This is a genomic window from Sinimarinibacterium arenosum (assembly GCF_005047655.1).
In the GTDB taxonomy this organism is placed as follows: Bacteria; Pseudomonadota; Gammaproteobacteria; order Nevskiales; family Nevskiaceae; genus Solimonas.
The window spans coordinates 55,839-112,974 of record NZ_SUKF01000002.1 but is presented as its reverse complement, the minus strand read 5'-3'; the positions used below and the strand labels follow the sequence as shown (position 1 = coordinate 112,974).

The window sequence follows — 57,136 nt, the reverse complement described above, 5'->3', positions numbered from 1 at the left end:
CGTACTGGTCCGGCGAGCCGCACTTCGGGCACTCGCCCTTGATGTAGCGATCCGGCAGGAACATCTGCTTCACCGGATCGTACAGCTGCTCGATGCTGCGGCTGGCGATGGCGCCAGCATCACGCAGCCGAGCATAGATCAGCTCGGCAAAATGGCGGTTCTCGTCCGAGTGGGTCGAGTGGTAGTGATCGAAGGCGACGCCGAACTCGGCGAAATCGCGTTCGTGCTGCTGGCGGATCGCATCGACGAAGGCCTCCGGCGACTGTCCGGCCTTCTCGGCGGCCAGCATGATCGGCGTACCGTGCGCGTCGTCAGCGCAGACATAGTGCACGGTGTTGCCGCCAAGGCGTTGAAAACGAACCCAGATGTCCGCCTGGACGTAGCCGACCATATGGCCCAGATGGATCGGACCGTTGGCATAGGGCAGGGCGTTGGTGACCAGAATCTGACGGTTCATTGCGGACATCGGCGTCGAACGGGGCGCGGATTATCGCATGGGATGCTCAGCCTTCCCCGGGGTTCGGCGTTCGATTGCGCCCGAATTTGTCCTGCATTGGGTAGTTTTTCTCTTACACAAAGGCGGCCGAATCTGCCTAAATGGGTGCCGTTCCGTGTTGGGCGGAACCGCAGGCTCGCTGGAGTCGCCGGACGCACCGGCGGTCACAGCGCCTGATGTCTGCAACGACCTATGGGGGTTTCATGAGCATCAAGCGACGTAAACGCGCGACGATTCGCGCGGCACTGGCTGTGCTGTTGCTGGGCCTGAGCGCCGGCAACGCCGCGGCAGCCGAGCGCATCCTGATCCAGGATCGCTATATCGTGGTTCTGAACCAGCCGTCCGGACTGATCGTCCCGAGCCTCGACACGCAGATTCGCAGCCTGGTCTCGATGGTGGGCGGCGGTGAAGTGATCGCGACCTATGGCACCGCATTGCGCGGGTTCGCCGTGAAGATGAGCGCCGCGCAGGCGGGCCTGATGGCTGCGCTGCCGGGGGTCAAGCTGGTCGAACAGGACAGCCTGATGCAGGCACGCGGCACGCAGACCGGTGCAACCTGGGGACTGGATCGCGTCGATCAGCGCGCCCTGCCGTTGAACGGCAGCTACAGCTATCCAACGAATGCGGGGCAGGGCGTCAACGTCTACGTCGTCGATACCGGTCTGAATGCATCGCATACGGAGTTCGCAGGCCGCATCGGCAACGGGCGCAACTTTGCGCCGAATGATGATGGCACCCTGGGGCAGGCCTTGACCGATTTCGGTCTGAATCCGGCGCAGTTGGGTGTGCCGCTGAACGTTGGCGCGCTGGATCTGGGCTCGGGTCTGTTCGAGGGTCCGACCGATCCGAACGACACCACCGACTGCAACGGCCATGGAACCCATGTCAGCGGCACCACGGCCGGGACCACCTACGGCGTCGCCAAGAAGGCGAAAATTCACTCGGTGCGCGTGCTGGGTTGTTCCGGCAGCGGCAGCAATGCCGGCGTCATCGCCGGTGTCGACTGGGTTGCCGCCAACGCGCAACTGCCGGCGGTAGCCAACATGTCGCTGGGTGGTGGCGATTCCGCTGCCCTGGACATGGCCGTTCAGAATGCGATCGATGCCGGCGTGACCTTTGTTGTGGCGGCTGGCAACAGCAACGCCGACGCCTGCAGCGGTTCGCCGAACAAGCTGCCTGCCGCCATTACGGTGGGTGCCGCTACCAAGGCCGATTCGCGCGACACCGGCTATTCCAACTACGGCAGCTGTGTTGATCTGTTCGCGCCGGGCACCGACATCACCTCGTCGTGGATCGGCAGCAGCAGTGCAACCAACACCATCAGCGGCACCTCGATGGCCAGTCCGCACGTGGCCGGTGCCGCAGCGCTGGTGCTTTCGGCGCATCCGTCGGCGACGCCGGCCGACGTCGTCGACACGCTGCTGGGCGACGCGACGCTGGGTGTGTTGAGCAATGTCGGCAGCGGTTCGCCGAATACCCTGCTGTACGTGGTGCACTGAGTCATTCGACACGGGCGGCGATGGGACGATGTGAAGTCGTCGTCGACTCGTCCGTTGCAGCAGTAAGCGAACGGGGCGCCGCAGGTTGCGGCGCCCCGTTCTGTTTTGGGCCGGTTTGGGCCGACTTGGCAGATCGGTTGCCGGAAGCCTGGTCGCTGCGGCAAGGCGAAGTCGCATGAAGGGAATCCCCCAGCTGCAGCTAGGACAACTTCGTATTTCATGTAGGAATTTCGCGCATTGAGTCTCTGCGGGCTGCGGATGGCGGACTTCACGGTTGTGGCGGTCAAAGGCGAAGGCTAGGGTGCGGCAGGACGGGCGCCGTTGGGGGCGCTCGCGACTCCGATGCCCGCCAGGGGCGCGGTCTTAACGTTAATCAGCGGGGGAACAAGATGAATCGGATCAAGCGCTTGACGCTGCGATTGGGGATGGTCCTGGTTGCAGGTCTGATGGGGGTCACAAGTGTTCAGGCTGCGCCGCAGCCCATTGCCAATCAGTACATCGTTGAGTTGAACGCACCGGCGCCGGGTTCCGCCAACGCGCGCCTGAGCCTGCCGGAGCTGACGCAGTCGGTGCTGGCACTGGTCGGAGGCGGGCAGGTCATTGCGCAGTACCAGCATGTTCTGCGCGGTTTCGCGGCGCGACTGACCCCGGCGCAGGCCGAAGCGCTGGCGCGGCTGCCGCTGGTCAAGCACATCGAGCAGGATCAGATGATGGCAGCCGTGGCGACGCAGAGCGGCTCGACCTGGGGCCTCGATCGCATCGATCAAACCGACCTGCCCCTCGACAACCTCTACAGCTATCCCACTTCGGCGGGTCAGGGTGTCAATGTCTACGTCATCGATACCGGCCTGAATGCTGCGCATAGCGAATTCAGCGGCCGGGTGGGCGTCGGGCGCAACTTTGCGGCCAACAGTGGCGGCCTGCTGTGCAACCTGCTCGGCATTGGCTGCAAGACCGACGCGACCAACACGACCGACTGTAACGGTCACGGAACCCATGTGACCGGCACTGCCGCAGGCTCCGTTTATGGTGTCGCCAAGAAGGCGACGGTGCATCCGGTGCGGGTGCTCGGCTGCAATGGCAGTGGTTCCAACTCCGGCGTGATTGCAGGCGTTGACTGGGTCGCCGCCAATGCGCAGCTGCCGGCGGTGGCCAACATGTCGCTTGGCGGCGGCGATTCGGCCGCGCTGGATGCGGCGGTGCAGAATGCCGTCGCGTCGGGGGTCGTCTTTGTTGTGGCCGCGGGCAATGACAACGTCGACGCCTGCAGCGGCTCGCCGAACAAGGTGCCGGAGGCGATCACCGTCGGCGCGACCACCAATGCAGATGCGCGCGCCTCGTATTCGAATTTCGGCAGCTGTGTCGATCTGTTCGCCCCGGGCTCTAACATCACCTCGGCCTGGTACGACAGCAACACCGCCACCAACACGATCAGCGGCACCTCGATGGCCAGCCCGCACGTCGCTGGCGCCGCCGCGCTGGTGCTGGGGGCGAATCCTTCGGCGACGCCGACGCAAGTGACCGACGCGATTGTCGGCAGTGCGTCGCTGGGCAAGCTCAGCAGTATTGGCAGCGGCTCTCCAAATGCGCTGCTGTACGTCGTCCACTGAGTGTGAGGCGAGCAGCACACGGTTTGAACGAGGCGGGCTCTGGCCCGCCTTTTTTGTCGCCGCCGAGAGCGGTACTGCCAGCCTGATGCCTGCGCCGTGCCCAAGGCGGACACTGGTGCTGGTGATAGACTTTGCCGCTCGCACACTACCGGTACTCGGATTGCCATGGCGGTTACTCGCGAAACGCTGCTTGCCGCATTGGACGGCTACGTCGACCCCCTGATCGGACAAGGCCTGGTGACGGCAGGTGCGGTGCGCCGCGCGGAGCCGAGTGCCGAGGGCGCGCGGATCGACATCGAGCTCGGATTTCCCGCAGCCGGCTATCGCGAGACGCTGATATCGGCAGTACGCGCTGTCTTGCGTGAGCAGCTCGGGATTGATGCGCAGGTTTCCGTCGACTGGAAAATCACCGAGCACACGGTGCAGAAAACGCTGCAGACCTTGCCGGGGATTCGCAACATCATTGCGGTGGCCAGCGGCAAGGGCGGTGTTGGCAAATCTACGGTCGCGGTGAATCTGGCATTGGCGCTGGTGGCCGAAGGTGCCCGCGTCGGCATCCTTGACGCGGATATCTATGGGCCGAGCCAGCCGCGCATGCTCGGAACCTCCGAGCGCCCCGTTTCGACAGACGGCAAGCGCATGTCGCCGATCCGCGCGCATGGGCTGCAGGCGATGAGCATCGGATTTCTGGTCGATGACGACCAGCCGATGATCTGGCGTGGCCCGATGGTCACGCAGGCCCTCGCCCAGCTGCTCGGTGAGACAGCGTGGGACAACCTCGACTATCTGATCGTTGATCTGCCGCCGGGCACTGGAGACATCCAGCTGTCGCTTTCGCAGCGCATTCCGGTCAGCGGTGCGGTGATCGTGACAACGCCGCAGGACATCGCCTTGCTCGATGCCCGCAAGGGACTGCAGATGTTCCGCAAGGTGGAAGTGCCCGTGCTCGGCGTGGTCGAAAACATGGCGTGGCACACCTGTTCCAACTGCGGTCACCACGAAGCAATCTTCGGCGAAGGCGGCGGCGCACGCCTGGCCGCGCAGTACGGCACTGAATTGCTGGGGCAGTTGCCGCTGGAGCTGAGCATCCGTGAGCAGGCCGACAGTGGCTGCCCCACGGTCGTGGCCGATCCGGAATCCAACAGCGCACAGCGATACCGCGCAATCGCCCGCCTGGCGACAGCGCGTCTGGCGTACGGCGTCAAGGCGCCCGAGTTTCCGGATATTGAAGTGGTCGACGACTGAATTTGGGCGCGTGGCGCGAGCCGATACAATGCGCAGCCGGCGTGGGCAGGCCGCGCTTCTCTTCAACAATCGATTCAACGGACGCAGAGCACGATGACGATCAAGTCGGACAAATGGATACGCCGCATGTCGGCTGAGGGCATGATCGAACCCTTCGAGCCGGGTCAGGTGCGCCACGTCAACGGACACAAGATCGTGTCCTACGGCACCTCCAGCTACGGCTACGACGTGCGCTGTGCCAACGAATTCAAGATCTTCACCAACATCAACTCGACCATCGTCGATCCGAAGAATTTCGACGAGGGCTCCTTCGTTGATGTGAAGTCGGATGTCTGCATCATTCCGCCGAACTCCTTCGCACTGGCGCGGACGGTCGAGTACTTCCGCATTCCGCGCAGCACGCTGGTCGTGTGCCTGGGCAAGAGCACCTATGCGCGTTGCGGCATCATCGTCAACGTCACACCGCTGGAACCGGAGTGGGAAGGGCACGTCACGCTCGAGTTTTCGAACACCACGCCACTGCCGGCCAAGATCTACGCGAACGAAGGCGTGGCGCAGATGTTGTTCTACGAGTCCGATGAAGTCTGCGAGACTTCGTATAAGGACCGTGGTGGCAAGTACCAGGGACAGCGCGGCGTCACGCTGCCGAAGACCTGATCGGAGCGCTCGCTGCGGTCCTTGCGACCGCTCGCTGATCCCGGACGATCCCCGCGCTGCGGGGCCCCTCGCCGGGGCTCGCGGTGCTACCGCGGTGGCAAGTACCCGGGACAGTGCGGCGTGACGCTGCCGAAGACCTGATCGAACTGACTCCTGCGGTCCTTGCGACCGCTCGCTGATCCCGGACGATCCCCGCGCTGCGGGGGCCCTCGCCGGGGCTCGCGGTGCTACCGCGGTGGCAAGTGCCCGGGACGGCACGGCGTGACGCTGCCGAAGACCTGATCTCAGTGCTCCCTGCGGTCCTTGCGGCCGCTCGCTGATCCCGGATGATTCCCGCGCTGCGGGGCTCTTCGCCGGGGTCTGACATCTCCCATCGATTCACCGCTGCATGCCGCACTCGGGCTATGCTGCGGCTTGCGTGGAAAATCCGGCCGGACTGTCAGGGCCGGGTTTCCGCACCCGGAATTCTGGAGGAGTGATCCGATGAAGATGCTTTTGCCGGCAACGGCGATGGGCGCATTGCTGTGTCTTTCCGCGTGCGGGCGCAATGCCGCGACACCGGCCGCCCCGGTGGCCACGCCTGAAGCGCTGGCGCAGCACAGCGCGGAGTTCAAGCGGGAAGTGCTCAAGGTCGCCGACGGCGTGCATGTTGCGATCGGCTATGGCATCGCCAATTCGATCCTGCTGGAAGGCGACGACGGCGTGATCGTCGTCGATACGATGGAAACGGTGGAGTCGGCGCAGCAGGTGCTGGCGGCGTTCCGGCAGATCACCGACAAGCCGGTCAAGGCGATCATCTATACCCATTCGCACCCGGACCACATCGGCGGGGCGGGCGTGTTTGCCGACGGCGCGGGGGATGTTTCGGTGTACGCCCAGAGCGATCTGGTGCGCAACATGGAGCGCACCTCGATCGAACTGCAGACGGCAATCACCAAGCGCTCGATGCGCATGTACGGCAGTACGCTGACGCAGGACGAGATGGTCAATGTCGGCATCGGTCCGTTCGTCGACGTGCACGAGGGCAGCACGGTCGATACGTTGCGACCGACTCGCGAGTTCGACGCGTCGCTCGAAGACACCGTTGCCGGCATCCATTTCCAGCTGGTGCATGCCCCGGGTGAAACCGAGGATCAGCTGTTCGTGTGGTTGCCGGAGCGCCGGATCCTGTTGTCCGGCGACAACTTCTACCGCGCGTTCCCGAACCTGTACACGATCCGCGGTACCTCCTATCGCGATCCGCGCGCCTGGGCCGACTCGATCGACAAGATGCGCGCGCTGCATCCCGAGATCATCGTGCCGAGTCACACCCGGCCGCTGGTGGGCGAGCAGGAGATCGAGGAAGAACTGACGCGCTACCGCGACGGCATCCGCTACGTCTACGACCAGACCCTGCGCATGATCAATCACGGCAAGACGCCGGACGAGATCGCGGCAAGTCTGAAGCTCCCGGCGTATCTGGCCGATTCGCCGTGGCTACAGACTTTCTATGGCGATCCGGCGTGGTCGGCACGCGCGATCTACGACGGCATGCTCGGCTGGTACAACGGCAATCCGTCCACCCTTCGGCCGCTGGCGCCGGACGATGAGGCCGCACGCATGGTGGCGCTCGCCGGTGGCGTCGATGCGATGGCGCAGAAGGTCGTCGATGCCGAACAGGCGGGCGAGCATCAATGGGCGCTGCAACTATCCGACTACGTGCTACGCATTGCGCCGGACAACGCGTCGGTGCGCGATGCGCGTATCGCGGCACTGCGTGCGCTCGGCTCGGCAGAGGCCAACCCAAATGCGCGGCACTGGTATCTGATGACGGCGGGGGAACTGGCCGGCGACATCACATTGCCCAACCGCATTGTCACGCCGACACCGGAGATGCTGGCGCGCATGCCGCTGAATCGCTTCTTCGACGGCATGGCGGTCAACCTCGATGCCCAGGCCAGTGCCGACAGCGTGATCGCGGTCGGCTTCGAGTTCACCGATACCCCCGAGCGCTATACCTACATCGTGCGTCGCGGTGTCTCCGAAGTCGTGCCGGAACTGCGCGACGACGCCGGGATGGTCACGCAGGTGTCTGCGCAGGTGTTCAAGGAGATGCTGGCGCAGCGCCGCAATCCGGCGCTGACGCTCGCCAGCGAGTTCACGATGGTCACGGGCAGCAAGCTCGACCTGATCCGCTTCATGCGCCTGTTCGTTCCGGTCGAGGACTGAGCATGCGTCGGGTGTTGCTGTGCTCAGCCATCACGACCGCGGTGATGATGCTGGCGGCCTGCGGTGGCGGTGATGCGCCGGGCGCTGCGCCTCAGGGTGGCGACAGCGGGTCGCACGATCCCGCCGTCACCGCGGCCGCCGCAGATGGCGGATGCAGCTGGCTGGTCGTCAGCAATCCGGATCTGATCAACGTCGCGTTTCCGGACGAATCCGCGACCTACTGGGTTGCGATGTTTCCGGCGCTGCCGGGAACACGCGTCCGCATCGACGGCCAGTATCCGGACGCGCGCTACTTCTCGTTCAACGTCTACGATCCGGCGCTGCGGCCGGTCGATGCGATCACCGACTACCAGCTCGTGCCCAGGGTTGCCGGCAGCAATCCCTACGTCACCGCGGGTGCCGCCGCCGGCGGCGCTTACGTTGCCACGGTGCAGTTCGGCGACCCGCCGGCGGAGCGGCCGGCCAACGCGCTGTACACCAACCGCATCGCGCTACCCGTCTTGCCTGCGATTCCGAATCTGCAGATCACCGTGATTTATCGCGTATATCTGGGTGAGGGTGATGCCGCGGGCGGGGTGCCGTTGCCGCAACTGGTGCTTGAAAACGCGGACGGCAGCGTCGCGCCGCTGCGCCTGAGCCTGTGCGATCCACTGCCGCCGGACGGACTGCCCTCAGTCCTCAACCGCGCGATCCGCGAAGCCAGCTATCCCTCACTGCTTGATCCGGTGCCCTATCCGCTGGCGCCGGACGAACCCAGGGTGATCCGCTTCTACGGACTCCCGGAAACCCTGCGCGTGCTGGCCAGCAACGCCGTCGGTTTCGATCTGCCGCTGCAGTCCATTACCGCGGCGGATACCGGCGGCGGCTTTCTGAGCAATATCGACAACGCCTACGTCACTGCGATGGCGAGTCGCGAGCATGGCGATCTGTACATGGTCCGCGCGCGGGCGCCGCGGTATGCAAGGGATCCGGTGGAAGCGCCGCTGGGGAGCGCACAGCTGCGCTACTGGTCGATCTGCACCAATGAGTTCGTCAGTCAGCGCTTCGTCGGCTGTCTGGCAGATGCGCAGGTCGCCACCGACGATCAGGGCTATTTCACGCTGGTGGTGTCCGACCCCGACGAGCGCCCGGACAACGCGGTGCCACAGAACGGCATGGACTGGCTGCCCTGGGGCGGCGCCTACCCGGACTCGGTGCTGATCTACCGGCACATGCTGCCGTCACCGCATTTCGCCGAGGCGATCCAGAACGTGCCCTACGGCACGCCGGTCGAGGACGTTATGGGAGAGTACGCGCCGAAGGTTCGGTATTGCGATCGCGCGACGATCGAGGCCGCATCCACGGCTGCGCAGGCATTTGCCGCCTGTGGGGAATGAGCGGAGGCCGCTCAGCCGATCTGGAAACCATGCGCGCGCGCGACCTGGCCCAGCTCGACCCATTCCAGGTTGTGCTGCATCTGCCGGACCTGTGCCGGAGACAGCTTGCCCAGCGAGCCGGGGAAGTTCGGAATCGGGAACGGCAGGCTGGTGGTGCATTCCATGCCGAACGGACCCAGCGGCACGTTGAAGGCGGGCGCATCGCTGCGCGGCGCGGCATCGAAGTCCAGTGCATAGGCCATGTTCAGCGACCACTCGCTGCGCTCAGGCGCCAGCAGCGGCATTCCGAAGCGCCAACAGATCATCTTCAGCACCGAGTTGACGTCGAACTGCAGTGAGCTGACCTGCCTGGGTGCACGCGGTCCGATCAGTACGCAGGGCACGCGAAAGCCGAGGCGGCCGTCGTTGGGCAGCGCCTTTTCGATTTCGGTGACGGGTGCGACGGGCGGCACCACGTGGTCGAAGAAGCCGCCCCATTCGTCATAGACCACAACCATCAAGGTGCGCTGCCACAAGGGGCCGTTGCGGACGGCGTCGTAGACGGCATTCAGGAACGCCTGACCGTTACGCACGTCGGCCTGCGGGTGGTCGTCATTGGTGATGCCGTTGGGGGCTTCGCCGATGAAGCGCGGGTCGACGAACGACACGTTCGGCAAGGTGCCGAGTGCGGCTTCGGCGAGGAAGGTCGCGTACGGCAGGCTGCGTGTCAGGTACTTGGAACCCCACAGCGCGGCGAATGGCAGGTCGTTGTAGTAGTAGCGACCCGACAGGCCGGCGTCGGACAGCCGATCCCAGATGGTCGGCAGGCTGGAGATGTCCATGGTGTTGTTGAGGCGATCGGTCTGCCCCGCATGCATGTAGAAGCGGTTGGGGTAGGTCGACGCCAGCACGCCATGGAAATAGCGGTCGCAGATCGTCCAGTTGTCTGCGCAGCCGGCGAAGAACGGCAGATCCTCGGCGGTGTAGTAGCCGACCGGGAAGTGATCGGTATCGACGCTGGCATCACCGATCGTGCCGAGGAAGCCATCCATCTTGCCGCCGTTGAAGTGCACGCGGCCGCTGGAATAGCTGTGGCTCGGGTCTTCCTTGCCGCAGCCTTGATAGCCGTACTCCTCGGCCTCGGACAATCGGAACGTTTCGATCAGCCGGCCGGCCTTGTCGGGAAAGCGCGCCCCGGCCTGGATGCCGTCGGCGCCGGGAACCCAACCGAGAAAATGATCGAACGAGCGGTTCTCCATCATCACCACGACGAAGTGGTCGATGCCGGAATCCGAGGGGTTGGGCAGGGCCTTGTCCGCGGGAGGGCGAGGGGCGGCGGAGACGCCGCTGTCGGAATTGCCGGCAGGGTCCGAGCTGTCGCAGGCGCTCAGACCGGCGGCCAGCGCCGGTGTGGCCGCGATGCCCGCAAGCAGGCGGCGACGAGCAGGGTTGTTCGGACCGCTGTGGTCATGGTTCGACATCGATAGATCCCCCCGGATCCTTCATCTATTGCAGCCGACCAATTTGGCATTGGCGCATGGCATCGTGATGACGCCATGCGCAACTGGACGCTAACGGCGCTCGAGCACCGTGCGCCAGCTGCCTTTGGTCTCTCCCGAAACCTGTACTTTTTCCGGTGTTGCCACCATGAACTGGTTGCCCCAGTAGGCGTAGGTATAGCCATTGCGGTCCGGGGGCATGTCGCTGCTGAGCAATGCGGTCACGCACTGATCCAGCGACATCGTTCCGACCTTCTGGTAGCTGTTGCCGTACTTGAGGGTGCAGATGTTCACATTGCCGGACTGCGTGGCGCCCGCCGGAGCGACGTAGCTGGTCGTCGGGGCGGCCGTTCCGGATTCAGCGGCGGCCTCGGGTGCAGGCGTCGCAACGACGGCCGGCTCGAATGGAACCACCGCCTCGGCGCGCTGGGGCGCGCTCTCGAATGGGACCCCTGCCTCCGCGCGCTGGGGGGCGCTATACGGCTGCGGAGTTGCGTGTGACAGGTAGTCCGACTTCAGACCCGCCGAGATCCAGTTCTGGCCGTTGTCGGTCGAGGAGTAGAAGTAGTACTGATCAGCGGACAGCAGCACCGAACCCCAGGAACCGAACTTGAAGCCCTCGTTGTTGTACTTCTCGGTGGACCGGTCCACCGCAATCATGCAGGGGGCAATTTCGGTGGTTCCCTGGCTGTTCCACTTCTGGCCGTCATAGGTACGGCATTCAGCGGCGTCGGCCGCCAATGCCCCTGTGGTCCAAAGCGATGTCGTGACCAGCACGGCCGTGAGACTCAGGACCTGACGCATGGTGTTTCCCCGGAAACGGATGATGGGTCCGATGATAACGAATCGTTGCCGCAGCAGCCGGGAGCGATCATTGGCCGAGTGGCAGCGACTCCCACTCGGCGTCCGGGCTGCGCTTGACCATCACACCCTCCCGGGTGCCGAGCAGATAGATCTTGCCCCAGTAACCGAACTTGTAACCCTGCTCATTGAACCCACCGGGGCCGTCGCGCAACGTTCGTGCACAGCCGATCAGCGAGGTCGCCCCGGAAAGGCTCCATTCGCCGTCCACTTTGACGCTGCAGGCACGGTAATCCGGTGCCGCGATCGGGCTGACCAGTGCCGGGGTCGGCTTGGCGGGTGCGGGGGTCGCTACGGGCGTCGGTACCGGTGTTGCGCGCGGTGCAGGCGTCGGTGCCGGCACTTCGACGGCGGCCGCCGGCGGGGGCGCCAAGGTCGGTATTGGCGTTGGCATCGGCAGATCGTCGCCGTAGAAGGTTTCGCCGGGCGGGATCGGTGACGCGATATAGGGGTTGACCGTTTCCGTTTCCGTTTCCGGGCTCGGTGTCGGAAGTGGAGTCGGCGTCGGAGCTGGCGTTGCGACCGGCGTCGGCTGCGGTGTCAGTTCCAGCGACATTTCCAGTGCCGTCTGCGGCACTGGCGTCGTGGCCAGCGGTTCAGGCGCAGGTGCCGGCGTCGGTTGCGGGGCCACCGCGATTGCGGGCGGCATCACAGTGCGCTGCATCGCCTGCTTTGAACCCAGCGAGCGCCAGCTGCCGCCGCGATCATCGGAACGATAGAAATAGCTGCGGTCGGCAGACAGGATGACATCGCCCCATTGCCCGAACTTGAAGCCCTGCTTGCCGTAGTTGGCGACGTCGGCATCAATGTGCCGCAGGCAGTCCGCCAGGGTGATCGCGCCCAGTTCCTGCCAGACGCCGCGGGCAAAAACCTTGCAATTCTGGGCTTCCGATGTCTGTGCCGACACCGGCGCGCTCAAGGCGCTTGCAGCGACGGCCCCCGCCATCGCAAGCCACATTCCCAGACGCATCAGCGTACCCCCGTCAACTCATTAGTAGCTGCGATGATACCCAAACGCCTTGGCGACCGTAGGACAGGAGCCCTCAGGCGGGTGTCGCGCCTCGGCGGAGCCGACCCAAAAGGCCCATCATGCGGGAGGCCAGGCTGATTTCCTCAACCTGGTTCAGCGGCGCGACGGCGTGCGCGATCACGCGTTCCGGCGCCTGGCGCAGGCTGCGGTGGTGCTTAATCGCGCTGAGGATGCTCATCGAGACGGTGCCGCGCCGCACCGGCTTGGGCAGCAGGCGAAACACCTGGCCCTGATTGATCAGGCCAACGAACACGCTGACGTCGTGAAACGGGGTCAGGACGATGGCCACCACTTCCGGGTACTGCGCCTTGAGCACTTTCAGCAGTGCCGTGACGCTCTCGCCTCCGACACTCAGTTCTGAAATCAGCACGCCGATCGCTTGCGTCTGCAGCAGTTCCAGCGCCTGATCGACGCTGCGTGCCCACATGACGGGATGGGCCTCGCCAACCAGATCGGAGACGGTGCGATAGACCGACTCGTCGTCATCGATCACCAGCACCGCCTCGCGCTGCGGCGGTGGGGCGGATAGAGCTGCCGCCGAAGGCTGCGCCGACGTGGAGAACAGCGCATGCGAGATCGTAGCCGCCTGCTGCACGGTGTCACGCAGTTCCGCGGCATCCCAGGGTTTCTGCACGAAGCGGAAAATTTCTCCCTCGTTGACTGAAGCCACCACGGCGTCGAGTTCTGAATAGCCGGTCAGCAGGATGCGCATGGTATTGGGCGAGCGCAGACGGACTTCGCGCAGCAGCTCGGCGCCGCGCATCTGCGGCATGCGCTGATCGCTGACGACGACGTGCACGCGTTCGCGGCCGACGTAGTCCAGCGCGGTCTGCGGATCGGTTGTCGCATGCAGGCTGTAGCGTCCACGGAACAGCATCGCCAGCGAACGCAGCACGCGTTCCTCGTCGTCGATCAGCAGCAGGGAAGGCGGTTGATTCATCGTCCTGGCCCTCAGGCGGCGATTGCGGCAGTGGTGGTGGCGTCGGCGGCGCGGCGCGGCAGGCTGACGACAAACTTGGTGCCGCGTCCCGGTTCGGAGACGACCTGCAGCGTGCCGCCGTGGCCCTGCACGATCTGGAAGCAGATCGACAAGCCAAGTCCGGTGCCCTGGCCGATCGGCTTGGTCGTGAAGAACGGATCGAAAATCTTCTTCAGATGCTCCGGAGCGATGCCCTTGCCGTTGTCCTGGATATGTACGCGGACCCAGCTGGCGTCGGCCTCGGTGCGCAGCAGGATCTTGCCAGCGTCGTGTTCGATCGCCTGTGCCGCGTTGCTGATCAGGTTCAGCAGCACCTGATTGATCTGCGACGGCGAACACGCCACTGCAGGAACCTCGGTGTAGCGCTTGATCACCTGCACACGGTTTTTCAGCACGTTGCCGGCGATGGTCAGGGTCTGGTCGAGACAGTCGTTCAGCGACACCGATGCAACGCGCGCCTGATCGAGGCGCGAGAAATTACGCAGATTGACGACCAGATCCTTGATCGTGTCGACGCCGAACAGGCTGTCACCGAACAGGGCGGCGGTATCGTCCAGCAGCGCCAGATCGTCGAGCGCCGCGACCTGCTCGCGACAGCGGCCGATCTGCCGCTCCAGTGCGACTTCGTCGGCATCGGGGTCGAGCAGCAGACGCGCCATCCGGTCGTGTTCGCGCAGCGCTTCGCTGGATTGGGTGAAGACGTCGCGGATCATCTCGAGGTTGTTGCGGACGTAACCCAGCGGCGTATTGATCTCGTGGGCCACGCCCGCGACCATCTGACCGAGCGACGCCATTTTCTCAGACTGCACCAGTTGCGCCTGCGAAGCTTTCAGCTGTCGGTAGGCTTCTCCGAGCTGACGCGAGCTGGACTCGACCCGCTGTTGCAGCGCCGACAGCAGGTCCATGACCACACCCATGCCGACGTATCTGCCGTCACGCACGACGACGAAATCCTCGGTGATCGGTGAACCCAGATGGGTGGTGACATAGCCGGCGGCCTGCTCCAGTGGCGCCATTTCATCAACGATCAATGGCGCCGTGTTCATGATCTGAATGACCGGCTTGGCGCCGTGCAGTTCGCGCCCGAATCGGCGCATGAAGATGCCGTTGAGCTGATGCCGGCTGACGCTGCCGATGACGCGCGAGTGCTCGACGACCGGCAGACACAGCATGCGCGCATAGCTCGGATGCAGGAATAGCTCCGCCGCTTCGTCGATGCTGGTTCCCGGCGACAGTGGACGCACGTCGAGCCGCAGTTGCGCAATATCGGACGTCGCCGTGGCGACCTGACGGGGTTCGGGCATCATGGTGAACGCCGGATGCTAATCGCGGCGCATGACAACCCGATTGCGGCGCGGTGGCATTGCCGCCACCCCGACGGCGTCAGTCAGTCGCAGTAATGCGCCAGCAATGATGCGGTGGCCGCGGACGGCGGAAATCCTCGTCGACGGTCTGCGCGGTGATGTCCTGACAGGCGCATCCGCTCAAGGCATCGGTATCGAGCTTGAAGCCACGACGGTTGGTCGAGAAATACAGGCAGCCGCCCGGCGCCAGCAGCGCCGCGCAAAGCTGGATCAGTTCGACATGGTCGCGCTGGATGTCGAGGGTCTCGTCCATGCGCTTGGAGTTCGAGAACGTCGGCGGATCGAGGAAGATCAGATCGAAGCGCTGACGGTTCGGCGCCGCGGCTTGCTGGCGCAGCCACACCAGACAGTCCGCGCGGACCAGTGCGTGGTGTGCGAGCGAGGCGCCGGGTTCGGGCGCGTGGGTGTAGTCCCAGGCGCGCAGATCGTTCAGCGCGAAATTCTGTTTGGCCCAGTCCAGATAGGTATTCGACAGGTCGACCGATACCGTCTGCGCGGCGCCGCCGACCGCCGCGTGCACGCTGGCGGCGCCGGTGTAGCAGAACAGATTGAGCATGCGTTTGCCGCGCGCTTCCTGCTGGATGCGCAGACGCATCGGCCGGTGATCGAGAAACAGGCCGGTATCGAGATAGTCGTCGAAGTTCACCTGCAGCCGGCAGCCGTGCTCGACCACCGTATAGAAGCGCTCGGTCTCGTTCTGCTTGCGGTACTGCGTGGTGCCTTTCTGTGCGCGCCGCAGTTTGTAGTGGATCTGTGCGGCCGGGAGTTCCAGCACGTCCTGCAGTCGCGCCAGCGCGGCGCGCAGGCGTTGCTCGGCCTTGGCCGGTTCGACAGTCTTGGGCGCGGCGTACTCCTGCACGTGCGCGTGCATTTCCGGTGTCGCGTATAGGTCCACCACCAGCGCGTAGTCGGGCAGGTCGGCGTCATAGACGCGGTAATTGGTGACGCCGTTGCGGCGCGCCCACTTGGCCAGATGACGCGCGTTCTTGCGCAGTCGGTTGGCGAAGTCCTCGCCGCCGCCGACCGGCGCGGCCGCGGCGGCGCTGGCTGACTGCGCCCGGATCTCGAAGCACAGCAACTTGCAGGCGATCGCGCCGTTGTACAGCGTATGGATCGCGTGCGCGCTGAGTCCAAGACGGGGGCCGAGATCGCCCCGCGCGGTGAACACCGCGGCGCGCCAGCCGCCGAATTGCTGCTTCAGATGCACGCCGAGCAGTGAATACAGTTTGATCAGCTCGGCTTCGGCACCCAGACGTTCGCCATACGGCGGATTGCTGACCCACAGGCCATGAGTGCCGGGCTCGGGGCGCATCTGCAGTGCATCGCCACATTCGACCTGGACCCAATCGCTCAATCCGGCACGGTGGATGTTGTCGCGCGCCGCGTTCACCGCCTGCGGGTCGAGATCGCCACCGCGGATGTGATTGCGCACGACAGCCAGTCCGGCAGTGCGGCGCTGCCGCGCTTCATCGGCCACCGCCTTCCAGCGTTCAGGCTGATGTCCGCGCCAGGCTTCGAAGCCCCAGCCACGACGCATCAGACCCGGCGCGATATCGGCGGCGATCATGGCGCCTTCGATCAGCAGCGTGCCGGAGCCGCACATCGGATCGAGCAGCGCAGCACCCTCGGCGGCCAACGCGGGCCAACCGGCGTGCATCAGGATTGCGGCGGCGAGGTTTTCCTTCATCGGGGCTTCGGTGCCGCTGCGGCGATAACCGCGCCGATGCAGCGACTCTCCGGCCAGATCCAGGCTCAGCGTGGCCTGATCGCGATCCAGATGAAGGTGAATACGGATGTCGGGATGGTCGGTGTCGACGTTGGGTCGATCGAACCCGGCGGCGCGAAAGCCGTCGACGATCGCGTCCTTGACCTTGAGGCCGGCATAGTGGGTATGGGTCAGCGTCGGCGAACGGCCGGCGACTTCGATGGCGAAGCTGCGGTCGGCATCGAACAGGCCTGGCCAGTCCACGGTGGCGGCTTCGGCGTACAGGGCATCGGCATCCGGGATGGCGAAGCGATGCAGCGGCATCAGCACCCGGCTGGCAATGCGCGACCACAGGCAGATGCGGTAGGCCGCATCCAGCGAGGCGACGCAGGCGACGCCGCCGGTACGCGCTTCGGGCGCATCGGCACCCAGCGCTGAGATTTCCGCGACGAGCAGGGTTTCAACGCCGCGCGGGCAACTGACGAACAATGAAATCGGTGACATGCGCCATTATCTCAGGCGCAGCGTGCGCGTGCGTCGCCCGGCGTGCAATCGGTACGGATTCAGGCGTCGCTGCGCGCCAGCCGACGCAGGTAGGTCTCGTAGACCTGGTCGCTGAAGCAGGCGAAGACGATATGACGCGGGTGGGTGCCGGTGGCGACATGGGCGCGGATTTCGCGCACTGCGATCGCCGCGGCCTGCTGCAGCGGGTAGCCGTAGACGCCGCAGGAGATCGCCGGAAACGCGATGCTGTCGATGCCATGCTGGGCCGCCAGTGCCAGCGTGTTGCGGTAACAGGCTGCGAGCAGCGCCGCTTCGCCGTGATCGCCGCCATGCCAGACCGGTCCGACCGTATGGATCACCCAGCGTGCGGGGAGTTCAAAGCCGGGGGTGATGCGCGCTTCGCCGGTCGGGCAGCCGCCCAGTTCGCGGCACGCGGCCAGCAGGGCCGGGCCCGCAGCGCGATGGATCGCGCCGTCCACGCCGGCGCCGCCGAGCAGCGATTCGTTCGCGGCATTGACGATGGCATCGACCGGCAGCTGCGTGATATCCGCCAGGCGGGCCTCGATCGACACGGACGGACTATTCATGACCTCATCTTATGCGCACCGGGCCGTGCGTGCCGAAGTGAGCGGCTCAGCTGCGTGCGGCGCGGGTGCGGATCAGGTGCCGCTCCAGTGCCAGGATTGCGCGTTGCAGGCGTTCGCGGCGATCGGCCTGCAGCGGCGCAAACTGCATGCCGACGCGCCAGCCGTGGCGGACGGCGGTGCTGGAGCGCAGCTCGGCTTCGGTGTCCAGTTTGAGTCCGGGCAGATCGATCTGGCACTGCAGACTGCTGCCGATCGGCGCTTCAAGCGGTCGTGACAGCAATGCGGCGGCGCCGTCGGTTGAAATATCTGCCAGGGGGGCATGGCATTCGGTGCCGGCGTGAACAATGTGCGAGGGTGCGAGCCCCAGCCGTGGCGACAGCGGCAGCCGGAAGTTGATGCGACGCTCGCGCACAAAGGCGGTATGCGGAAAGGCGATGCGCAGGGCCGGCAGCTTCTCGACCCGACACGGACCGATGACTTCGCTGCGCAGGCGCAGATCGCCGCCGTCGATGCGGGCGTGGATGGCCATGCCGGTGCCGGCAGTCGGCGCGGTCAGTGGTGGCGGGTGCAGTGCGTCCAGATCGACATGGCTGTAGTTCGGGCCGACCGCGATGACCAGGCTGCTGTACCAGCGCGGGGCGCCGGCCAGCCGTACCGACAGGATTGCGTGGTTCAGGCGCAGGCGATGCAGCAGGGATTCGATCGGCGCCGGGCGTCGCAGCAACAAGCCGCGCTCGTCGCCCGTATCCGGCGACGGTGTACTCACGCCAGGCCGAACGACCGCGTGCCGACCGGTCCTCCGGAATAACCCGTACGACCGTAGGTTTGCGCACTCTGCGTCGGGAAAATCACTTCCAGCGCGGCGCGCACCTGCGTCTGGCGCACGTCCAGTACCGCGGCGTTACGTCGATTGGCGGTATGGCACTCGGTTGCGAGTTCGAGAATTTCGTTCCACTGCTGGGACAGCGTGGCGGCGTCCGGCACGGCCTCGAACATCGCATCAACCGACGCGAAGTTTCCGTCGCGGCGCAGACGCATCAGATCGTCGCCCAGAGCGCGCAGGTTTTCGGCCGCAGCGGCCTTGGTCTGGGTCACGCGCAGCAGCGTTTCAGCATCGTTCGCGGTCAAGGCCCGGTGTTCTTCCTCCAGGGTCGATTGCAGCACCGCAGTGCAGTCGAGATGCTGTTGAAGGTTGTCCTTCAGGCGCTGGCCGAGTTGCGAGTTCATCTCTGTGACAAGTCCCATTCCATGCGTGCCAGCTTGCTGGCGATGCTTTTGGCGTCAACCGTGTAGCTGCCATCGTCCAGCGCCTGCCGGACCTGTGCCACACGGGCCGTGTCGACCGCCGGAGCTTTGGCGGCGGCCTGTTCGAGCTGTTGCATCAGTTGTGCCTGGCCGGTCAGTTTCACGGAATCACCGCCTGCTTCGCCGGCAATGCCCTCGGCAGCGCGGTCGCCGTCGCCGTCCACACCCGAGCTGGATGTGGCCGCCTTGCTCCGCACGGTGGGTGGGGTGATCTGGGGGCCATAATTCTGAATCTTGGTCATTGACGGGACTCCTGAGGGCTTGCGCCAGTCCCCTTATCGGCAGCACTTGCAGGTTCTTTAATGCCGTGTTGCCTCATTGCGGTGACAGCCGCCGAAAGCCTGCCGTTCACAGCCGGATCTCGACCACGCCTCGGGCGCTGACCACGCCCTCGACGATGCGTTTGGAACTGTCATTCTGCACCCGGACGCGGTCGCCCTCGGCGCCGTCATTCATGGCTTTGCCGCTGGTGCGGACTTCCAGCCCGCCGGCGCGCCCGAGGACCGTCACGATATCGCCGCGATGCACCAGACGCTCGCCCTCGACGTCATTTGGCGTCAGCGCTGTGCCGGCCGGGATCGAGCGTCGCAGCTGCTGGCCGAGACCGGCCCTGAGCGTGTCGAGGTAGCCGAAGGGCATCTGCGCGACGTCGCGCTCCTGCAGTTCCATCATCGAGGCGTCCAGCACATCGCCGCGCGCCGCGCTGCGTGACAGCACGACGACCGGGCGCGGATCGCTGATGCGAACGGCGACATAGACGGTCCATGCCGGCGCTGCGCAGCGCACCGCCACCGTTGCCTGTGCGCCGCGGATTGTGGGCGGGTCGGCCTGCGGCGATTCCTCGCACTCGGCCAGACGCAGCCGCGGGTCCAGGCCGTTCGCGGACACCTGCGCGCTCGGCGGCAGTTGGGCGGCGGCAGCGGCCTGGGCGACGGACTGGATCCGCTGCAACGGCTCCGCCGTCTGCGCCGAGGCCATCGCCATCGGCAGCATCAGCAGCAGGCCGCGCACCGTCAGAACCCACATTCGCCGTTTCATTCACCCATTTCCGCAGTCTTCAATGAGGGCACTCAAGGCAAGGCCTGTGCCAGGGACAGGGATATCGGCGCCAGCGTCCGCAGCTAAAGTCCGGAGGCTGGCTGCCGATAGCAACGCAAGCACAAGAGCCCCCAGACATGGCAACCGGACTCCTCGAAAGCATCGATCGCAGCACCCAGCTGGCCGGACACAACCGTCTGGCCCTGCTGCTGTTCCATCTCGGGCCGCGTCAAATCTTTGGCATCAACGTGTTCAAGGTGCAGGAAGTCATCCGCACGCCGCACCTGTCGAGCATGCCGGGGGCGCACACCTACATCGCCGGAGTTGCCGAAATCCGCGGGCGCGTGATTCCGGTGATCGACCTGCAGCGTGCCATCGGGATCGGTTCTGCCATCCCGAGCGGCCATGCCCACGTCATCGTTGCCGAGTTCAATCGTTCGGTGCAGGGCTTTCTGGTCAGCAGCGTCGATCGCATCGTGCATATCGACGTGGCCCAGTTGCAGCCGCCGCCGTCGAACAGCGGCGAGGGCTATCTGACGGCGATTACGCGTTACAACGACGAACTGGTCGAAATCATTGACGTCGAGAAGGTGCTGTCCGAAGTGGCAGGGGGCAGTCCGGAGCTGGCGCAGGACACCGTCGATACCGCGCGCATGCTCGATGCCGGTGGACGCAAGGTGCTGGTGGTCGACGACTCGCGCGTGGCGCGCAATCAGATCGAGCGCGTGCTGCGGCAGATCGGAGTCGAACCGATTCTGGTCAACGACGGCGCCGAGGCATTGCGCCAGCTGCAGTCGATGGCCGCGCAGGGGCCCTTGGACGACCGCCTGCTGATGGTCATCTCGGACGTCGAAATGCCGAATATGGACGGCTACACGCTGACGACGGAAATCCGACGCGACCCGCGGCTGAAGGATTTGTACGTGATGCTGCACACCTCGCTGTCGGGCATTTTCAACAATGCCATGGTGCAGAAGGTCGGCGCAGACCGATTCATTGCCAAATTCAGCTCTGGAGAGCTTGCTGGCGGTGTGATCGAGCGTCTCGAAGCGGTGCAGGGACACGCGCTGGCCTGATTCCGGGGCACCCTCTGGCACAGGACTTGCCCCCGTCCAGTCACATGTCAGTGACAGGACGTTCAGATGGCTGGTTCAGATCCTCTATTCGGTGTGCACCCGGCGGCGATGCAGCTGCAGCGCCGCCGTATGGAGCTGATCGCCTCCAACATCGCCAATGCCGACACGCCCGGATTCAAGGCGCGTGATCTCGATTTCCGCAAAGTGCTGGCCTCGACCGAGGCACAGGCTTCCGGCTCGGCCGTCTCCCTGGCGCTGACGCCCAGCAACGGTTCCTCCAGTCTCGGTACCGGCCTCAACGAGGGCGCCAGCGATGTCGCCAGTGTCTACCGCGTGCCGCTGCAGCCGTCCGTGGACGGCAATACCGTCGATACCCAGATCGAGCAGGCGCAGTTCGCCGATGCGGCGCTGCGCTACCAGGCGAGCCTGAATTTCCTCGACGGCCGCATCAAAAGCCTGATCACGGCGCTGACCGGCCAGTAAGGAGTACACGCATGTCCCGAATATTCGATATCGCCGGTTCCGCGCTCGCTGCACAGTCGGTGCGCCTGAATACCGTCGCCAGCAATCTGGCCAACGCCGATGCCGTCGGCAGCGATCCGGACGCGGTCTACAAGGCGCGCATGCCGGTGTTCAGAACGATCAACGATCCCGGCTCGAAGGATTCGGCCGGCGTCCAGGTCATGGGCGTGGTCGAGTCACAGGCCGCGCCGGAAAAGCGTTACGAGCCCGGCCATCCAATGGCCGACGCCGAGGGCTATGTCTATGCGCCCAACGTCAACGTCGTCGAGGAGATGGTCAACATGATCTCGGCGTCGCGGTCCTATCAATCCAGCATTGAAGTGATGAACACCGCCAAAGATCTGGCGCTGCGCACGCTGACGCTGGGCAAGTAATCGAGGTCATTCCATGAGCGGCGTAACAGCGACAAGCGGCAGCTCCACTTTTTCAGACCTGGGTCTGACTTTGCAGAGCAATTCCGGCAAGAAGGAACTGGGTCAGCAGGACTTTCTCGCGTTGATGACAGCGCAGCTGCAGAACCAGGATCCGATGAATCCGATGGACAACGCCGACTTCCTCGGGCAGCTCGCGCAGTTCAGTACGGTTCAGGGCATTCAGACGATGAATGATTCGCTGAGCAACCTGACGGCCTCGCTGACTTCGGATCAGGCGCTGCAGGCGGCATCACTGGTCGGTCACGACGTCATGGTGTTGTCCGATACCGGCTATCTGCCGACCGACGGCAATCTGCGTGGCGGTGTCTACACCAGCGCCAGCGGCGAGGTCTCCGTTGACGTGCTCGACGCGTCCGGCCAGGTGGTCGACACGGTGAATCTGGGAACGCAGCCGGCCGGTCTGGTCGATTTCGAGTGGGACGGCTTCAATGCCGGCGGCGAGCGCATGGCCGAAGGCAACTATTCGCTCAGCGCGCGCCTGACCCAGGGCAGCACGCAGATTGCGGTACCGACGCTGGTGATTTCCAGCGTCAACAGCGTTGCACTGAATTCCGGTGGACTTGAGCTGGAGCTCCAGGGTCTGCCTTCCGTCAACTTCGACGACGTCTACAAGATTCTCTAAGGAGACCCTGCCATGTCTTTTCGTATCGCCCTGTCCGGTCTGAACGCTTCGACCGCCGATCTCAACGTCACCGCCAACAACATCGCCAACGCCAACACCACCGGCTTCAAACAGTCGCGTGCAGAGTTCGGTGATCTGTTCCCGATTTCATCCTACGGATTGTCCTCGACCGCGATCGGCGCCGGTGTGCGCCTGTCGGATGTGTCGCAGCAGTTTGCACAGGGTGCGATCGATTTCACCGACAACTCGCTGGATCTCGCGATCTCGGGCGAGGGCTTCTTCACGCTGTCGGACAACGGTACCAAGGTCTACAGCCGTGCCGGCGCCTTCGGCACCGACAAGGACGGCTACGTCGTGAATTCAGCAGGCAATCGCTTGCAGGTGTTCCCGCCGGTGCTTGGCGGGGCCAGCTTTGATACTGCGAATCTGGCGGATCTGCAGTTGTCTGCCGGCGACAATCCGCCGCTGGCGACGAGCTCGATCAACGCGAAGTTCAATGTGCCGGCGGACGCTGCGGTGCCGGCGACGTCGCCGTTCGATGTCTCTGACCCGACGACCTACAACTACACGACGTCGGTGACGACCTACGATTCGCTGGGCTCGGCGCATACCGCCAGCCTGTATTTCGTCAAGACCGCGACGCCGAATACCTGGGAAGTCTATTCGCAGATCGACGGTACGACCCTGGGGGGTGCGACGACGCTGGAGTATTCCGACAGCGGCGTGCTGCTGACGCCGGCAAACGGTCAGATCGTGCTGCCGGCGTTCACGCCGACCACCGGCGCCGCCGACATGAACATCACGCTGAACGTCGCCGATTCGACGCAGTACGGCGGCAACTTCAGCGTCAGCACCCTGACGCAGGACGGCTACACCACCGGCCAGCTGACTGGCATCGAGATCACCGCCGAGGGTGTGGTGCAGGCGCGCTATACCAACGGCCAGGCCACGCCGCTGGGGCAGCTGGCGCTGGCACGCTTTCCCAACAATCAGGGTCTGCAGCAGCTGGGTGATACGGCCTGGGGTGATTCCTACACCGCCGGGCAGGTCATCATGGGCACTGCGGGTTCGGCCAACTTCGGCAACATCCAGTCGGGTGCGCTCGAAGCGTCGAACGTCGATCTGACCGAACAGCTGGTCAACATGATCACCGCGCAGCGCAACTTCCAGGCGAACTCGCAGATGATCTCGACCGAAGATCAGATCACGCAGACGATTCTGAACATCCGGTAATTGATCACCGGGCACCGGAGATACTGAAATGGACCGCGCTCTCTATGTCGCCATGACCGGCGCTGCGCAGACGTTCAAGGCGCAGGCGGTCAACAGCCACAACCTGGCGAATGCATCGACCACGGGTTTCCGTGCCGAGCTGATCGCCAACACGCCGCAGGAAGTCACCGGGGCCGGATTGCCTTCGCGCGTCAATGCGCTGGGCGCCGGCATCGGCTGGGATGCCAGCGGTGGCGCGATCCAGCAGACCGGACGCGATCTCGATGTGGCGATGCGTGACGATGTCTGGCTGGCGGTGCAGTCCAGCGACGGCGGCGAAGCCTATACCAAGGCGGGCAACCTGCAGATCGACAGTGCTGGCCAGCTGCGGCTGGCCAGCGGGCAGGCCGTGATGGGCGATGGCGGTCCGTTGTCGGTGCCGCCGAGCACGCAGCTGTCGATCGGTGGTGACGGCACCATTTCAGTGGTCTCGCAGGGGCAGGGCGCAGAAACCCTGGTTGCGGTCGGACGGCTGCGCACGGTCGCTGCGCGCCCGGAGCAACTGGCGCGCAGTGAAGACGGACTGATGCGGGCCAAGCCGGGTGAAGTGCTGGATCCCGCCGCGGGCAATGTCGTCATGTCCGGTGCGCTGGAGTCCAGCAACGTCAATCTGCCCGAGGCGATGGTCAACATGATCAGCCTGTCACGACAGTTCGAAATGCAGGTCAAGCTGATGCGCACCGCGGAGAACAACGCCGAAGCTGCGGCGACGCTGGTGCGTATGGGCGGCTGATCGCACGCATTCCGTTTATCCCTCTGAGCAATACGTTCGGCGCCTGCGGGCGCCGAAATCACGAGTGCGGCCCGCAACTCCCGCCTGTATCGGCGGTGTCGTCATCTTGGCGCGGCTCCCTGGTCCAGAACTTGTAAGACCTCATGCGAGGCGGAAATCCGTCATCGGAGGTCAAGCATGAATCAAGCACTGTGGGTCGCCAAGACCGGACTCGATGCGCAGCAGACGCGCATGACGGTCATTTCCAACAACCTGGCCAACGTCAACACCAGCGGCTTCAAACGCGCTCGCGCGAACTTTGAAGATCTGCTGTATCAGACCGAGCGCCAGCCGGGCGGGCAGACGTCGCAGCAGACGCAGGCACCGTCGGGTCTGATGCTGGGCACGGGTGTGCGCACGGTCTCGACCGAGAAACTGTTTACCCAGGGCAATCTGGTGCAGACCGGCAACCCGCTAGATCTCGCCATCAACGGCCGTGGCTTTTTCCAGATCCAGTTGCCGGACGGCACGCTGGGCTACTCGCGCGACGGTTCGTTCCAGATGGACAGCCAGGGCCAGCTGGTGACGTCCAGCGGCTATACCGTGCAGCCGGGGATCAGCATTCCGGCCAACGCGCAGAGCATCACCATCGGCAGTGACGGAACCGTGTCGGTCCAGCTCGCGGGCAGCAGCTCGTCGCAGCAGGTCGGCAGTCTGACCATCGCCGACTTCATTAACCCCGGTGGCCTGCAGCCCAAGGGCGAGAACCTGTACGTCGAAACCGCATCCAGCGGCGCACCGCAGACCGGCGCGCCGGGACAGAGCGGACTCGGCGTGCTGAATCAGGGTTCGGTCGAGTCGTCCAACGTCAATGTCGTGGAAGAGCTGGTCAACATGATCGAGACGCAGCGTGCGTACGAGATGAACTCGAAAGCGATCTCGACCACCGATCAGATGCTGTCCTACGTGTCGAACAACCTGTGAGTACGGTCGTGAAAGTTCTGTTTCTGCTTCCGCCGCTGGTGTTGCTGGCGGCATGCTCCGGCGGCAAGGTGCGGCCGGAAGAGATGGCGCCGCCGCCGGTGATTGCGGATGGCTCGATCTATCGTGCCGACAACAACATCGTGTTGTTCGAGGACCGCAAGGCGCGCCAGGTAGGCGACATCCTGACGATTCTGCTGGTCGAGAAGACCGACGCCTCGAAGTCCGCCAACACCAGCACCAGCAAAGGCACCTCGATCGGCATCAATCCGCCGACGATCGCCGGGCGACCCGTCACCGTTGGTGGCACCGAAGTGCTGAATTTCGACGTCGGTACCGAGCAGTCGTTCGAAGGCAGTGGCGACAGCAACCAGTCCAATGCGCTGAGCGGGTCGTTGAGCGCCATGGTCACCCGCGTGATGCCCAACGGCAATCTGGTGATCAGCGGACAGAAGCAGATCGCGCTGAATCAGGGGTCGGAGACGGTGTCGGTGGAGGGCATCGTGCGCCCGGCCGACATCCAGCCCGGCAACACCGTGACTTCGGATCGCATCGCCAACGCCAAGATCAAGTACGGCGGCAAGGGTGTGGTCGATGGCGCCAACTCAATGGGACTGGTTGCGCGCTTCTTCAATGCGTTCTTCCCGTTCTGACCGGAGACTTCGATGAACGCATCAACCCGCTTTCTGACCGCGACTCTCGGTGCACTGCTGGGCCTGGCGCTCAGCGCACCGGCCAGCGCGGAGCGCATCAAGGATCTGGCCAGCGTCCAGGGGCTGCAGAGCAACGCGCTGATCGGTTACGGCCTGGTCGTGGGCCTGGATGGCACCGGCGACCAGACCACGCAGGCGCCGTTCACGACGCAGAGCTTGCGCTCGATGTTGAACCAGTTGGGCGTGGTGGTGCCGACCAACGTCAATCCGCAGTTGAAGAACGTGGCCGCAGTGGCGATCTCTGCCGAACTGCCGCCGTTTTCCAAGCCGGGCCAGACCATCGATATCACCGTGTCGTCGATCGGCAATGCCGGCTCGCTGCGTGGCGGTGCATTGTTGATGACGCCGCTGAAGGGCGCTGACGGTCAGGTCTACGCGATTGCGCAGGGCAATGTTGTCGTCGGCGGTCTCGGGGTGTCCGGCAAGGATGGTTCGCGCATCTCGATCAATGTGCCCAGCTCGGGCCGCATTCCGAACGGCGCGACGGTGGAGCGTGACGTGCCGAACAATTTTGTCGGCAAGCCGGAACTGACGCTCAATCTGCATACGCCCGATTTCACCACGGCGGCGAGAGTCGCCGAGGCCGTCAACGCAGCGCTGGGCGGCGACTTTGCCCGCGCACTGGATCCGGTTTCGGTGTCAGTGCTGGCGCCTACGGACGCCAACCGTCGCGTCGCCTTTATGGCGGAGTTGGAGCGCATCGAACTGACGCCGGGTGAAGCCGCGGCGCGCGTGGTGATTAATTCACGGACCGGTACCGTCGTGATCGGCAGTCACGTGCGCGTGATGCCGGCCGCTGTGGCTCACGGCTCCCTGGCCGTGACGATTTCCGAGAAACCCAAAGTTTCACAACCGGCGCCGTTTTCAGATGGCGCAACGGTGGTCGTGCCGGAGTCCTCGATCCAGGTAACGCAGGAAGGCGCCGGGCGCATGTTCGTGTTCGATGCCGGAGTGTCGCTGGACGATCTGGTCCGGGCCGTGAATCAGGTCGGCGCAGCGCCGGGCGATCTGGTTGCCATCCTCGAGGCGCTGCGTGAGGCCGGTGCATTGCGCGCCGAACTCACAGTCATTTAGAGCACCGCTCGCGGAGGAGATGGCGCCATGATCAACAGCCAGGTCAATGCATTCGACTTTTCCCAGTTCTCGGGTCTGCGTGCACAGGCGCGCGGCAACGAGAGCCAGGCGCTTGAAAAGATTGCGCCCAAGTTCGAGTCCATGATGCTGCAGCAGATGCTGAAGAATATGCGCTCCGCCAGTCTGGGCGACGATGCGCTGGGTGGCGAGCAGACCGCGTTCTACCAGGAAATGTTCGACCAGCAGATCTCCGAGCAGCTGGCTGCCAGCAAGGGCTTCGGCGTTGCCGACATGCTGATCCGCCAGCTGAAGGTCGGACCTGAACTCACGGATACGGCGGCGGAATCGGCCGCCAAGGCCGCGACCAGACCGTTGACTGCGACTTCGGCATCGGCCGGCATCAAGCTGGCAACGACTGCCGCTTCACCGATGCTCGCGGAGCAAGCGCCGGAGCTGCCGAGCGACTGGCGGCCGAAGACCCCGACGGAATTTGCCGAAGCGGCGCTGCCGGCGGCGCGCAACGCCGCGCGCATGCTCGGCATTCAACCCGAGGTTCTGGTGGCTCAGGCGGCGCTGCAGAGCGGCTGGGGGCGGCAGCAGCCGCGCCAGAGCGGCGGCGACACCTCGTTCAACGTCTTCAACGTCAAGGCCGGATCGGACTGGGACGGCGATGTCGTCAGTCAGCGCAGCAGCCGTCTGTTCGGACCGCACGGGACCGGCCGCACCGCTTACCGGGCCTATGATTCGCTGGAGTCTGCTTTCAACGACTATGCGCAATCGATCAAGAATGACCCGCGCTATGCCGATGCCTTGCAGCACGGAGGCGATGGCCAGAAATTCATTGCCGGGCTGCAGGCAGCCGGCTATGCGACCGATTCGAATTACGCCGACAAGGTCATGCGCATTGCCGAAGGCAGCACCGTTCAGGCGGCGCGCAGTGCCATCGGCAGGACCGATGTCGCAACGGGCGTAGCCCAGCCGGACGCGGTGTTCGTGCAGCGGCGCATTGCCGCGGTAGCACAGGGCGCCCAGGCGGAAACCGTGGCATCAGCCGGCAAAGCTGCCGGCGAAGCCGTTGTGGCGTCAGCCGTTCCCGACAACTGGCGCCCGCGTTCCGCAGCCGAATTCGTCAGCACGGTGATGCCGCACGCGCGTCAGGCCGCCGAGAAGATCGGCGTGCCGGCCGAGGTCCTGGTCGCCCAGGCGGCACTGGAGACCGGCTGGGGCCGGCATCAGCTGCGGCACCCCGATGGCAGCGCCTCATTTAACTTTTTCGGGATCAAGGCCGATAAGAGATGGCAGGGCTCAGATGTGAGCTCCCGGACCACCGAATTCAGCCAAGGACGTATGCACAGAACCCAGGCCAGCTTCCGCTCATATGACTCGATCGCCGACGCGTTCGACGACTATGTGAACTTCCTGCAGTCGAATCCGCGCTATGCGGACGCACTGCGGCACGGCGGCGACGCGCGCCAGTTCACCAGCGGGTTGCAGAAGGCCGGGTATGCCACCGATCCACGCTATTCGGACAAGATCATGCGCATCGCGCACGGTCGCACCATGAACACGGCGCTGGCCAAGACCGGCGCGGCGCGGGCACTGACGGTGTAAGGCCATGGCCGATCTTCTCTCCATCGGGCTGTCGAGTCTGCGTGCAACGACAACGGCGTTGCACACGACCAGCAACAATATCGCCAACGTCAATACCGAAGGGTATACGCGCCAGGGCGTGAGTTTTGTGTCGCGGACTCCGCAGGCGGCCGGCGGTGGGTACATCGGCACCGGCGTCAGCGTGGGCTCGATCAGCCGCATCACCGATGCGCTGGTCACCAAGCGCCTGCTGTCCGGCAACTCGGCGTATCAGCGGCTGGAAGTGCTGTCCAATTACGCATCGCGGGTCGACACGCTGACCTCGGATCCGACCACGGGCGTGTCCAAGGCGCTCACGGGCTTCCTGGATGCGGCCAACACGCTGGCGCAGAACCCGACACTGGATGCGGCACGCAACGGCCTGCTGTCGGCTGCCGAGTCGCTGTCATCCAGCTTCGGCATGATGCAGTCCGAGCTGGATCAGATGGCGTCCGAAGTCACCAGCGCCGCGACGTCCACGGTCGATCAGATCAACGGGTACACCGCCCAGATCGCCAAGATGAACGAGACCATCGTGCTGGCGCAGGCGCGCGCGGGCGGTGATCCGCCGAACGACCTGCTCGATCAGCGCGATCAGATGATCCAGCAGCTGTCGGGCCTGATCGGTGTTTCAACCGTGGCCCAGGACGATGGCAGCGTCAACGTGTTTACCGCGACCGGTCAGTCGCTGGTGCTGGGACAGCTCAGCACCAATCTGGGCGTCAAGGGCGACGCCTACAACAGCGGCGCGATCGAGATTACCTACGCGGGTGCGACCATCACCGGTCAGATCAGCGGCGGACAGCTGGGCGGACTGGTCGATACCTTGCGCCAGGTTATCGAGCCGGCGCGTAACGGGCTGGGCGAGATGGCCGCCGGACTGGTTGAAGCGGTCAATGCCCAGCATGCCCAGGGTCTGGATGCCTACGGCGAACTGGGCGGAGAATTTTTCAGCGCGTTGAGCGTGACGGGATTGCCGAACGCAAACAACAGCGGCAGTGCCAGTGTCACCGCACAGATCGGTGCTTCCGGTGATCTCACCGGTAACGACTATCTGCTGCGGTATGACGGCAGCAACTGGAGCATGACCAATCGCAGTACCGGCGCGGCGGTTCCGCTGTCCGGAAGCGGCACGGCGCTGGATCCTTTCGTCGCCGACGGTCTTCAGTGGGAAGTCTCCGGCGCTCCGGCGGCAGGTGACAGCTTCCTGCTGCAGCCGACGCGCGAGCTCGCCGGGCAACTGTCATTGGCGATCACCGATCCGGGTCGGGTTGCCGCAGCGTCGCCGCTGGTGGTCGACACCGGCTTGAACAACAGCGGTACCGCGACCGTCAAAGCGCTCACGGTCGATGATGCCGGCAATGCGCAGCTGCTGGATGGTGTTTCGATCACGTTCACCAGCCCCAGCACCTATCAGATCAACGGCAGTGGCAGCTTCGCCTACACCAGCGGCAGTCCGATTTCGGTCAACGGCTGGTCGCTGACACTGAGCGGTCAGCCTGTAAGTGGCGATGCCTTCACGGTTTCAGCTGCCGGCGCAGGCAGCAGCGACAACGGCAATGCCCGCGCGCTGGCTGCGATCGGGCAGGGCGGCGTACTCGAAGGCGGCACGCAATCGCTGCTGAAGGCTGCCAGTGCGCTGGTTGCACGCGTGGGGCAGACCGCAAACCAGACTTCACTGAGCCTGGATGCACAGGCGTCGATCCAGGCACAGACGATTGCCGAGCAGCAGTCCGTGTCGGGCGTCAACCTCGATGAGGAGGCTGCCAACCTGCTGAAGTTCCAGCAGGCGTATCAGGCTTCGGCCCATGTGATCCAGGTGGCTGACGAGCTGTTCCAGACACTGATCAGCGCCGTGCGAGGCTAATCATCATGCGTATCTCCACCGCACAGTTTTATAAGCAGAGCGTCGATCAGATGCTCCACCAGCAGGCCGCGCTGGCGAGGACTCAGAATCAGCTCACCTCAGAGCAGAAATGGTCGCGTGCCGGCGATGATCCGACGGGTTACGCCAACGCGATGGGGATGGACCAGAATCTGGCGCAGCTTGAACGCTATACATCCAATGCCCAATCGGTGCAGCAGCGCCTGTATCTCGAAGAGGACTCGCTGGCGTCGGCGACCGACATCCTGCAGAGCGTGCGGGAGCTGTCGATCCAGGCCAATACCGCCAGTCAGTCGGACGAGAACCGCGCCACGATTGCGACCCAGCTTCGTAGCCTGCGCGATCAGCTACTCGCCGTGGCGAATCAGGATGACGGCCAGGGACGCTACCTGTTCGGCGGCACCGCCGACGCGTCCGCACCATTTTCCTGGAGCGGCGGCAGCGCGACGTACAACGGCAATCAACAGGTTTCGGATGTGCAGATCGGCAGCAGCCGCAGCGTCGCTGCGGGCGATGCCGGCAGTGAAGTATTCATGCGCCTGAAGACCGGCAACGGAACCTTTGCGGTGCAGGCCGGGAGCGGCAATACCGGCAGTCTGCAAGTCGGCTCCACCGGTGTTACCGATGCATCGCTGTGGGATGGCGGCAGCTACAGCGTCAGCTTCAGCGGCGGCAACTACGAGATTCGCGACACCGGCAACACCGTGATCCAGTCGGGCGCCTACAGCGAAGGGCAGGCCCTGAGCTTCCGCGGCGTCAATCTCGCCTTCAGCGGGACCCCGGCAGATGGCGACAGCTTCAGCGTCGGCCCCAGTCAGGCGCAGGATGCGTTTGCCCTGATCGACAAGCTGGCGAACCTGATCGAACAACCGCAGAGCAGTGGCGCGCAGCGCGCACAATTCCAGACCGCTCTGCAGCAGTCTCTGACCGAACTCAGCGCGGCAGAAACGCACGTCACCAGCGTGCAATCCAGTGTCGGTGTGCGCCTTGCCGCAACAGATGGTGCGCTGGACCTGCTGAGCACACAGAATCTGCACGTGACCGAAGCCCTGTCGAATCTGCGGGATGTCGACGTGGTCGAGGCGGCCAGCCGTCTGCAGCAACAGATGGTGGCGCTACAGGCGGCGCAGAAATCCTATGTGTCGGTGCAGGGGCTGTCGCTGTTCGACTATCTGCGCTGACGCCTGCGTCTTGTGTCGTCAGTCGGCGTCGCCGAACGGGCGGCCGACAGAGACGCCCCACATGTACATGTCGTTCTTGACGTTGGCTTCGCCGCCGCCCAATGCGTCGGGAATCGACTGCTGGCCGTGGATGTTCTTGCGCTCGAGCACCGCGGCGTAACCGCTCAACTCCCATCCGCTCTTCGATTGCCAGCTCGCACCGGCGGTGTAGTGATCCTGGCCGACCACGGGCGCCAGCAGATTGAACAGGGTTTCCGTCCGCGCCACGATCTGACTCGCATGGCTGTAGCCGCCGCGCAGCGTCAGCGTCGGCGTCAGATTCCAGACCAGTCCGAGCTTGTAGATGTCCTGATCCTGCCAGCCGAAGCCGGGGCCGTTGTCGGATCCCATCGGATGGCCCTGGTCGAGACGGCTGACCGGGTTGCCCAGCGCGCGCTCCGAGGCGTACTCAACGCGCTGGTAGTCCACGGCAACAGTGAGACCCTGGCGCAGCGCATACGCCAGGCCGCCGCCCCAGATCGCCGGCAGCTGCAGGCGCCCCTGATCCGGCAGCAGACCGGCGTAGTCGTCGGTGCGCTGGGTCCAGGTGGTACTGCGGTAGGCGAGGCCCGCGCTCAGGCCCGGGGCAAGTTCGCCGGTCCAGCCCACGGTGAAGCCGATGCCGAACGCGCCGTCGTTGCCCTGATTGGTGAACTTGTCCGGATTCTCGGACAGTGCCGCGAACGGCTGGATGCCTTTGACGTCGAGCGTCTGGTAGCTGACATTCAGGCTGATGCCGATGGCCTGCTGCGGACTTGGCTTGTACGCCAGCGCGCTGACAATGCCCGACTGGCTCATTGCCAGGCCGCCAACGGGGTCGCCGCCGAAGCGTTCGTAGGGATTGTGGGTGTAGTCGGTGCCCAGGCCCGCGCTGAAAATGCTGATGCCGAGCGTCAGCTGGTCGCTGAGGGGGCGGATCCATCCGGCCTGCGGAATCGGAAACTGCCGTGTGCCGTCGGACGAATAGGTTTCGTCCGGGCCCGCCGCGTTGTCGTAAATGCGACCGCTAGGCAGCACCGTGACCCAATCGAGGCCGATGTCGTAACGCGCGCCCAGCGTTGCGGCAGTCGCAGGGTTGCCGGAAATCCAGTAGCTGTCCTCGGCACTGGTATAGCCGATGCCGCCAGCGCCCAGTGACTTGATGCCGTACCCATGCTCGAACGGACCGTAGGCCGCATGAGCCGGCAGCGATGCCGCCCAAAGGATCGAACCCACGGTCATGACGCCGCGGGAAGTCTTCGAATTCATCAATGTCATTAGTTCTGTTCTTTTCTGTTCTATCCCCGTTGGGTCGCGCAGGCGTCGTTGACGAGCGTTGCCACGGGGTTGTGCCTTCGGAAGGGTCGCACTTCGGTGCGGACAGAACAGATATAGCGCGGAGTCCGTAGCTTTACCCCACACTTTTGATGGGTCTGTGCGGATTTTTGCCCGTGTAGTGTCAGCGTGTTGCGGCGAGCTCGGGGCGTTCAGCGCGCTAGTAGGTGACCGTGACCTGGATCGTGTCCGAGTACGTGCCGGATGAAACGTTTTGATTGCCCGGAATGGAGCCGTACACCGGGTACGGGATGGCGCTGCCGAGAATGACGATGGTGCCGGTGACGGAATAGCTTCCCCCGGTTCCGTCGCCCCAGACCTGCGTGCGTGTGATGTCCCGGTACAGGTTGTATTGCAGTTGATTGCTTCCGGACAGCATGCGTCTGGATGCGAAGCTTCCCGAGCCGCCGGTGCTCAGGCGGATTGTGTAGGAAAACAGGCTCAAGCCCGTGCAGGTGACGGTGATCGTCCCTGTTCCGGTGGTGGTGATCGGAGAGGATGCGTCCACCGTGCCGAAGCTCACCGGCAACAGCGACACCGAGCACGAGGAGAGCTGCGCCTGAGCGCGTTGAGGAACGATGCCGATTGCGACGGCCGCCAGCAGAATCAGCAGTGCGGGCCTACGAGCAAGCGAGGTCATGGTGATTCATCCTGCAGCGAATCGAGGGAGACACATCGGACCGGCTGAAGCGGGTCGCCGAGGCGATCGTGAGCATTCAACCGCACCTGTGCCCGACACAGACCATCTTTCCAGCGTACATCAAGCGTGTAGTCAGCCTGGGGACCGCTCAACAGGGTTTCGCCGTTGAAGCCGGCAAATGTTGCTTCGCCTGTTTCGCGGACGACGATGTCCGCGCCCGGCGGCACGGGTTGTTGTTCATCAAGCTCAAGGCGCAAGCGGCGCGCTGCCGTTTCTTCGCTGACAAAGGGTACGCGGATGCCGCCGAAGCCCGGCGCCATGACCTCGCGGCGGATGCCGTCGATACGGCGCTCAATCGTGAAATCGTCATCGGCAACCGAGAGACGGTTGAACTGATAGGGACGCAACCCGGGGACCAGCAGAAGTCCGGATTCATCGGTGCTGCCGACCAAATGGTTTTCGTTGAAGACTCTGACGTTGCTGACCGCGCCGGTATCGACAACGGCAAAGGGGCCGGAAAGCGGGCGAGTCCAGAACCAGTCCTGGTCGAGCATGGCGAATTCGGTCTGGATTCCGGCGCGGTAGGCGGTGCCGGTGTCGACATCGTCGAGTTCGGCACTGATCACGGCGCGCGGATCGACATACGCCGAGCCGAGCGTCGTGCGCTGGAACTCGCCGGCGGATCGCGTGGCGCGAGTCTGCCAGCCCAGCGGTCCGCGTGACCGGTGGCTGGCGCTCGCGGTATAGGTGTTGCCTCCGGAGTCGTGCTGGGCCGAGGCATTCAGGTTGGTTTGGCCGCCCCAGGCGTATGACATCAGCAGATAGGCAGAATGCTGGTGTTCGTCGTTCAGGTCATAGCGCACGCCAGCGGTGACGAAGATGTCGAAGAGGGAATGCGGCGTGACCGAGAGTGTCACGCCATTGATCCGGCTGCCGTTGCCATCGAGGTTTTCCAGCCAGCTTGCGGCAATCGATCCCCAGTTCGGACGATTCCAGCTGAGTTCGACCAGACTGCGCCGGATGCTGCTGGGCGTGGTCTCACCGATGCGCACAAAGTGCTGCCCGCCTGACAGCCATTGCGCGCGCAATGACCAGCTGGGATCGATCCGTTCAAAGCGTGCGTTGAGCTGGCCCCCATTGGCGTCGCCGCCGGCGCCGGCAATGCCGAGTTGCAGCACGCCGAGTGTGCCGAGCTGACTGGTGATTCCGGTGGCCGCGTACATGCTTTGATCGCCGGACTCGAATTGCGTCTCAAGCGTGATCTGATCGGAGAATCCGTGGCGAAACAGCGTGCTGACCGAGCCCGGCCCGTAGTCGTTTGATCGCGTGCCGTAGTTGAGCCGGGAAAATCCGGCGGCGAAGCTGAAGTCTGTCAGCCCCGCGTTGAGCAATTGCGGGGTGGCATAGAACGCGTATTCCAGGACCTGGCTGCGTCCGAGCAGATCGGTGACGACGAGCCGGACCGTGCCGTCGCCGGTGAAAACCGGAATGTCGTTGAGCTGGAACGGGCCGGCGTCGACCTGATTGCGGCTGCGCAGGACATCGTTGACGTAGACATCCACCGAACTCGGAATCAGCGCCATGCCCTTGGCCGATGGCTGCGGAAAGGTCACCAGCGTGGGTTGCAGCGAAAAGTCGCTGCCCCACTGGATGCCGGACAAGCGTCGCGCGGATCCGAGTAGCCCGCCGCGGGTGATGCTGTCGCCCAGTCGCAGCGTTGTCAGCGTGTCCGGCACGGGCAGGGTCCACGCGGTATCCAGGCGAATCGCTTCATCGTCGTTGTAGAGCAGGCCCGACGTCAGTTGCCCCTGTTGCAGCGTCAGCCCCAGGTCCATGAAGCCGGATATCGCGTCGCTGCCCGCGGTGTGGGCATACACCAGGTCGAATCGCGCGTAACCGCTGCGCGGCAAGGTGACTGCGGAGGATTCCGGTTCGGGTTCGGGACGCAGCGAGATGACGTGAATCGATCGGAGCGCGGCTGCATTGACGGTCAGCGTCTGGGTGCAGGGGTTGAGCGCGTAATCGACCCCGTCAAAGCGGTCGAGGTCGTAGTAGTGACCCTCGACTCGGGTCGATTCGGGTGGGCGAGCATCGATCCCGATCTGCTTGAGCGCGTCGCTGTCCGCAGCAAGATGTCCATTGGGCAGCTGCAGGAAGATGGTGTCAAAGCCACGATCCTGAGGATGCCGGACGACGTGGAGCAGGACGGGCTGCGGCTGTGCGGGTGCGGGTGGCAACGGGGTGTCGCACTGCTCCGCGTCGGCGCCGGGCGCGGCGCCCGCAATAGCGCTCACGCCGAGCAATGCACCGCACAGCAGTCTGAAGGCGAGGCGATGCCTGCTAGTGCACAAGGATTCTGTCGATCACCGGCCCCGCTGGGCGGTCGCTGATCGCCTCGATGCGAAGCTGCTTCTCACTCGTCGTGTCCGCTGGAAAGGTCCACGTCTTGGCGGTTCCCGGCAGGAGGTCATTGAGCGCATCGTCCGAGCCCAGCAGTCTCGAGCTTTCGCCGGCGTAGACTTTCAGCTGTGCGCGCCGTTCGTGGACGTTGCCGTTGTTCTGGGCCGTGACGATGTAGTGATGGTCGTCTCGGCGTGCGGTCCAGATCAGTTGCCGCTTGATCGGAGCGCTGGGCGCAACGAAGAGGGGAATCGCATAACGGATCAGGACCTGTACCCCCAGGCTTGGTTCTGCCGCGGGATCCACCGGGCCATTGTCCGGTACCTCCCTGACGAAGATGCGGTAGGCCTGTTCGGAGGGCTGATCGGGCAACTTCAGGAAGCCGATGCGGATCACCTGGGTCTGGTCCGGCTTCAGGCTGAACAGGGGCGGGTTGGCGATGACCTGACTGGATTCCTGCAGGACATCGTTGCCATCGACCTGAGACCACTGCTGCACTTCGACCTGGAAGCGCTTGGTCTGTGCGGTGCCGTTGTTCAGTGTGACGGCGGTGGAACGCTCGTGGGCGCCCAGATACAGGCGGACCGGCGTGACTTTGACGCCATTGGCGTGAACGCCGGTGGTGCCGAGTGCCAGCAGCAGTACAAACAGCAGCGTGTTACTGAGCTGGACGAAAGCCCGTCGGACCAGAGCGGGTTGGTTCATCGCGGCGCCTCATGCCGAGGATTGTTGCCGGAGGTAATCACCGGCATGAGGCGCGCAGTCTGAATTGCTTCAGTACGCGACCGTGATTGTGACGGTGTCGCTGTAACTGCCGGCGGGGACTTCCTGGCCCGCGGGAATGGAACCGTAGACCAGATGGGGTGTTGCGGCGATGCCGAGGCCTGTCCCCGCAACCGTGTCGACTCCATTCGTGACTCCCCACTCCGTTGTATTCAGTACGCTGGTGTAGAGATGGTAGCTCAGGAGCTCAGTGCTGGCAGCCTTCTGCATCTTACGGGTGGTGACACTGGCGCCGTAGGTGCCTTGATCGAGCTGCACGTTGTAGGTCGTGCCGAGCGTGCAAGTCACCGAAATGGTGGCCGTCACATCGACCGTGGTTCCCGTCAATGCGTCGACATTGCCGAAATTCAGGGTGTCACCGGTGACGCTGCAGCTATTCACCACCGTTGCATTGACCACCAGGTTGTCCGTAACCGTGGCGCTGAACGCGCTGGTCGAAAGGACCGTGCAAGCCATTGCGGCGATAGCGGTGATGTAAGTGCGATTGAGGTAGATCATGTTGGCTCCCATGCCGTGCGATCGGTGTGGAACTAATTATAAGCCGTCCCGCGTCAGAAAATTGTCGCGAGAGACGGGCGGCATTATTTGGACCGAGCAGTGGTAGGAGAAATTCCTACGTGGATTCCACAGGACGGACCATGCCGAACCGGTCTACGACCCTGCTGCGATACCTGAAAGCGCTTTCCAAGCGGGTTATCGACCGTTCTTCCGCAGCAGCATGACCGTTCATCCTGTGTAAGAAATTTCTCTCAAGTTTTCCGTGGGGCTCCCGATAAACCGTCAGCAGCGGCAAACCATCCCCGAGCGGGACCGCTGAGATTAGGACCGGAGCTCGATCGCACCGGGTCCGCTTTGAGTCCAAACGGAGATACACATGCAAGTCATCAACACCAACGTGATGTCGCTGAACGCTCAGCGTAATCTCAACACTTCGCAGTCGTCCCTGGCCACCTCGATTCAGCGTCTGTCCTCGGGTCTGCGCATCAACAGTGCCAAGGATGACGCTGCCGGTCTGGCCATCAGCGAGCGTTTCACCAGCCAGATCCGCGGTCTGGATCAGGCCGGTCGCAATGCCAATGACGGCATCTCGCTGTCGCAGACGGCTGAAGGTGCCCTCGGCACGGTCACCAGCTCGCTGCAGCGTATTCGTGAGCTCGCGGTGCAGTCGTCCAACGCAACCAACTCCAACACCGACCGCGCGGCACTGCAGACCGAAGTCTCGCAGCTGCTGTCCGAAGTCGATCGCGTGGCCAACCAGACGCAGTTCAACGGTGTGAACCTGCTGGACGGCAGCTTCACCGGCGCAGTGTTCCAGGTCGGTGCGAACGCGGGTGAAACCATCACGGTGTCGTCGATTCTCGATGCCAATACCGCAGCGCTGGGTTCGGTGACGCAGGCAACGGGTGGGGCCTTGTCGGTCGCCGCTTCGAGCCTGACCGGCTTCGGCACGGCGATTGCTGCCGGCGGTGTCACGGTCAACGGTGTCGACATCGGTGCCATCAGCGGCGCCAGCAGCGCTGCCGAACGCGCCGGACAGCTGGTCAACGCGATCAACAATGTGTCGGCTCAGTCCGGCGTGGGTGCTTCGTACGACTCAGCCACCGGCCAGATTTCTCTGACCAGCGCGGCCGCGATCACCTTTGCTGGCACGACCAATGACGCGACCGTTGCAGGCTGGGCCAACGGCTCGGTCGGTACGGCGAGCACCACGACGGGCATCGACACGCTGAGCGTGGCGTCCTACGCCGGTGCCCAGCTGGCGATCGACCAGATCGACAGCGCGCTGCAGACGATCAACTCGGCGCGTGCCAGCCTCGGTGCGGTGCAGAACCGCTTCGAGTCGGTGGTTTCCAACCTGTCGACCACGTCCGAGAACCTGTCGAGCGCCCGCTCGCGGATCATGGATGCGGACTTCGCGAAGGAAACGGCGAACCTGACCCGCACGCAGATCCTGCAGCAGGCCGGTACGGCGATGTTGGCCCAGGCCAACTCGGCGCCGCAGAGCGTGCTGAGTCTGCTTCAGTAACAGGTAGGCGGCGCGGCCCCGGAGCACTCGGCTCCGGGGCCGTTCTCCCGCAACCGGCGTTGAGACGCCGATGGCGACCGGGAGGCTTGAGATGACAACAGAGATTTCAGCGGTAACCGCAGCGGCTGCACCTCGGGGTGACGGCCTTTTTGACGTGTCAGCGCAATTGCAGGCGCCGGTCAACCCGCCGCCGGCTCCGGTGGCCAACAGCTCCGGTCAGCCCCGACAGGAGGATCGGACGCCCGGTGACCGCAAGCAGGCCCAGGCCGCTGCCGCCGCCGAACCGTCTGCAGGCACGCTCGAGGCGTTGGTCGAGGAAATGGCCCGCAGTGCCGCCGAAGCGGGTGCTGCAGTGACGTTCCGGGTGGATCGCGATCTGAATCGCGTGGTGGTATCGGTGATCGATCGTGCCGACGGCACGGTTCTCCGGCAGATTCCCAGCGAGGAAGCGCTGCGCATCGCGCGCAACCTGCGGCAGGGGCACAGCGGATTGATTGGTGAGGTCGCCTGAGGTGACCCGCGTGATCGCAATCCGGATGAGGATTCAGGAGTACAGCTGATGGCGACGATTTCTTCTGCAGGTATCGGCTCCGGCCTGGATGTCAGCTCGCTGGTATCGCAGCTGGTGGCGGCCGAACGGGCGCCGACGGCCAATCGGCTGAGCACGGCCCAGTCCAAGCTCAATGTGCAGCTGTCCGCGCTGGGCAGTTTCAAGGGCACGCTGTCCGGCTTGCAGGGCAAGCTGTCCGCGCTGATGTCCGGCGGATCGCTGGAGTCGGTTGCAGCGTCATCGTCCAACGAGGGCGTGTTCACCGTTACTGCGTCCGACAGCGCCAGTGTCGGCAACTACGATATCGAAGTGGTTTCTCTGGCCAAGGCCAGCAAGCAGATCAGCGATGTCTTTGTCGGCGGTGCCAATACGTCGCTGGGCAACGGCGATGTGACGATCAACGTCGGTGCGGACGCCTTCACGGTGACCCTGGGTGACGGCGCCAATACGCTGGCGGACCTGCGCAATGCCATCAATAACGCCGCCGACAATACCGGCGTGACCGCAACCCTGATCAACGAGTCCGGCGGGACGCGCCTGTTGCTCACAGCCAAGGACACCGGGCTGGCCCACGCCGTCAGCGTGAGTTCGTCGCTGCTCAGCTTCACCGAAAAGCAGGCGCCGCTGGATGCGCACCTGCGGGTCGAAGGCTACGACGTCTACTCAGCGTCCAATACCGTGACCGATGCGATCGACGGCGTGTCGATCAATCTGTTGTCCGCAGATCCGGGCAACACCGCGTCGCTGAGTGTGACCGCCGATACGGCGGCGGCATCCGACGCGATCCAGAGCTTCATCAAGTCGTACAACGACACGCTGACGGTGATCAAGTCGCTGACCAAGTACGATCCGGAAACCGGAAGTGCCGGATCGCTCAACGGCGATTCGACCGTGCGTGGCGCCGCCTCGCAGATGCGCAACATCATCGGTTCCATCGTCAGCGATGCCGGTAGCTTCTCGCATCTGTCTCAGCTCGGCATCAGCATCCAGACCGACGGCACGCTGGAAGTCGACAGCAGCAAGCTGACCGAGGCCCTGACGACCGACCGCGGTTCGGTTGAGCGTCTGTTCGGGGGTGACAACGGCATCGCCACGCGCCTGGATGCCGCGCTCGAAGGTCTGATCAGCGACGACGGCATCATCGAATCGCGGACCGAGTCGATCAACAAGCGCCTCGACGACATCAGCGATCAGACCGATGCGCTGAATCGCCGCATGGAGTCGGTCCAGGCACGTTACCTGGCGCAGTTCACCGCGCTGGATACCCTGATCTCGCAGCTGACGACCACCAGTGACTATCTGGGCCAGCAGCTCGAGAGCATCGCGGCGCTGCGTAACAGCACCAAGTGATGGGCACCGCCGTTGGTCGACGCCGGACGGATTCAAGCCTCAAGGTGGCGCAACGCATGCCGATAAATGATCCATCAGAGGCCCGGCCTCAGAGTCATTAGAGTCATTGGAGAGTCAAACCGTGTCCTACGCCGCCGCAGTCAGTCAGTATCAGAGCGCTTCCACTTTTGGTGGTGTGATCGAAGCTACGCCGCACAAGCTGATCGAGTTGCTGTATGGCGGACTGATCGATCGGCTGGCGCAGGCGCGCGGTGCGATTGGCAACGGTGAAACCCAGACCAAGCTGCGGGCGGTGTCGTCCGCATTGTCGATCGTCGATCATCTGCGGCTGAGTCTGGACAAAAAGGCGGGTGGCGCCATCGCCAGCAATCTCGAGATGCTGTACGACTATATGGCGCGGCGTCTGATTGAGGCCAACGCCAGCAACAACGCCGCCATGATCGACGAGGTCTTGCAGCTGACGCGCGAGCTCAAGAGCGGCTGGGACGCCGTCGCGACCAGCTGAAGCATTGCCGTGCCGCATCCGCTCGATCAATGGCTGAGCTACCGCGACCGGGTGCCGCTGGAGGTCACGGCCTTGTCGAGCATTCCGGCGGCCGACGAGTTGCACCAATGGCACGATGCCGATCTGCGGGTGCTGGCGGCGGTGGCGACGCTGGACGAAGCCTATGCCCGCGCCGACGCCGGCGGGAGCGGTGACGACGCCGAGATCGATCGGTTGCATCAGAAAATCGACCTGGTCCTGGATCTGCTGGCGACGCTGGTGCGCGGATTGCGCTCGCATGCGGCTGAAGTCCCGGTCCTGTTGAGCAAGGAAGGCTTGGCCTGGCCGCAGTCGTGGCTTGACCTCGCCGTCGGCAGCTGGGTCCGGGTGGAGCTGGAACTGCATCCCAGCGCTCCTCAGCGGCTGGTGTGGGCGGCAGAGGTGGTCGCGCACCAGGATGGCGAGGTGTGTGCGAAATTTCTGACACCGCCTGAAGCCCTGGATGCCGCTTTGGAGCGCTATGTCTTCCGTCGCCACCGACGGTCGGTTGCAGAAGCACGCTCACCGGCCGGCAAGCCCTGATTCGAAGTGGTTCATCCACAATCGCGGGAACGTTCAAATGAATCGGGGAGTCGTTCCGCATGCGCATAGTGTTGGCCGAGTCGCAAACCTTGTTGCGCGCCGCGCTGCGGACCCTGTTTGAACAGCAGACCGATGCCCAGATCGTGGGTGAGGCAGGGGATGGTCAGACCCTGCTCGAGATGGTTGGTCGCCTGCATCCAGATCTCGTCGTCACCGAAATCAACCTGCCGGAGATGAGCGGTCTCGAAGCGCTGGTGCAGATCCACCGGCACTATCCCGATGTGGCGGTGCTGGTGCTTTCGTCGCTGACAGACGGTCAGAACGTGCGCAGTGCGCTGCGCGCCGGTGCCGCCGGGTTCCTTTCAACCGAAGCGGAGCCGGCCGAGCTCGGCATCGCGCTGCGCGCCGTGGCGCGTAAGCAGGTCTATCTGAGCCCTTCGATCTCGCACAAGGTGGTCGAACGGCGCAACGGTCAGCGGGCTGAGGATCGTGCTCAGGTCACGCCGCGGCAGCGACAGGTGCTGCAGCTGATCGCGCGTGGCAAGTCGACCAAGGAAATTGCCGCCCTGATGGGCGTCAGCGTCAAGACCGTCGAAACCCATCGCGCGCGTCTGATGAATACCCTGGGCCTGTATGGCACCAATGCGCTGATGCGTTACGCCATCCGTACCGGCATGGACTACGCGCACATCTGAGTGCGCTCGCGGGCGCTTGCCGCCCGCGGCCGACTGGCTTTGCCGATGCTTGCATGGCCACTGTCGAAAATCCGACATATGTAAGGGTTTACCCTACTTGATGTAGGGAAAATATTGCTTTGGTTCTCCCATGCAATTCGCGAACCTGACTACACGCTGAATCCGTGCTGAGTCATCCGCGCCAGGAGAATCAAAATGAAGCAAAACCTGCATCTCACCACCAGCCAGTCGATGGCGATGACGCCGCAGCTGCTGCAGTCGATCCGATTGCTGCAACTGTCGTCGCTTGAACTGGAGCAGGAGCTGCGTCAGGCGCTGGAACGTAATGTGATGCTGGAGCCGGTCGAGGGTGACACGGCCGATGAGGAAGAGGCTGAAGTCATCGAGCGCGACACCACCGCTGCGTCGGAGGAAGTCAGCGGCGTCGATCCGGATGCCACGAGCAAGGTCGAGGCCGACTTCGACTGGTCCAGCCGCGAATCCTGGTCGAGTGGCGAGCCCAACCGCGAGGACGACGAACCTTGGGAAGCGCGCCTGCCGACGCCGGAAACCGTTGACGCCCGTCTGTCGGCGATCCGCCAGCTGGAGCTGGTGATTTCGACTCCGCGCGAGGCACGGCTGATTTCTGCGATTCTCGACGCCATCGACGACAACGGCTACCTGGCGGAGCCGCTGGAGGGCGTGGCGCTGGAGTCGGGACTGAATCCGACGCCGGACCAGGCTGAACTCGAAGCGGCCCTGACCAAGGTGCAGGGCGTGGAACCGAGCGGTTTCGGCGCACGCGACCTGCGTGAATGCCTGCTGCTGCAGATCAACGCCATGCCGCGCGGTACGCCGGGCCGGGTGCTCGCACGCGAGATTGTCGAGACCGAACTGGAACGCGTTGCCTCGCGCGATTTCGAGGGCCTGTGCGCGACGCTGGAAGTCGACTTCATGGATCTGCATCGCGCCATGGATCTGATTCTTTCGCTGAACCCCAAGCCGGGCGCCAGCTACTCCGCTCCGGCCGAAGTGGCGCTGCCGGATGTGCTGGTCAGCGGCATTCCGGGCTCCTGGAAGATCGAGCTCAACGCCGAACGCCTGCCGCGGGTGCGCGTCAACCGTCTGTACGAAAACCTGCTGCAGCGTGGCGCCAGCCATCGCGGCATGAAGGACCAGCTGCAGGAGGCACGCTGGCTGGTGCGCGGGATCGAGATGCGCCATGACACTCTGCTGCGCACGGCACGGGCGATTTTTGAGCGCCAGACTGCGTTCCTGGAACAGGGCGAGGAGGGCATGGTGTCGCTGACGCTGCGCGAGATCGCCGAAGCCATCGGCATGCACGAGTCCACCGTTTGCCGCGTGACCACCAACAAGTGGGTGCAGACGCCGTGGGGTGTCTACGAGCTGAAGGCATTCTTCCCGTCCCAGATCGCCGGCGCCGACCGCGAAACCTCCGGAACAGCGGTCAAAGCGATGATTCGTCGGATAATCCATACCGAAAACGCCGACGCGCCCTTGTGCGATGGCGACATTACCGCGATTCTGGCTCGTAACGGAGTGCGGGTTGCGCGACGGACGGTGGCCAAATACAGAGAGGCCATGCGGATTCCATCGGCAAAGGACCGTATCCCGGTGCAGAAAGGACGGCATTTGCGTCTGGTCAGCTGACCGGGAGGCGTCAACGCCGCGGTGGGGGCGAATCGGAGTGGGGCATGACGAAACTGAAGACATTGCTGGTCGACGACAACAGACCCTTTCTGGTGCTCGCGCGACACCTGCTTTCCGAATGTCCCGAGATCGAAGTCATCGGCGAAGCCGCTGACGGATTCCAGGCGGTCGAAAGCGCCGCCCGGCTCAAGCCCGATCTGATCATCATGGATCTGGCGATGCCCGGCATGGGCGGACTCCAGGCGACACGCCTGATCAAGGCACAGGATGATCCGCCAATCATCATCATCGCCTCGCATTACGACGATCCCGCACATCGCGAGTTCGTTGCACAGGTCGGCGCCGAAGGCTTCGTCAACAAGCAGCAGTACGAAACCGAAGTGATCGAGTTCGTGCAGCGCCTGATCAGGGAGCAGTCCAATGTCTGAAGCCCGTGTACTGATCGTCGATGCGGACACCGAGCGTGCCGAAAGCCTGCGCACGGTGCTGGAATTCATTGATCACCGCGCCGTCCTCGTCAGCGACTGCGCCGAGCTGGATCTGTCCTCCAGCAAGCCGCGGGACTGGGCTGCGGTGATCGTCGGCAAGGTCGAGATCGAATCTCTGCTCAAGTTCACCCAGTGGCTGCGCCAGGATCGTCTGCATCCGCCGCTGCTGGTGTTGCAACCCTATTTTGACGTCGTGCTCGAACGCAGCACGATGGACCGCAGTGCCTGCTATTCGCTGGAAACCCCGGTGCGTTACGCGCAGCTGTCGGAGCTGCTGCGACGCGCCAGCCTGCTGACCCTGGAAAAAGTTTCCGTTGCGGTACACCGCAGCGGGCCGACCGGCAATTCGACCGCGGTGCGCCGTGTGCGCCGCATGATCGAGCAGGTCGCCGGTTTTGACACCACCGTGCTGATTACCGGCGAGTCCGGCACCGGCAAGGAAGTGGTAGCCCGGGCGATCCACGAGCAGTCGGCACGCTCGGACAAGCCGTTTGTCGCGGTCAACTGCGGCGCGATTCCGCATGAACTGCTGGAAAGCGAATTGTTCGGCCACGAGAAGGGCGCATTCACCGGCGCGATCACCGCGCGCAAGGGCCGTTTCGAAATGGCCGACGGCGGCACGCTGTTTCTCGACGAGATCGGCGACATGCCGCTGTCGATGCAGGTCAAGATCCTGCGCGTGTTGCAGGAGCGGACCTACGAACGTGTGGGTGCCAACCGCAGCTCGCAGTGCGATGTCCGCATCGTGGCTGCGACGCATCGCAATCTCGAGGACGCCATCATCAAGGGCACGTTCCGCGAAGATCTGTTCTATCGACTGAACGTGTTTCCGATCGAGATGCCGTCGCTGCGTGAGCGCATTGAAGATCTGCCGCTGCTGATCGACGACTTGATTGCGACGCTGGAGCGCAGCGGCCATGGATCAGTCCGTCTGTCTGCTGACACCGTACATGTTCTGCGCGCCTATCACTGGCCGGGCAACGTGCGCGAGCTGTCGAATCTGATCGAGCGTCTGGCGGTGCTGCATCCGGGCGCTACGGTCGGTGTCGCCGAGCTGCCGCAGCGCTATCGCAGTCGCGAGGTGAACCCGCCGCTGGAACAGGCCGTACCGATGGTGGTGGAGGCGCGCCGCGAGGCATCGACCGGTCGTGTGACCACAACGGCGGCGAATTTGCCGCTGATCGCAGAGGACGACGATCGTGAAATCGTGGTCGATGCCAGTCACCCGGAGCACGAGCTGCCGCCCGAAGGTGTCAATCTCAAGGACCACATCGAACAGATCGAACTGACCCTGATCCGCCAGGCTCTGGCGCAGGCGGGCGGCGTGGTTGCCCACGCGGCGAAGCTGTTGAACACGCGTCGCACGACGCTGGTCGAGAAGCTGCGCAAGTACGGTTTGTCGCGCGACGAGTTGCAGGACGGCGAATGACGCGCATCGCAGTCACACGTCATCTCCGATGCCGGCCCAGTGCCGGCATTTTCATGTCGGCAGCCCGGTGTCGGAGATTTGTCGCAGCACAGCGCGAGAGGTCCGCCATTAGTTTGACGAATCCTCTTGAAAGCCCTTTTGCACATGGGTTTTTGCGGATTGGAGCGGTCGGGAACAGAAGTTGCTCGGGGTCTGGCCAAACCCGTTATCGGATCGGACAACGCAATGAGCAATATGGATGTCAGCTCGGTGCTCGCACAGATACGCAACCTGCAGTCGCAGGCGGCGCTGCGACCGATCGCGCCGGCAGCCACCGAAGCCGCGTCGACGCACAAGGCCGGTTTCGAGTCGCTGCTGAAGAACGCGGTCAACGAGGTCAACCAGTCCCAGCAGGCTTCATCGGCACTGCAGGAATCGTTCGCGCGCGGTGATCGCAGCGTGGAGCTGGCCGACGTGATGCTGGCTTCGGCCAAGGCGCAAGTCGGCTTTCGTGCGATGACTGAAGTTCGTAACCGTCTGGTGTCCGCGTATCAGGACATCATGAACATGCCGATTTGATCCGGCCCTGTATCGAGAACGCTGAGCCATGGCCAACACCGCTGTCGTCAAATCCAACGTATCGCAGATCAAGGATCATCCGGCACTACGCCAGTTGTTGCTGCTCGTCGGCATTGCGGGCGCGGTGGCAGCCGGCCTGTGGCTGTTCCGCTGGTCGCAGGATCCAGCCTACGTACCGCTGTTCAACGGTTTGAGCGATCGCGACGCCTCAGAAACCGTGACGGCACTGCGTCAGGCCGATATCCCGTTCCGCTTCGAGGCGGGCAGCGGCACCATCGCGGTGTCGGCGACACAGCTCAACGCCGCCCGGCTGACGTTGGCCGGACAGGGACTGCCGCGTGCCGGTGAAACCGGTTTCGAGATGATTCAGCAGGACCAGGGATTCGGCACCAGTCAGTTCATCGAGAACGCGCGCTACCAGCATGCGCTGGAAACCGAGCTGGCGCGTTCGGTGTCGAGCTTGCAGCCGGTGCGCTCGGCACGGGTGCATCTGGCGATCCCCAAGCCGTCGGCGTTCACGCGCAGCGGCGACACGCCCAGTGCTTCGGTACTGGTCGATCTGCAGCCCGGCCGTACGCTGGAGCAGAACCAGGTTGCCTCGATCGTACACATGGTGGCATCCAGCGTCTCCGGCATGACACCGTCCGCGGTGACGGTGATCGATCAGTTTGGACGCTTGCTCAGCAACGAAGACGGTGATTCGTCCGCCGCGCGCAGTGCCGAGCAACTGGACCATGTGCGTCGCGTCGAGAGTGACTATGTGCGCCGCATCAACGAACTGCTGCTGCCGCTGGTCGGCGTTGGGCGGGTCAGCGCGCAGGTGGCGGCCGATATCGACTTTTCCGAAACCGAGGAAGCGCGCGAGCAATACGCGCCGGATCCGGCCAAGGTGCGCAGCGAGCAAGTGGTTGAAGACACTACGCGTGGTGCTGCGCCGGGCGGTGCCGGAGTGCCAGGTGCCACCAGCAATCAGCCGCCGCAGGCCAGTGCCAATCCACCTCTGAACTCGGTGGTTGCCGGTAGCGATGCCGACGTGCAGAACCAGTCGCGCCAGACCGTGCGCAACTACGAGCTGGATCGCACCGTCAGTCACACGCGGCAGTCCACCGGCAAGATCCGCCGGCTCTCGGTCGCGGTACTGCTGGATCATGTGCCGCGCCCGAAGGCCGGCTCACCGGGTGAAACTGAATTGGTGGCGCTGTCGGACGAGGAATTGGCCAAGGTGAATTCCCTGGTCCGCGAGGCGGTTGGCTTCGAGGAGCAGCGCGGCGATAGCGTCAGCATCCAGAACGCCTCGTTCCTGCAGCCGGAAATCGCACCGATGGAACCGCTGCCGCTGTGGAAGCAACCGGAGATTCTGAGCATTGCGCGTCAGATCGGCGGCTGGCTGCTGGCGATGCTGGTAGTGCTGTTCGTGCTGCGTCCGGTCCTGCGGGCCTTCCTGGCAACGCCGCTGCGGGCCATGCCGCAAGGCGGACCGATGCCTGAGGCGATCGGGGTTGAGCCGTCGGCGCGCGCGCTGGCCGAAGACCGCGTGGCACTGGCTGCGCCGCAGCATACGATGCCGGTGCCGCAAAGTGGTTATGAACAGAAGCTGCAGGCGGCGCGCAGCGCCGTGGCACAGGATCCCAAGCGCGTTGCTCAGGTGGTCAAGACCTGGGTCGGGCAGGAGGCCTAAGCGGACATGGCTCAGGTTCCCGCACAAGCGGCCAAGGCAGCCAAGGCGGCGCCGCAACCGATCACCGGCGTTGAGCGCGCCGCGATTCTGCTGTTGTCCTTGGGTGAAAACGAAGCGGCCGAGGTGCTCAAGCACATGGGCGCCAAGGACGTGCAGAAGGTCGGCGCCGCGATGGCGTCGCTGACCAACGTTTCGCGTGAACGCGCGGACGAGGTGATGGATCACTTCGTTGACGAACTGCAGGCTCAGACCTCGCTGGGCATCGGCGCCGATGACTATGTCCGTCGCGTCCTGGTCAACGCGCTGGGCCAGGACAAGGCTTCGGGCGTGATCGATCGCATCCTGCTCGGCGGCAACAGCAAGGGTCTCGAGGCGCTGAAATGGATGGAAACGCGCGCAGTCGCCGACATCGTGCGCAATGAGCATCCGCAGATCGTCGCGATCGTGCTGGCCTATCTGGATTCGGATCAGGCGGCTGACGTTCTGGGGCAACTGCCAGAACGCATGAGGACCGATGTGCTGATGCGCATCGCGCGGTTGGACGGAATCCAGCCAAGCGCGCTGCGCGAGCTCGACGAGATCATGGAAAAGCAGTTCACCGGTGGCAGCAATCTGAAATCGTCCAGTGTCGGCGGCGTCAAGGTGGCGGCCACGATTCTGAATCTGATGGATACCCAGACCGAGCAGGCGATCATCGGCAAGATCGGCGAGGCCGACCAGGTGCTGTCGCAGCAGATCCAGGATCTGATGTTCGTGTTCGACGACCTGCTGGAAGTGGACGATCGCAGCATCCAGACGCTGCTGCGCGAGATCGCCGGCGACACCCTGGGTCTTGCGCTCAAGGGCGCCGATCCGCGCGTGCGCGAAAAGATGCTGAAGAACATGTCCAAGCGTGCCGCAGAGATGCTGGTTGAAGACATGGAGGCCAAGGGGCCGGCCAAGGTGTCCGACGTCGAGGCGGCGCAGAAGGAAATTCTGGCTGCCGCCCGGCGGCTGGCTGACGCCGGCACGATCGTGCTCGGCGGCAAAGGCGACGAGATGGTCTGATGAGCCGACAAGCTTCTGCAATCGATGACGTTGGCGTGCTGTCGGCCGAACAGGTTGGCGATCTGGCAGCACGCTGGGAAATTCCGGTGTTTCCGACCGCAGGGCAGGGAACGCCGCACACCGCTGCGCAGCTCGACGAGATCGAACAAGCGGCGTATCAGGAAGGATTTCAGCGCGGTCATGGCGAGGGCCATTCGGTCGGCCAGAAGGCTGCGCTGGCGCAGGCGCAGCGGCTGCAGTCGCTGCTGGAACACATGGCGCGGCCGCTGGCGCATCTGGATGAGGAAGTCGAGCGCGCGCTGGTCGAACTGGCCATGAGCGTGGCGCGTCGCATCCTCAGCGCCGAACTGGAGACGCAGCCGGAAGCCGTGGTCGAGATGGTGCGCGACGCGCTGAATGCGTTGCCGCCGCGGCTGCGCGAAGTGCGCCTGCAGGTTCATCCGGAAGATGCAGCGCTGCTGCGTGATCGCATCGTGCCGTCGCCGGACGTCAAGGATTTTCGCATCGTGCCGGATACCACGCTGGAACGCGGCGACTGCCGTGTGATCACCGAATCCGCGCTGATTGACGCGCGCGTCGACAGTCGTGTGCGGGCGGTGGCGCTGGCGCTCAGCGGAGGGGATTCGGCATGAGCACGGCGAATGAATGGAATGTGGCCGCAAGCCGCCGCTACGGCGCGCGGATGCGGGCGCAGGCGATGCTCGCGGAGCAGGCGCCGGGCTTTGTGGTCGAAGGGCATCTGCAGCGTGTGGTCGGATTGACGCTGGAAGCCACCGGGTGTCAGTTGCCGATCGGCGCACGCGCGCGGATCGCCAACAGCGACGGTAGCGGTGTCGAAGCCGAGGTGGTCGGCTTTTCCGGCGATCGCGTGTTCCTGATGCCGACCAGCGAAATGCGCGGCCTGATGCCGCATGCGCGCGTGGTGCCGTCGGGCCGCGCCGCCGAAGTCCAGGTGGGTGACGCCCTGTTGGGACGCGTACTCGACGGCGAAGGGCGCCCGATTGATGGCCGCGGCCGCTTGTCCTGCGATCGCCATCAGCGCCTCTATGGTCATGCCATCAATCCGCTGGAGCGTGATCCGATCACCAAGCCGCTGGATGTCGGCGTGCGGGTGATCAACTCCCTGCTGACGGTTGGACGCGGCCAACGCCTTGGCCTGTTTGCCGGCACCGGCGTCGGTAAGTCGACGCTGCTCGGCATGATGACGCGCTATACCGCCGCCGACGTGATCGTGGTTGGCCTGGTCGGCGAGCGCGGTCGCGAAGTACGCGATTTTCTCGATCACAACCTCGGCGCCGAAGGTCTGCGCCGATCGGTCGTTGTGGCCACTCCGGCCGACCGTTCACCGATGCTGCGCCTGCGTGCGGCGTATACCGCGACGGCGATCGCGGAGTACTTCCGCGACCAGGGCCGGCACGTGCTGCTGCTGATGGATTCCCTGACCCGCTTTGCCCAGGCCCAGCGCGAGATCGGTCTGGCCGTCGGCGAGCCGCCGACGACCCGCGGCTACCCGCCTTCGGTGTTCGCACGGCTGCCGGGTCTGGTCGAGCGTGCCGGCAACGGCGTCGAGGGCAGTGGTTCGATCACCGCGCTGTATACGGTGCTGACCGAAGGGGACGATCCCAATGATCCGATCGCCGACGCGGCGCGCGGCATCCTCGATGGACATATCGTGTTGTCGCGCTCGATCGCCGACTCCGGCCTGTATCCGGCCGTGGATATCGAAAGCTCGATCTCGCGCGTGATGCAGGACGTGGTATCGCCCGAGCAGTTGCAGGCGGCGCGGCGTTTCCGCGCGCTGTTCTCGGCGTATCAGCGCAATCGCGATCTGATCAACATCGGCGCGTATCAGAAAGGCGCCGATCCGCGTGTCGACATGGCCATCGCCAAGTGGCCGCAAATTGAAGAATTCCTGCGCCAGAGCGTGGACAAGGCCTCGGCTTTCGATGAAGGCCGCAACGCCCTGTTCAACCTGCTCGCCAGCGCCGAAGCCAAGCCGGCGACGCCAAAGTCGTCCTAACCCGAATCCAGGAGCCCGTGCATGAGCCAAGCTCGCGCGTCGCAGAGAATCGAACCCCTGCAGCAGCTCGCGGAGTCGCGCGAGGAAGAAGCGTCGAAGCTGCTGCTGGATCGTCAGCGCGTCCTCGGGGAACGCGAACGTCGCCTGCGTGAACTGCAGAACTACGTGTCCGAGTACGACCGTCCGCAGTCGGCGCCAGCGACGGTGCTGCTGCTGAACCGGCATCAGTTTGTCGGGCGGCTGCGCGAGGCGGTTGCGGTGCAGCAGACTCTGGTCGAGCAGGCCCGGCGGGACTGCGATGCCGAGCGCGCGCGCTGGCTGCTGACGCGTCGCGATGTGTCGACGCTGGATCAGCTGGCCGACTGCTACCGGCGGCGCGAACGCCTGGTCGACGAGCGTATCGATCAGAAGCGCATGGATGAGTTCGCCGTGCGCCAGTTCTGTGTCAGTGAAAGTGACGCGGACACGGAGACGGCATCGTGATGGCCGGCGCCGCCAGCGGCATTGCGGTCGGCGCGGGAACGGGCGCTCGCGGAGCGGGTCAGCGCGGTGCCGGCGCGGCCGATGCCCCGGACAGTTTTGCGGCATTGCTGCAGGGAGGGCCGGCAAGCACGGATGCCGGCATGAAACGCGCGGCAACGTCTGCTGCGGAAGCCCCTGTGGACCATCCAAGCACCGCGCCCGGCGCTGCCGAAGATGACCGGGCAGCAACCTCCGCTGCTGCGGGGACGTCCGAAGAGACGTCAGCTGCATTCTCGGATGATGCCGCTGGATTGACCGAATCGTCCGAGCCTGCGGCTGGTTCAGCAGGGCGGCGCCAGCGTGTGCAAGCCGGGCCGTCGCAAAATGCCAACGCGAACGCGCCTGCAGATCAGCTCGGCCTGGATGCGGCGACTGCGGCGGACCCTGCCGCAGCAGCGGATGCGTCGCCTGCTGCCGACGCCGCCGTTGCCGCGGATACCGCCGGGGAGTCCGACGCCGCACCCGCTGCGACGCCTCCGACGGCCGCCCAGACGCCACTGGACATCAGTGCCGAAGCCGTGCGTTCGCTGGAGTGGATTCTCGGTGCGTTGTCAGCGAGCACCGCGTCGGCGGGTCAGGACGCTACAGTCCTGACGACCGACGCCGAAGCGCAGGCACCGACCGAACTGTTGCGCGCTCCGCTGCAAGCCGCGTTGCGTCAGGCCGTCGCGTTGTCCGCCCGCGGCGCCAAGGAAGCGTCTCCGCCGACCGATGTCAGCATCGACAAGCCCGCGCTGCCCAGGGGCGACGACCTGCGTCTGGCCGCGACAGCGCAGCCGGGCGGCGAGGCGCCGGCGTTGCCCGATTTCGCCCGCAGTATCGAACAGCTTGCCGCCGCGCTGCGTCCGGATGGCGCCACGCCAGCCGCGGCCGTCGACATGAGTGCCTTGCCGGCGATGGCCGCGGCGAGCTCGGCGCCGGTGCATGTCGCGCCGACCCCGACCCCGACGCTGCCGACCATGGCGAACGTTTCAAACCCTCTGTTGCTGGATCATCCGGACGCCATGGCCGATCTGGGCGAGCGCATCCTGTGGCAGCTCGATGCGGATGTCTCCGAAGCCAGCATTGAACTGCATCCGGCGGAGCTGGGACAGCTGACCGTGCGGATCGAAACCCGCGGGGATCAGGCGCAGGTGCTGTTTGTCGCGCAGGAAGCAGCGACGCGAAGCCTGCTGAATCAGGCTATGCCCCAGCTGAGAGAACTTCTGAACAGCAGTGGTTTGCAGCTGACCCGTTCGCAGGTCGACGGCGCACGCCGCAGCAGTACCGACGCCGAAGCGCGTGCAAGTTCCGCCACAGCAGCGCCGCTGAACGCGGGTGGACGTCGCCGGATCACCCGCGTCGCGCTGGTTGACGCCTACGTCTGAGCTGCCGGGGCGGCGACGGCTTTCCGGCGCCGCCCGCGCAAAAATCGCTGACGGAATTCCGTCCCTGAACGCAAAACCGCGTTCCAAGACGGTTTTCACCGACTGACCCGGCCTGGAACAGGACTTGCTCCGAGGCCTGACAGATACCAGTCAGTCGGGAGTGACACACGATGGCCTCAGCAGCCGATTCCATGGACGATGACGGCGCACCGGCGGCCAAGCCGGTTGCCAAGAAAAGTCGTGGCATGTTGTGGGTGGTGCTGTTCGCAGTACTGCTTTCAGTGGCCGGCGCCGGCGGAGTCAGCTGGTTCGTGCTGCACAAGGCCGTTCCGGAATCCGGCGAGCCCGGTGCCGAGCATGCCGATGCCAAACCTGAAGTGCCGAAGTCGCCGGCAAACTATTTCGCGCTGGATCCGTCCTTTGTGGTCAATCTCGAAGACGCGCGTTCGCAGCGCTTCCTGCAGGTACAGGTGCAGGTGATGACGCGCGATGCCGATCTGATCAAGGATCTGGAACATCACGCGCCGCGCCTGCGCAGCGCGTTGCTGCTGCTGCTCGGTCAGCAGCGTGCCGCGGATCTGGCAACGCGCGAAGGCAAGGAGAAGTTGCAGGCCGATGTGCTGGCCGAAGTCCAGCGCATCATCCTGGAAGAGACGGGCAAGACCGGCATCGACGCGGTGTATTTCACCAGCTTCGTCATGCAGTGAGGCCGTAACGACCATGTCCACCGAAGACCTGCTGTCACAAGACGAAATCGACGCACTGCTGCATGGCGTCGACAGCGGCAACGTCGAAACCGGGCCGCCACCGTCCGCGCCGGGCGAAGCGCGCACATTCGATTTCACGTCGCAGGACCGCATCGTGCGCGGTCGCATGCCGACGCTGGAAATGATCAACGAGCGGTTTGCGCGCCTGTTCCGCATTTCGCTGTTCAACATGCTGCGGCGCTCACCGGAGCTGACGGTGGTCGGCATCGAGACCGCCAAGTTCAGTGAGTACACGCACTCACTGTTCGTGCCGACCAATCTGAATCTGATCCGGGTCAAGCCGCTGCGCGGCACCGGTCTGTTCGTGTTCGAACCTCGGCTGGTCTTCACCGTGGTCGAGAATTTCTTCGGCGGTGACGGCCGCATCAACACCAAGATCGAAGGGCGCGAGTTCACGCCGACCGAGATGCGTGTGGTGCAGTTGCTGATGAAGCAGGCCTTCGAGGATATGAAGGAAGCCTGGTCGCCGGTGATGAAGCTCGACTTCGAATACCTCAATTCCGAGGTCAACCCGCATTTCGCCAACATCGTCTCGCCCAGCGAGATCGTCGTCGTCTCCAAGTTCAAGATTGAACTGGAAGGCGGGGTCGGGCATCTGCATGTGACTTACCCGTATTCGATGCTGGAGCCGATCCGCGATCTGCTCGACGCCGGCATTCAGTCCGACCGCGCCGACAAGGACGAGCGCTGGACCATGGCACTGCGTGAGCAGTTGAAGGACGCCGATGTCGAACTCGAATCCGAACTGGCGCGCGTCACGATCTCGCTGCGCAAGCTGGCGCAACTCAAGGCCGGCGACGTCATTCCGTTCCAGATGCCGAAGACGCTGGAGCTGTGCGTAGAGCGCACGCCGGTATTCCGCGGCACCTTCGGGGTCAGCGGCGGCAACAACGCTGTGCGTATCACCGAAGTCATTCGCAAACCTGTTTCCACACCTTCCCGGGAGGCCGCATGAGCAGCCAGAGCATGAAAGCAGGGGCCGAGCCGGCCCGCGCCAATTTCGAGCACCTTGATGACCAGTCGACGCCCAACCCGAGCGGCGGCGATGTCAATCTCGACGTCATCCTCGATGTGCCGGTGACGCTGTCGATGGAAGTCGGGCGCGCACGCGTGCCGATCCGCAATCTGCTGCAGCTGAACCAGGGTTCGGTGGTCGAACTTGAACGTGCCGCGGGCGAGCCGCTGGACGTCTATGCCAACGGTACGCTGATTGCTCACGGCGAAGTTGTCGTGGTCAACGACAAGTTCGGCATCCGGCTGATCGACGTGGTCAGCCCGGCTGAACGCATCCGCAAGCTGCGCTAATCGGACGGCCCCGCCATGGATACGGCATTGGCTCAAAGTTCCCCGGCCGTAGCGGAAGCCGCGGTGGGCAGCGCCAGCAGCGCGATCGGCATGATCGGCAGCCTGGTGATCGTGCTGCTGGTGATCTTCGCACTGGCGTATCTGGTGCGCCGCCTGCAGTCCACGCCACTGGCGCGCGGCGCGCTGATGCGCGTGCACGGCGGCATCCAGCTCGGGACCAAGGAGCGTGTGGTCATCCTCGAAGCCGGCGGCCAGCAGTTCCTGGTCGGCGTGGCCAGCGGCAGTGTCAATCTGCTGCATACCTTCGAGCAGCCGGTGGTGCAGGCCTCTGCGCCGCAAACCGTCGCGCCGGCCTTTGCCGAAAAACTGAATCAGCTGTTGCGCCGCGAGCCGCGCTCATGAGCCGCCGTACCTTGGGATGGTCGCTGCTTGCCGTGATCCCGGCGCTGCTGCTGTGGAGCGCACCCGGTCTGGCCGCGAACGTGCCGGGTCTGCCGGCAGTGACCGCGAATCCGGGCGCGGGCGGCGGCACCGAATACAGCCTCAGCATCCAGGTGCTGTTGCTGATGACGATGCTCACGCTGCTGCCGTCGGCGCTGCTGGCGACGACGGCGTTCACCCGCATCATCATCGTGCTCGGGTTGCTGCGCCAGGCACTCGGCACCGGACAGACGCCGACCAATCAGGTGCTGATCGGCCTGTCGTTGTTCCTGACGTTCTTCGTGATGTCGCCGGTCCTGGATCGGGTCTACACCGATGCGGTGCAGCCGTACATGGATGGGCAGCTTGCATTCGAGCCGGCAGTACAGGCGGCGTCCAAGCCGCTGCGCAACTTCATGATGGCGCAGACCCGCGAGGCGGATCTGATGAGCTTCGCCAAGATGGCCGGCAAGGGTCCATTCGCCTCGCCGGACGATGTACCGTTCCCGGTGCTGGCCGCCTCATTTCTGACGTCCGAGCTGACGACCGCGTTCCAGATCGGCTTCATGCTGTTCATCCCGTTCGTAATCATCGATCTGGTCGTGGCCAGTGTCCTGATGAGCATGGGCATGATGATGCTGTCGCCGATGCTGATTTCGCTGCCGTTCAAGTTGATGCTGTTCGTGTTGGTGGACGGCTGGTCTCTGGTGACCGGCACGCTGGCGGCTTCTTTTCAGGCGTACACACCATGACGCCGGAAGAAGTCCTGACTCTGGGCCGTGACGCCTTGTCGCTGGGCATTCTGATCGCCGCGCCGCTGCTGTTGACCGCATTGATCGTCGGCGTGCTGATCGGTGTGTTCCAGGCCGCAACGCAGATCAACGAAATGACGCTCAGCTTCATTCCCAAGCTGCTCGGCATGGCCGCTGCAGCGGTGCTGGCCGGCCCCTGGATCCTGCGCATGCTCAGCGAGTACACC

Annotated in this window: 57 protein-coding genes (2 of these 57 only partly in view); 40 read left to right on the top strand and 17 right to left on the bottom strand. The window is 64.3% G+C overall.

Annotated features, from left to right (window positions below; translation table 11 throughout):
* On the bottom strand, positions 1-457 hold the start of the coding sequence (metG, locus tag E4T66_RS04030; protein ID WP_136847630.1) for a methionine--tRNA ligase. Its footprint begins 1,592 nt before the window's first position; the window shows 457 of its 2,049 coding nt (coding positions 1-457); its start codon is at positions 455-457; its stop codon lies beyond the left edge, outside the window.
* Between the two features lie 242 nt (positions 458-699).
* On the opposite strand from metG, the gene E4T66_RS04025 reads away from it, so the two are divergent.
* From E4T66_RS04025 to E4T66_RS04000, 6 genes are all read left to right on the top strand, one after another.
* The gene (locus E4T66_RS04025; RefSeq protein WP_136847629.1) at positions 700-1,995 is read left to right on the top strand and encodes a S8 family peptidase; all 1,296 of its coding nucleotides are present in this window, start codon (positions 700-702) and stop codon (positions 1,993-1,995) included.
* 389 nt (positions 1,996-2,384) lie between these two features.
* Positions 2,385-3,605 carry a S8 family peptidase gene (locus tag E4T66_RS04020; protein ID WP_136847628.1) on the top strand — a complete coding sequence of 407 codons (1,221 nt, stop codon included), beginning with the start codon at positions 2,385-2,387 and terminating at the stop codon, positions 3,603-3,605.
* 165 nt (positions 3,606-3,770) lie between these two features.
* Positions 3,771-4,850, top strand: coding sequence for an iron-sulfur cluster carrier protein ApbC (gene apbC, locus E4T66_RS04015; protein WP_136847627.1), 1,080 nt, complete (start codon positions 3,771-3,773; stop codon positions 4,848-4,850).
* A 93-nt stretch (positions 4,851-4,943) separates the two neighbouring features.
* Entirely contained in the window at positions 4,944-5,507 is a 564-nt protein-coding gene (dcd, locus tag E4T66_RS04010; protein WP_136847626.1) for a dCTP deaminase, read from the top strand.
* Positions 5,508-5,990: 483 nt separating this feature from the next.
* Complete coding sequence (locus E4T66_RS04005) at positions 5,991-7,715, top strand: alkyl sulfatase dimerization domain-containing protein (RefSeq protein WP_136847625.1); 1,725 nt, start codon at positions 5,991-5,993, stop codon at positions 7,713-7,715.
* A 2-nt stretch (positions 7,716-7,717) separates the two neighbouring features.
* A complete protein-coding gene (locus tag E4T66_RS04000; protein ID WP_136847624.1) occupies positions 7,718-9,091 on the top strand; it encodes a hypothetical protein in 1,374 nt (457 codons plus the stop codon).
* Positions 9,092-9,102: 11 nt separating this feature from the next.
* Here E4T66_RS04000 and E4T66_RS03995 read toward each other — a convergent pair whose 3' ends face one another.
* The 11 genes from E4T66_RS03995 to flgA all read right to left on the bottom strand — a co-directional run bounded on the left by E4T66_RS03995 (position 9,103) and on the right by flgA (position 19,942).
* The gene (locus E4T66_RS03995; RefSeq protein WP_136847623.1) at positions 9,103-10,551 is read right to left on the bottom strand and encodes an alkaline phosphatase family protein; all 1,449 of its coding nucleotides are present in this window, start codon (positions 10,549-10,551) and stop codon (positions 9,103-9,105) included.
* A 90-nt stretch (positions 10,552-10,641) separates the two neighbouring features.
* Positions 10,642-11,373, bottom strand: a complete 732-nt coding sequence (locus E4T66_RS03990; protein ID WP_136847622.1) for a hypothetical protein — start codon at positions 11,371-11,373, stop codon at positions 10,642-10,644.
* 67 nt (positions 11,374-11,440) lie between these two features.
* Positions 11,441-12,400 carry a hypothetical protein gene (locus tag E4T66_RS03985; protein WP_136847621.1) on the bottom strand — a complete coding sequence of 320 codons (960 nt, stop codon included), beginning with the start codon at positions 12,398-12,400 and terminating at the stop codon, positions 11,441-11,443.
* Between the two features lie 73 nt (positions 12,401-12,473).
* Positions 12,474-13,400, bottom strand: coding sequence for a response regulator (locus E4T66_RS03980; RefSeq protein WP_136847620.1), 927 nt, complete (start codon positions 13,398-13,400; stop codon positions 12,474-12,476).
* A gap of 11 nt (positions 13,401-13,411) precedes the next feature.
* Positions 13,412-14,746 carry an ATP-binding protein gene (locus E4T66_RS03975; protein WP_248679422.1) on the bottom strand — a complete coding sequence of 445 codons (1,335 nt, stop codon included), beginning with the start codon at positions 14,744-14,746 and terminating at the stop codon, positions 13,412-13,414.
* Between the two features lie 76 nt (positions 14,747-14,822).
* Positions 14,823-17,012, bottom strand: a complete 2,190-nt coding sequence (gene rlmKL, locus E4T66_RS03970) for a bifunctional 23S rRNA (guanine(2069)-N(7))-methyltransferase RlmK/23S rRNA (guanine(2445)-N(2))-methyltransferase RlmL (RefSeq protein ID WP_136847619.1) — start codon at positions 17,010-17,012, stop codon at positions 14,823-14,825.
* Positions 17,013-17,071: 59 nt separating this feature from the next.
* Positions 17,072-17,599: an O-acetyl-ADP-ribose deacetylase gene (locus E4T66_RS03965; RefSeq protein WP_136847618.1), complete on the bottom strand. Its 528-nt coding sequence runs from the start codon at positions 17,597-17,599 to the stop codon at positions 17,072-17,074.
* Positions 17,600-17,645: 46 nt separating this feature from the next.
* On the bottom strand, positions 17,646-18,365 hold the full coding sequence (locus E4T66_RS03960; protein ID WP_136847617.1) for a flagellar brake protein: 720 nt from the start codon (positions 18,363-18,365) through the stop codon (positions 17,646-17,648).
* Complete coding sequence (locus E4T66_RS03955; protein ID WP_136847616.1) at positions 18,362-18,844, bottom strand: flagella synthesis protein FlgN; 483 nt, start codon at positions 18,842-18,844, stop codon at positions 18,362-18,364. Before E4T66_RS03955 ends, E4T66_RS03960 begins: the two co-directional genes overlap by 4 nt.
* Complete coding sequence (gene flgM / locus E4T66_RS03950) at positions 18,823-19,146, bottom strand: flagellar biosynthesis anti-sigma factor FlgM (protein WP_136847615.1); 324 nt, start codon at positions 19,144-19,146, stop codon at positions 18,823-18,825. Before flgM ends, E4T66_RS03955 begins: the two co-directional genes overlap by 22 nt.
* A 106-nt stretch (positions 19,147-19,252) precedes the next feature.
* Entirely contained in the window at positions 19,253-19,942 is a 690-nt protein-coding gene (flgA, locus tag E4T66_RS03945) for a flagellar basal body P-ring formation chaperone FlgA (RefSeq protein WP_136847614.1), read from the bottom strand.
* 137 nt (positions 19,943-20,079) lie between these two features.
* On the opposite strand from flgA, the gene E4T66_RS03940 reads away from it, so the two are divergent.
* The 12 genes from E4T66_RS03940 (at position 20,080) to flgL (ending at position 32,043) form a co-directional block, all read left to right on the top strand.
* Positions 20,080-21,018, top strand: a complete 939-nt coding sequence (locus tag E4T66_RS03940) for a chemotaxis protein CheV (RefSeq protein ID WP_136847613.1) — start codon at positions 20,080-20,082, stop codon at positions 21,016-21,018.
* 66 nt (positions 21,019-21,084) lie between these two features.
* Complete coding sequence (flgB, locus tag E4T66_RS03935) at positions 21,085-21,501, top strand: flagellar basal body rod protein FlgB (RefSeq protein WP_136847612.1); 417 nt, start codon at positions 21,085-21,087, stop codon at positions 21,499-21,501.
* Positions 21,502-21,512: 11 nt separating this feature from the next.
* Positions 21,513-21,914: a flagellar basal body rod protein FlgC gene (flgC, locus tag E4T66_RS03930; RefSeq protein WP_136847611.1), complete on the top strand. Its 402-nt coding sequence runs from the start codon at positions 21,513-21,515 to the stop codon at positions 21,912-21,914.
* Positions 21,915-21,927: 13 nt separating this feature from the next.
* Complete coding sequence (locus E4T66_RS03925; RefSeq protein WP_136847610.1) at positions 21,928-22,596, top strand: flagellar hook assembly protein FlgD; 669 nt, start codon at positions 21,928-21,930, stop codon at positions 22,594-22,596.
* A gap of 12 nt (positions 22,597-22,608) precedes the next feature.
* Positions 22,609-23,829, top strand: coding sequence for a flagellar hook protein FlgE (flgE, locus tag E4T66_RS03920; RefSeq protein WP_136847609.1), 1,221 nt, complete (start codon positions 22,609-22,611; stop codon positions 23,827-23,829).
* A 28-nt stretch (positions 23,830-23,857) separates the two neighbouring features.
* Complete coding sequence (locus tag E4T66_RS03915; RefSeq protein WP_136847608.1) at positions 23,858-24,601, top strand: flagellar basal body rod protein FlgF; 744 nt, start codon at positions 23,858-23,860, stop codon at positions 24,599-24,601.
* A gap of 177 nt (positions 24,602-24,778) precedes the next feature.
* Positions 24,779-25,564 (top strand): flagellar basal-body rod protein FlgG, encoded by a 786-nt coding sequence (gene flgG / locus E4T66_RS03910; RefSeq protein ID WP_136847607.1) that lies wholly within the window; start codon positions 24,779-24,781, stop codon positions 25,562-25,564.
* Positions 25,565-25,572: 8 nt separating this feature from the next.
* Positions 25,573-26,214, top strand: a complete 642-nt coding sequence (locus E4T66_RS03905) for a flagellar basal body L-ring protein FlgH (RefSeq protein WP_248679419.1) — start codon at positions 25,573-25,575, stop codon at positions 26,212-26,214.
* Positions 26,215-26,226: 12 nt separating this feature from the next.
* Entirely contained in the window at positions 26,227-27,348 is a 1,122-nt protein-coding gene (locus E4T66_RS03900; RefSeq protein ID WP_136847606.1) for a flagellar basal body P-ring protein FlgI, read from the top strand.
* A 27-nt stretch (positions 27,349-27,375) separates the two neighbouring features.
* Positions 27,376-28,959 carry a flagellar assembly peptidoglycan hydrolase FlgJ gene (flgJ, locus tag E4T66_RS03895; RefSeq protein WP_136847605.1) on the top strand — a complete coding sequence of 528 codons (1,584 nt, stop codon included), beginning with the start codon at positions 27,376-27,378 and terminating at the stop codon, positions 28,957-28,959.
* A 4-nt stretch (positions 28,960-28,963) separates the two neighbouring features.
* Positions 28,964-30,844, top strand: a complete 1,881-nt coding sequence (gene flgK, locus E4T66_RS03890) for a flagellar hook-associated protein FlgK (RefSeq protein ID WP_136847604.1) — start codon at positions 28,964-28,966, stop codon at positions 30,842-30,844.
* A gap of 5 nt (positions 30,845-30,849) precedes the next feature.
* Positions 30,850-32,043: a flagellar hook-associated protein FlgL gene (gene flgL, locus E4T66_RS03885; RefSeq protein ID WP_136847603.1), complete on the top strand. Its 1,194-nt coding sequence runs from the start codon at positions 30,850-30,852 to the stop codon at positions 32,041-32,043.
* Positions 32,044-32,061: 18 nt separating this feature from the next.
* On the opposite strand, the gene E4T66_RS03880 is transcribed toward flgL, so the two are convergent.
* The 5 genes from E4T66_RS03880 to E4T66_RS03860 form a co-directional block, all read right to left on the bottom strand.
* Positions 32,062-33,330: an OmpP1/FadL family transporter gene (locus E4T66_RS03880; protein ID WP_169577464.1), complete on the bottom strand. Its 1,269-nt coding sequence runs from the start codon at positions 33,328-33,330 to the stop codon at positions 32,062-32,064.
* Positions 33,331-33,556: 226 nt separating this feature from the next.
* Positions 33,557-34,036, bottom strand: coding sequence for a Csu type fimbrial protein (locus tag E4T66_RS03875; protein WP_136847601.1), 480 nt, complete (start codon positions 34,034-34,036; stop codon positions 33,557-33,559).
* Positions 34,033-36,330 carry a fimbria/pilus outer membrane usher protein gene (locus E4T66_RS03870; protein WP_136847600.1) on the bottom strand — a complete coding sequence of 766 codons (2,298 nt, stop codon included), beginning with the start codon at positions 36,328-36,330 and terminating at the stop codon, positions 34,033-34,035. Before E4T66_RS03870 ends, E4T66_RS03875 begins: the two co-directional genes overlap by 4 nt.
* A gap of 46 nt (positions 36,331-36,376) precedes the next feature.
* Positions 36,377-37,141, bottom strand: a complete 765-nt coding sequence (locus tag E4T66_RS03865) for a fimbrial biogenesis chaperone (protein ID WP_136847599.1) — start codon at positions 37,139-37,141, stop codon at positions 36,377-36,379.
* A gap of 69 nt (positions 37,142-37,210) precedes the next feature.
* Complete coding sequence (locus tag E4T66_RS03860; protein ID WP_211242750.1) at positions 37,211-37,717, bottom strand: Csu type fimbrial protein; 507 nt, start codon at positions 37,715-37,717, stop codon at positions 37,211-37,213.
* 376 nt (positions 37,718-38,093) lie between these two features.
* On the opposite strand from E4T66_RS03860, the gene E4T66_RS03855 reads away from it, so the two are divergent.
* The 22 genes from E4T66_RS03855 to fliQ all read left to right on the top strand — a co-directional run.
* Complete coding sequence (locus tag E4T66_RS03855; protein WP_136847598.1) at positions 38,094-39,245, top strand: flagellin; 1,152 nt, start codon at positions 38,094-38,096, stop codon at positions 39,243-39,245.
* Between the two features lie 91 nt (positions 39,246-39,336).
* The gene (locus E4T66_RS03850; protein WP_136847597.1) at positions 39,337-39,756 is read left to right on the top strand and encodes a flagellar protein FlaG; all 420 of its coding nucleotides are present in this window, start codon (positions 39,337-39,339) and stop codon (positions 39,754-39,756) included.
* A gap of 48 nt (positions 39,757-39,804) precedes the next feature.
* Positions 39,805-41,145, top strand: a complete 1,341-nt coding sequence (gene fliD / locus E4T66_RS03845) for a flagellar filament capping protein FliD (RefSeq protein WP_136847596.1) — start codon at positions 39,805-39,807, stop codon at positions 41,143-41,145.
* 121 nt (positions 41,146-41,266) lie between these two features.
* Positions 41,267-41,650, top strand: a complete 384-nt coding sequence (gene fliS / locus E4T66_RS03840) for a flagellar export chaperone FliS (RefSeq protein ID WP_248679417.1) — start codon at positions 41,267-41,269, stop codon at positions 41,648-41,650.
* A 9-nt stretch (positions 41,651-41,659) separates the two neighbouring features.
* A complete protein-coding gene (locus tag E4T66_RS03835; RefSeq protein WP_169577463.1) occupies positions 41,660-42,211 on the top strand; it encodes a PilZ domain-containing protein in 552 nt (183 codons plus the stop codon).
* Between the two features lie 59 nt (positions 42,212-42,270).
* Positions 42,271-42,906, top strand: coding sequence for a response regulator (locus tag E4T66_RS03830; protein WP_136847593.1), 636 nt, complete (start codon positions 42,271-42,273; stop codon positions 42,904-42,906).
* A 195-nt stretch (positions 42,907-43,101) separates the two neighbouring features.
* Positions 43,102-44,556 (top strand): RNA polymerase factor sigma-54, encoded by a 1,455-nt coding sequence (rpoN, locus tag E4T66_RS03825; protein WP_136847592.1) that lies wholly within the window; start codon positions 43,102-43,104, stop codon positions 44,554-44,556.
* A 44-nt stretch (positions 44,557-44,600) separates the two neighbouring features.
* Positions 44,601-44,984, top strand: coding sequence for a response regulator (locus tag E4T66_RS03820; protein WP_136847591.1), 384 nt, complete (start codon positions 44,601-44,603; stop codon positions 44,982-44,984).
* Positions 44,977-46,473: a sigma-54 dependent transcriptional regulator gene (locus tag E4T66_RS03815; protein WP_136847590.1), complete on the top strand. Its 1,497-nt coding sequence runs from the start codon at positions 44,977-44,979 to the stop codon at positions 46,471-46,473. The genes E4T66_RS03820 and E4T66_RS03815 overlap by 8 nt, the downstream gene beginning before the upstream one ends.
* A 225-nt stretch (positions 46,474-46,698) precedes the next feature.
* Positions 46,699-47,031, top strand: coding sequence for a flagellar hook-basal body complex protein FliE (gene fliE / locus E4T66_RS03810; protein ID WP_136847589.1), 333 nt, complete (start codon positions 46,699-46,701; stop codon positions 47,029-47,031).
* Positions 47,032-47,059: 28 nt separating this feature from the next.
* Positions 47,060-48,709: a flagellar basal-body MS-ring/collar protein FliF gene (fliF, locus tag E4T66_RS03805; protein WP_136847588.1), complete on the top strand. Its 1,650-nt coding sequence runs from the start codon at positions 47,060-47,062 to the stop codon at positions 48,707-48,709.
* A gap of 60 nt (positions 48,710-48,769) precedes the next feature.
* On the top strand, positions 48,770-49,756 hold the full coding sequence (fliG, locus tag E4T66_RS03800) for a flagellar motor switch protein FliG (RefSeq protein ID WP_169577504.1): 987 nt from the start codon (positions 48,770-48,772) through the stop codon (positions 49,754-49,756).
* Positions 49,756-50,388, top strand: coding sequence for a FliH/SctL family protein (locus E4T66_RS03795; protein ID WP_136847586.1), 633 nt, complete (start codon positions 49,756-49,758; stop codon positions 50,386-50,388). The genes fliG and E4T66_RS03795 overlap by 1 nt, the downstream gene beginning before the upstream one ends.
* Positions 50,385-51,776, top strand: coding sequence for a flagellar protein export ATPase FliI (gene fliI, locus E4T66_RS03790; protein WP_136847585.1), 1,392 nt, complete (start codon positions 50,385-50,387; stop codon positions 51,774-51,776). Before E4T66_RS03795 ends, fliI begins: the two co-directional genes overlap by 4 nt.
* 21 nt (positions 51,777-51,797) lie before the next feature.
* Positions 51,798-52,259 (top strand): flagellar export protein FliJ, encoded by a 462-nt coding sequence (gene fliJ / locus E4T66_RS03785; RefSeq protein WP_136847584.1) that lies wholly within the window; start codon positions 51,798-51,800, stop codon positions 52,257-52,259.
* Positions 52,259-53,665: a flagellar hook-length control protein FliK gene (locus E4T66_RS03780; RefSeq protein ID WP_248679471.1), complete on the top strand. Its 1,407-nt coding sequence runs from the start codon at positions 52,259-52,261 to the stop codon at positions 53,663-53,665. Before fliJ ends, E4T66_RS03780 begins: the two co-directional genes overlap by 1 nt.
* A gap of 170 nt (positions 53,666-53,835) precedes the next feature.
* Positions 53,836-54,372: a flagellar basal body-associated FliL family protein gene (locus E4T66_RS03775; protein WP_136847582.1), complete on the top strand. Its 537-nt coding sequence runs from the start codon at positions 53,836-53,838 to the stop codon at positions 54,370-54,372.
* Positions 54,373-54,385: 13 nt separating this feature from the next.
* Positions 54,386-55,387, top strand: coding sequence for a flagellar motor switch protein FliM (gene fliM, locus E4T66_RS03770; RefSeq protein WP_136847581.1), 1,002 nt, complete (start codon positions 54,386-54,388; stop codon positions 55,385-55,387).
* 11 nt (positions 55,388-55,398) lie between these two features.
* On the top strand, positions 55,399-55,737 hold the full coding sequence (gene fliN / locus E4T66_RS03765; protein ID WP_136848047.1) for a flagellar motor switch protein FliN: 339 nt from the start codon (positions 55,399-55,401) through the stop codon (positions 55,735-55,737).
* Positions 55,738-55,752: 15 nt separating this feature from the next.
* Positions 55,753-56,139 carry a flagellar biosynthetic protein FliO gene (fliO, locus tag E4T66_RS03760; RefSeq protein WP_136847580.1) on the top strand — a complete coding sequence of 129 codons (387 nt, stop codon included), beginning with the start codon at positions 55,753-55,755 and terminating at the stop codon, positions 56,137-56,139.
* Entirely contained in the window at positions 56,136-56,909 is a 774-nt protein-coding gene (gene fliP, locus E4T66_RS03755; RefSeq protein ID WP_136847579.1) for a flagellar type III secretion system pore protein FliP, read from the top strand. Before fliO ends, fliP begins: the two co-directional genes overlap by 4 nt.
* A protein-coding gene (fliQ, locus tag E4T66_RS03750; RefSeq protein ID WP_136847578.1) for a flagellar biosynthesis protein FliQ crosses the window boundary here: on the top strand, positions 56,906-57,136 show its 5' portion. It continues 39 nt past the right edge of the window; the window shows 231 of its 270 coding nt (coding positions 1-231); the start codon lies at positions 56,906-56,908; its stop codon lies off the right edge, out of view. Before fliP ends, fliQ begins: the two co-directional genes overlap by 4 nt.

Coding starts and splice junctions, on each gene's coding strand:
- E4T66_RS04025 (WP_136847629.1), top strand. CDS start 700: ATGAGCATCAAGCGACGTAAACGCGCGACGATTCGCGCGGCACTGGCT.
- E4T66_RS04020 (WP_136847628.1), top strand. CDS start 2,385: ATGAATCGGATCAAGCGCTTGACGCTGCGATTGGGGATGGTCCTGGTT.
- apbC (WP_136847627.1), top strand. CDS start 3,771: ATGGCGGTTACTCGCGAAACGCTGCTTGCCGCATTGGACGGCTACGTC.
- dcd (WP_136847626.1), top strand. CDS start 4,944: ATGACGATCAAGTCGGACAAATGGATACGCCGCATGTCGGCTGAGGGC.
- E4T66_RS04005 (WP_136847625.1), top strand. CDS start 5,991: ATGAAGATGCTTTTGCCGGCAACGGCGATGGGCGCATTGCTGTGTCTT.
- E4T66_RS04000 (WP_136847624.1), top strand. CDS start 7,718: ATGCGTCGGGTGTTGCTGTGCTCAGCCATCACGACCGCGGTGATGATG.
- E4T66_RS03995 (WP_136847623.1), bottom strand. CDS start 10,551: ATGTCGAACCATGACCACAGCGGTCCGAACAACCCTGCTCGTCGCCGC.
- E4T66_RS03990 (WP_136847622.1), bottom strand. CDS start 11,373: ATGCGTCAGGTCCTGAGTCTCACGGCCGTGCTGGTCACGACATCGCTT.
- E4T66_RS03985 (WP_136847621.1), bottom strand. CDS start 12,400: ATGCGTCTGGGAATGTGGCTTGCGATGGCGGGGGCCGTCGCTGCAAGC.
- E4T66_RS03980 (WP_136847620.1), bottom strand. CDS start 13,400: ATGAATCAACCGCCTTCCCTGCTGCTGATCGACGACGAGGAACGCGTG.
- E4T66_RS03975 (WP_248679422.1), bottom strand. CDS start 14,746: ATGATGCCCGAACCCCGTCAGGTCGCCACGGCGACGTCCGATATTGCG.
- rlmKL (WP_136847619.1), bottom strand. CDS start 17,012: ATGTCACCGATTTCATTGTTCGTCAGTTGCCCGCGCGGCGTTGAAACC.
- E4T66_RS03965 (WP_136847618.1), bottom strand. CDS start 17,599: ATGAATAGTCCGTCCGTGTCGATCGAGGCCCGCCTGGCGGATATCACG.
- E4T66_RS03955 (WP_136847616.1), bottom strand. CDS start 18,844: ATGGGACTTGTCACAGAGATGAACTCGCAACTCGGCCAGCGCCTGAAG.
- flgM (WP_136847615.1), bottom strand. CDS start 19,146: ATGACCAAGATTCAGAATTATGGCCCCCAGATCACCCCACCCACCGTG.
- flgA (WP_136847614.1), bottom strand. CDS start 19,942: ATGAAACGGCGAATGTGGGTTCTGACGGTGCGCGGCCTGCTGCTGATG.
- E4T66_RS03940 (WP_136847613.1), top strand. CDS start 20,080: ATGGCAACCGGACTCCTCGAAAGCATCGATCGCAGCACCCAGCTGGCC.
- flgB (WP_136847612.1), top strand. CDS start 21,085: ATGGCTGGTTCAGATCCTCTATTCGGTGTGCACCCGGCGGCGATGCAG.
- flgC (WP_136847611.1), top strand. CDS start 21,513: ATGTCCCGAATATTCGATATCGCCGGTTCCGCGCTCGCTGCACAGTCG.
- E4T66_RS03925 (WP_136847610.1), top strand. CDS start 21,928: ATGAGCGGCGTAACAGCGACAAGCGGCAGCTCCACTTTTTCAGACCTG.
- flgE (WP_136847609.1), top strand. CDS start 22,609: ATGTCTTTTCGTATCGCCCTGTCCGGTCTGAACGCTTCGACCGCCGAT.
- E4T66_RS03915 (WP_136847608.1), top strand. CDS start 23,858: ATGGACCGCGCTCTCTATGTCGCCATGACCGGCGCTGCGCAGACGTTC.
- flgG (WP_136847607.1), top strand. CDS start 24,779: ATGAATCAAGCACTGTGGGTCGCCAAGACCGGACTCGATGCGCAGCAG.
- E4T66_RS03900 (WP_136847606.1), top strand. CDS start 26,227: ATGAACGCATCAACCCGCTTTCTGACCGCGACTCTCGGTGCACTGCTG.
- flgJ (WP_136847605.1), top strand. CDS start 27,376: ATGATCAACAGCCAGGTCAATGCATTCGACTTTTCCCAGTTCTCGGGT.
- flgK (WP_136847604.1), top strand. CDS start 28,964: ATGGCCGATCTTCTCTCCATCGGGCTGTCGAGTCTGCGTGCAACGACA.
- flgL (WP_136847603.1), top strand. CDS start 30,850: ATGCGTATCTCCACCGCACAGTTTTATAAGCAGAGCGTCGATCAGATG.
- E4T66_RS03880 (WP_169577464.1), bottom strand. CDS start 33,330: ATGAATTCGAAGACTTCCCGCGGCGTCATGACCGTGGGTTCGATCCTT.
- E4T66_RS03875 (WP_136847601.1), bottom strand. CDS start 34,036: ATGACCTCGCTTGCTCGTAGGCCCGCACTGCTGATTCTGCTGGCGGCC.
- E4T66_RS03865 (WP_136847599.1), bottom strand. CDS start 37,141: ATGAACCAACCCGCTCTGGTCCGACGGGCTTTCGTCCAGCTCAGTAAC.
- E4T66_RS03860 (WP_211242750.1), bottom strand. CDS start 37,717: ATGATCTACCTCAATCGCACTTACATCACCGCTATCGCCGCAATGGCT.
- E4T66_RS03855 (WP_136847598.1), top strand. CDS start 38,094: ATGCAAGTCATCAACACCAACGTGATGTCGCTGAACGCTCAGCGTAAT.
- E4T66_RS03850 (WP_136847597.1), top strand. CDS start 39,337: ATGACAACAGAGATTTCAGCGGTAACCGCAGCGGCTGCACCTCGGGGT.
- fliD (WP_136847596.1), top strand. CDS start 39,805: ATGGCGACGATTTCTTCTGCAGGTATCGGCTCCGGCCTGGATGTCAGC.
- E4T66_RS03830 (WP_136847593.1), top strand. CDS start 42,271: ATGCGCATAGTGTTGGCCGAGTCGCAAACCTTGTTGCGCGCCGCGCTG.
- rpoN (WP_136847592.1), top strand. CDS start 43,102: ATGAAGCAAAACCTGCATCTCACCACCAGCCAGTCGATGGCGATGACG.
- E4T66_RS03820 (WP_136847591.1), top strand. CDS start 44,601: ATGACGAAACTGAAGACATTGCTGGTCGACGACAACAGACCCTTTCTG.
- E4T66_RS03815 (WP_136847590.1), top strand. CDS start 44,977: ATGTCTGAAGCCCGTGTACTGATCGTCGATGCGGACACCGAGCGTGCC.
- fliE (WP_136847589.1), top strand. CDS start 46,699: ATGAGCAATATGGATGTCAGCTCGGTGCTCGCACAGATACGCAACCTG.
- fliF (WP_136847588.1), top strand. CDS start 47,060: ATGGCCAACACCGCTGTCGTCAAATCCAACGTATCGCAGATCAAGGAT.
- E4T66_RS03795 (WP_136847586.1), top strand. CDS start 49,756: ATGAGCCGACAAGCTTCTGCAATCGATGACGTTGGCGTGCTGTCGGCC.
- fliI (WP_136847585.1), top strand. CDS start 50,385: ATGAGCACGGCGAATGAATGGAATGTGGCCGCAAGCCGCCGCTACGGC.
- fliJ (WP_136847584.1), top strand. CDS start 51,798: ATGAGCCAAGCTCGCGCGTCGCAGAGAATCGAACCCCTGCAGCAGCTC.
- E4T66_RS03780 (WP_248679471.1), top strand. CDS start 52,259: ATGGCCGGCGCCGCCAGCGGCATTGCGGTCGGCGCGGGAACGGGCGCT.
- E4T66_RS03775 (WP_136847582.1), top strand. CDS start 53,836: ATGGCCTCAGCAGCCGATTCCATGGACGATGACGGCGCACCGGCGGCC.
- fliM (WP_136847581.1), top strand. CDS start 54,386: ATGTCCACCGAAGACCTGCTGTCACAAGACGAAATCGACGCACTGCTG.
- fliN (WP_136848047.1), top strand. CDS start 55,399: ATGAAAGCAGGGGCCGAGCCGGCCCGCGCCAATTTCGAGCACCTTGAT.
- fliO (WP_136847580.1), top strand. CDS start 55,753: ATGGATACGGCATTGGCTCAAAGTTCCCCGGCCGTAGCGGAAGCCGCG.
- fliP (WP_136847579.1), top strand. CDS start 56,136: ATGAGCCGCCGTACCTTGGGATGGTCGCTGCTTGCCGTGATCCCGGCG.